General features: G+C 63.4%; 50 protein-coding genes and 1 riboswitch (2 of these 51 cut by a window edge). Of the genes, 27 read left to right on the forward strand and 23 right to left on the reverse strand.

Translation table 11 applies throughout. The features are described 5' to 3' along the window. On the reverse strand, positions 1-796 hold the 5' portion of the coding sequence (locus F759_RS37195) for a DUF445 domain-containing protein (RefSeq protein ID WP_051377065.1). The gene continues 509 nt to the left of window position 1, outside the view; only the first 796 of its 1,305 coding nucleotides appear in the window; it begins with the start codon at positions 794-796; the stop codon falls past the left edge of the window. A gap of 418 nt (positions 797-1,214) precedes the next feature. Between F759_RS37195 and F759_RS0102935 the strand changes: the two genes are divergently transcribed. Together F759_RS0102935 and F759_RS0102940 are read left to right on the forward strand one after the other, a co-directional pair. Continuing rightward, positions 1,215-2,357 carry a metallophosphoesterase family protein gene (locus tag F759_RS0102935; RefSeq protein ID WP_027798524.1) on the forward strand — a complete coding sequence of 381 codons (1,143 nt, stop codon included), beginning with the start codon at positions 1,215-1,217 and terminating at the stop codon, positions 2,355-2,357. Further along, positions 2,354-4,978, forward strand: coding sequence for an AAA family ATPase (locus F759_RS0102940; protein ID WP_027798525.1), 2,625 nt, complete (start codon positions 2,354-2,356; stop codon positions 4,976-4,978). The genes F759_RS0102935 and F759_RS0102940 overlap by 4 nt, the downstream gene beginning before the upstream one ends. 14 nt (positions 4,979-4,992) lie before the next feature. Here F759_RS0102940 and cobJ read toward each other — a convergent pair whose 3' ends face one another. Genes cobJ through cobG form a run of 4 tightly spaced genes read right to left on the reverse strand, consistent with a single transcriptional unit; the run spans position 4,993 to position 9,714 of the window. Then, positions 4,993-6,747: a precorrin-3B C(17)-methyltransferase gene (cobJ, locus tag F759_RS0102945; protein WP_027798526.1), complete on the reverse strand. Its 1,755-nt coding sequence runs from the start codon at positions 6,745-6,747 to the stop codon at positions 4,993-4,995. Next, positions 6,744-7,484, reverse strand: a complete 741-nt coding sequence (locus F759_RS0102950) for a precorrin-2 C(20)-methyltransferase (RefSeq protein ID WP_027798527.1) — start codon at positions 7,482-7,484, stop codon at positions 6,744-6,746. Before F759_RS0102950 ends, cobJ begins: the two co-directional genes overlap by 4 nt. Beyond that, positions 7,484-8,110 (reverse strand): precorrin-8X methylmutase, encoded by a 627-nt coding sequence (locus F759_RS0102955; protein WP_027798528.1) that lies wholly within the window; start codon positions 8,108-8,110, stop codon positions 7,484-7,486. Before F759_RS0102955 ends, F759_RS0102950 begins: the two co-directional genes overlap by 1 nt. A gap of 5 nt (positions 8,111-8,115) precedes the next feature. Continuing rightward, on the reverse strand, positions 8,116-9,714 hold the full coding sequence (gene cobG / locus F759_RS0102960; RefSeq protein WP_084534185.1) for a precorrin-3B synthase: 1,599 nt from the start codon (positions 9,712-9,714) through the stop codon (positions 8,116-8,118). 37 nt (positions 9,715-9,751) lie between these two features. After that, a riboswitch (cobalamin riboswitch) is annotated at positions 9,752-9,938 on the reverse strand. Between the two features lie 83 nt (positions 9,939-10,021). Here cobG and F759_RS37200 point away from each other — a divergent pair. From F759_RS37200 to cobM, 4 genes are read left to right on the forward strand one after another with little or no spacing between them, the layout of a single operon-like run. Continuing rightward, on the forward strand, positions 10,022-11,272 hold the full coding sequence (locus F759_RS37200; RefSeq protein ID WP_036023384.1) for a bifunctional cobalt-precorrin-7 (C(5))-methyltransferase/cobalt-precorrin-6B (C(15))-methyltransferase: 1,251 nt from the start codon (positions 10,022-10,024) through the stop codon (positions 11,270-11,272). Positions 11,273-11,276: 4 nt separating this feature from the next. Then, positions 11,277-12,365 (forward strand): cobalt-precorrin-5B (C(1))-methyltransferase, encoded by a 1,089-nt coding sequence (locus tag F759_RS0102970; RefSeq protein WP_027798530.1) that lies wholly within the window; start codon positions 11,277-11,279, stop codon positions 12,363-12,365. Beyond that, positions 12,362-13,084 (forward strand): cobalt-precorrin-6A reductase, encoded by a 723-nt coding sequence (locus F759_RS0102975; protein WP_027798531.1) that lies wholly within the window; start codon positions 12,362-12,364, stop codon positions 13,082-13,084. Before F759_RS0102970 ends, F759_RS0102975 begins: the two co-directional genes overlap by 4 nt. Positions 13,085-13,112: 28 nt before the next feature. Further along, positions 13,113-13,838 carry a precorrin-4 C(11)-methyltransferase gene (cobM, locus tag F759_RS0102980; RefSeq protein WP_027798532.1) on the forward strand — a complete coding sequence of 242 codons (726 nt, stop codon included), beginning with the start codon at positions 13,113-13,115 and terminating at the stop codon, positions 13,836-13,838. A 106-nt stretch (positions 13,839-13,944) separates the two neighbouring features. Here the strand turns inward: cobM and F759_RS0102985 are convergent, their stop codons facing one another. Next, positions 13,945-15,438: an MDR family MFS transporter gene (locus tag F759_RS0102985; RefSeq protein ID WP_027798533.1), complete on the reverse strand. Its 1,494-nt coding sequence runs from the start codon at positions 15,436-15,438 to the stop codon at positions 13,945-13,947. A gap of 213 nt (positions 15,439-15,651) precedes the next feature. On the opposite strand from F759_RS0102985, the gene F759_RS0102990 reads away from it, so the two are divergent. Both F759_RS0102990 and F759_RS0103000 read left to right on the forward strand, forming a co-directional pair. After that, complete coding sequence (locus F759_RS0102990; protein ID WP_006047020.1) at positions 15,652-15,924, forward strand: DUF1488 family protein; 273 nt, start codon at positions 15,652-15,654, stop codon at positions 15,922-15,924. Positions 15,925-16,321: 397 nt separating this feature from the next. Continuing rightward, positions 16,322-16,957: a carbonic anhydrase gene (locus tag F759_RS0103000; protein ID WP_027798534.1), complete on the forward strand. Its 636-nt coding sequence runs from the start codon at positions 16,322-16,324 to the stop codon at positions 16,955-16,957. 40 nt (positions 16,958-16,997) lie between these two features. Here the strand turns inward: F759_RS0103000 and F759_RS0103005 are convergent, their stop codons facing one another. Both F759_RS0103005 and treA read right to left on the reverse strand, forming a co-directional pair. Then, positions 16,998-17,588 carry an alpha-ketoglutarate-dependent dioxygenase AlkB gene (locus F759_RS0103005; protein WP_027798535.1) on the reverse strand — a complete coding sequence of 197 codons (591 nt, stop codon included), beginning with the start codon at positions 17,586-17,588 and terminating at the stop codon, positions 16,998-17,000. A gap of 144 nt (positions 17,589-17,732) precedes the next feature. Beyond that, a complete protein-coding gene (treA, locus tag F759_RS0103010; protein ID WP_027798536.1) occupies positions 17,733-19,418 on the reverse strand; it encodes an alpha,alpha-trehalase TreA in 1,686 nt (561 codons plus the stop codon). 666 nt (positions 19,419-20,084) lie between these two features. On the opposite strand from treA, the gene F759_RS0103015 reads away from it, so the two are divergent. Beyond that, positions 20,085-21,230 (forward strand): porin, encoded by a 1,146-nt coding sequence (locus F759_RS0103015; RefSeq protein ID WP_027798537.1) that lies wholly within the window; start codon positions 20,085-20,087, stop codon positions 21,228-21,230. A 95-nt stretch (positions 21,231-21,325) separates the two neighbouring features. On the opposite strand, the gene F759_RS0103020 is transcribed toward F759_RS0103015, so the two are convergent. Together F759_RS0103020 and F759_RS0103025 are read right to left on the reverse strand one after the other, a co-directional pair. Beyond that, positions 21,326-22,066 (reverse strand): LrgB family protein, encoded by a 741-nt coding sequence (locus F759_RS0103020; protein WP_027798538.1) that lies wholly within the window; start codon positions 22,064-22,066, stop codon positions 21,326-21,328. After that, positions 22,063-22,446, reverse strand: a complete 384-nt coding sequence (locus F759_RS0103025) for a CidA/LrgA family protein (RefSeq protein ID WP_027798539.1) — start codon at positions 22,444-22,446, stop codon at positions 22,063-22,065. Before F759_RS0103025 ends, F759_RS0103020 begins: the two co-directional genes overlap by 4 nt. 134 nt (positions 22,447-22,580) lie before the next feature. On the opposite strand from F759_RS0103025, the gene F759_RS0103030 reads away from it, so the two are divergent. Beyond that, complete coding sequence (locus F759_RS0103030; protein ID WP_027798540.1) at positions 22,581-23,735, forward strand: epoxide hydrolase family protein; 1,155 nt, start codon at positions 22,581-22,583, stop codon at positions 23,733-23,735. Positions 23,736-23,816: 81 nt separating this feature from the next. Here F759_RS0103030 and F759_RS0103035 read toward each other — a convergent pair whose 3' ends face one another. Continuing rightward, a complete protein-coding gene (locus F759_RS0103035) occupies positions 23,817-24,590 on the reverse strand; it encodes a YkgJ family cysteine cluster protein (protein WP_027798541.1) in 774 nt (257 codons plus the stop codon). 4 nt (positions 24,591-24,594) lie between these two features. On the opposite strand from F759_RS0103035, the gene F759_RS0103040 reads away from it, so the two are divergent. From F759_RS0103040 to F759_RS0103070, 6 genes are all read left to right on the forward strand, one after another. Beyond that, positions 24,595-25,053, forward strand: a complete 459-nt coding sequence (locus tag F759_RS0103040; RefSeq protein ID WP_244438778.1) for an ArsR/SmtB family transcription factor — start codon at positions 24,595-24,597, stop codon at positions 25,051-25,053. 3 nt (positions 25,054-25,056) lie between these two features. Further along, positions 25,057-25,503, forward strand: a complete 447-nt coding sequence (locus F759_RS0103045) for an SRPBCC family protein (RefSeq protein WP_051377086.1) — start codon at positions 25,057-25,059, stop codon at positions 25,501-25,503. 64 nt (positions 25,504-25,567) lie between these two features. After that, on the forward strand, positions 25,568-26,200 hold the full coding sequence (locus F759_RS0103050) for a glutathione S-transferase family protein (protein WP_027798544.1): 633 nt from the start codon (positions 25,568-25,570) through the stop codon (positions 26,198-26,200). 647 nt (positions 26,201-26,847) lie between these two features. Further along, entirely contained in the window at positions 26,848-29,016 is a 2,169-nt protein-coding gene (locus F759_RS0103055) for a M1 family metallopeptidase (RefSeq protein ID WP_027798545.1), read from the forward strand. A 695-nt stretch (positions 29,017-29,711) separates the two neighbouring features. Beyond that, positions 29,712-30,539: a hypothetical protein gene (locus F759_RS0103065; protein WP_027798547.1), complete on the forward strand. Its 828-nt coding sequence runs from the start codon at positions 29,712-29,714 to the stop codon at positions 30,537-30,539. Next, positions 30,499-31,644, forward strand: a complete 1,146-nt coding sequence (locus F759_RS0103070) for a GGDEF domain-containing protein (RefSeq protein WP_027798548.1) — start codon at positions 30,499-30,501, stop codon at positions 31,642-31,644. Before F759_RS0103065 ends, F759_RS0103070 begins: the two co-directional genes overlap by 41 nt. 90 nt (positions 31,645-31,734) lie before the next feature. Here the strand turns inward: F759_RS0103070 and glgA are convergent, their stop codons facing one another. The 3 genes from glgA to F759_RS0103085 all read right to left on the reverse strand — a co-directional run bounded on the left by glgA (position 31,735) and on the right by F759_RS0103085 (position 35,293). After that, positions 31,735-33,336, reverse strand: a complete 1,602-nt coding sequence (gene glgA / locus F759_RS0103075) for a glycogen synthase GlgA (protein WP_027798549.1) — start codon at positions 33,334-33,336, stop codon at positions 31,735-31,737. Positions 33,337-33,608: 272 nt separating this feature from the next. Next, the gene (locus F759_RS0103080; RefSeq protein ID WP_027798550.1) at positions 33,609-35,081 is read right to left on the reverse strand and encodes a sodium:solute symporter family protein; all 1,473 of its coding nucleotides are present in this window, start codon (positions 35,079-35,081) and stop codon (positions 33,609-33,611) included. Next, positions 35,078-35,293 (reverse strand): DUF3311 domain-containing protein, encoded by a 216-nt coding sequence (locus tag F759_RS0103085; RefSeq protein ID WP_027798551.1) that lies wholly within the window; start codon positions 35,291-35,293, stop codon positions 35,078-35,080. The genes F759_RS0103080 and F759_RS0103085 overlap by 4 nt, the downstream gene beginning before the upstream one ends. Before the next feature lie 370 nt (positions 35,294-35,663). Here F759_RS0103085 and F759_RS0103090 point away from each other — a divergent pair, with 370 nt between their 5' ends. Then, complete coding sequence (locus F759_RS0103090; protein WP_027798552.1) at positions 35,664-36,344, forward strand: MarC family protein; 681 nt, start codon at positions 35,664-35,666, stop codon at positions 36,342-36,344. Positions 36,345-36,392: 48 nt separating this feature from the next. Here the strand turns inward: F759_RS0103090 and F759_RS0103095 are convergent, their stop codons facing one another. Both F759_RS0103095 and F759_RS0103100 read right to left on the reverse strand, forming a co-directional pair. Then, positions 36,393-38,141, reverse strand: coding sequence for a cobaltochelatase CobT-related protein (locus F759_RS0103095; RefSeq protein ID WP_027798553.1), 1,749 nt, complete (start codon positions 38,139-38,141; stop codon positions 36,393-36,395). Positions 38,142-38,149: 8 nt separating this feature from the next. Next, positions 38,150-39,376 (reverse strand): AAA family ATPase, encoded by a 1,227-nt coding sequence (locus F759_RS0103100; protein ID WP_027798554.1) that lies wholly within the window; start codon positions 39,374-39,376, stop codon positions 38,150-38,152. Between the two features lie 366 nt (positions 39,377-39,742). Between F759_RS0103100 and F759_RS0103105 the strand changes: the two genes are divergently transcribed. The 4 genes from F759_RS0103105 to F759_RS0103125 all read left to right on the forward strand — a co-directional run bounded on the left by F759_RS0103105 (position 39,743) and on the right by F759_RS0103125 (position 44,638). After that, the gene (locus F759_RS0103105; protein WP_036023391.1) at positions 39,743-40,849 is read left to right on the forward strand and encodes a porin; all 1,107 of its coding nucleotides are present in this window, start codon (positions 39,743-39,745) and stop codon (positions 40,847-40,849) included. Positions 40,850-41,243: 394 nt separating this feature from the next. Continuing rightward, a complete protein-coding gene (locus F759_RS0103115; RefSeq protein WP_063829641.1) occupies positions 41,244-41,693 on the forward strand; it encodes a sugar dehydrogenase complex small subunit in 450 nt (149 codons plus the stop codon). A 3-nt stretch (positions 41,694-41,696) separates the two neighbouring features. Then, on the forward strand, positions 41,697-43,319 hold the full coding sequence (locus tag F759_RS0103120; RefSeq protein WP_027798558.1) for a GMC family oxidoreductase: 1,623 nt from the start codon (positions 41,697-41,699) through the stop codon (positions 43,317-43,319). 2 nt (positions 43,320-43,321) lie between these two features. Next, positions 43,322-44,638 carry a c-type cytochrome gene (locus F759_RS0103125; RefSeq protein WP_084534186.1) on the forward strand — a complete coding sequence of 439 codons (1,317 nt, stop codon included), beginning with the start codon at positions 43,322-43,324 and terminating at the stop codon, positions 44,636-44,638. A gap of 22 nt (positions 44,639-44,660) precedes the next feature. On the opposite strand, the gene F759_RS0103130 is transcribed toward F759_RS0103125, so the two are convergent. Beyond that, a complete protein-coding gene (locus F759_RS0103130; RefSeq protein ID WP_027798560.1) occupies positions 44,661-44,870 on the reverse strand; it encodes a hypothetical protein in 210 nt (69 codons plus the stop codon). Between the two features lie 198 nt (positions 44,871-45,068). On the opposite strand from F759_RS0103130, the gene F759_RS0103135 reads away from it, so the two are divergent. Next, positions 45,069-45,314 (forward strand): DUF6723 family protein, encoded by a 246-nt coding sequence (locus tag F759_RS0103135; protein ID WP_027798561.1) that lies wholly within the window; start codon positions 45,069-45,071, stop codon positions 45,312-45,314. Between the two features lie 20 nt (positions 45,315-45,334). Here F759_RS0103135 and F759_RS0103140 read toward each other — a convergent pair whose 3' ends face one another. Then, complete coding sequence (locus F759_RS0103140) at positions 45,335-45,571, reverse strand: hypothetical protein (RefSeq protein WP_027798562.1); 237 nt, start codon at positions 45,569-45,571, stop codon at positions 45,335-45,337. 214 nt (positions 45,572-45,785) lie between these two features. On the opposite strand from F759_RS0103140, the gene F759_RS0103145 reads away from it, so the two are divergent. The 4 genes from F759_RS0103145 to tkt all read left to right on the forward strand — a co-directional run bounded on the left by F759_RS0103145 (position 45,786) and on the right by tkt (position 49,353). After that, positions 45,786-46,046, forward strand: coding sequence for a hypothetical protein (locus F759_RS0103145; protein ID WP_027798563.1), 261 nt, complete (start codon positions 45,786-45,788; stop codon positions 46,044-46,046). A 30-nt stretch (positions 46,047-46,076) separates the two neighbouring features. Further along, entirely contained in the window at positions 46,077-46,247 is a 171-nt protein-coding gene (locus F759_RS43185) for a hypothetical protein (RefSeq protein WP_167333999.1), read from the forward strand. Between the two features lie 197 nt (positions 46,248-46,444). After that, positions 46,445-46,990 (forward strand): cupin domain-containing protein, encoded by a 546-nt coding sequence (locus F759_RS0103155; protein ID WP_027798564.1) that lies wholly within the window; start codon positions 46,445-46,447, stop codon positions 46,988-46,990. Positions 46,991-47,268: 278 nt separating this feature from the next. Continuing rightward, positions 47,269-49,353: a transketolase gene (gene tkt, locus F759_RS0103160; RefSeq protein WP_027798565.1), complete on the forward strand. Its 2,085-nt coding sequence runs from the start codon at positions 47,269-47,271 to the stop codon at positions 49,351-49,353. Positions 49,354-49,504: 151 nt separating this feature from the next. Here the strand turns inward: tkt and F759_RS0103165 are convergent, their stop codons facing one another. The 5 genes from F759_RS0103165 to F759_RS0103185 all read right to left on the reverse strand — a co-directional run bounded on the left by F759_RS0103165 (position 49,505) and on the right by F759_RS0103185 (position 56,072). Next, positions 49,505-50,590, reverse strand: coding sequence for a hypothetical protein (locus F759_RS0103165; protein ID WP_027798566.1), 1,086 nt, complete (start codon positions 50,588-50,590; stop codon positions 49,505-49,507). Between the two features lie 248 nt (positions 50,591-50,838). Beyond that, complete coding sequence (gene zapE, locus F759_RS0103170) at positions 50,839-51,915, reverse strand: cell division protein ZapE (RefSeq protein ID WP_027798567.1); 1,077 nt, start codon at positions 51,913-51,915, stop codon at positions 50,839-50,841. 8 nt (positions 51,916-51,923) lie between these two features. Continuing rightward, complete coding sequence (locus F759_RS0103175) at positions 51,924-54,257, reverse strand: PAS domain S-box protein (RefSeq protein WP_027798568.1); 2,334 nt, start codon at positions 54,255-54,257, stop codon at positions 51,924-51,926. Positions 54,258-54,261: 4 nt separating this feature from the next. Next, entirely contained in the window at positions 54,262-55,065 is an 804-nt protein-coding gene (locus F759_RS0103180; protein ID WP_027798569.1) for an alpha/beta fold hydrolase, read from the reverse strand. A gap of 104 nt (positions 55,066-55,169) precedes the next feature. Continuing rightward, positions 55,170-56,072 (reverse strand): YihY/virulence factor BrkB family protein, encoded by a 903-nt coding sequence (locus tag F759_RS0103185; RefSeq protein ID WP_027798570.1) that lies wholly within the window; start codon positions 56,070-56,072, stop codon positions 55,170-55,172. A 162-nt stretch (positions 56,073-56,234) separates the two neighbouring features. On the opposite strand from F759_RS0103185, the gene F759_RS0103190 reads away from it, so the two are divergent. Beyond that, on the forward strand, positions 56,235-57,081 hold the 5' portion of the coding sequence (locus F759_RS0103190; protein ID WP_036023394.1) for a ligase-associated DNA damage response exonuclease. It continues 314 nt past the right edge of the window; 847 of the gene's 1,161 nt are visible here — the first part of the coding sequence; its start codon is at positions 56,235-56,237; its stop codon lies beyond the right edge, outside the window.

Consider the following 57,081-nt stretch of genomic DNA (forward strand, 5'->3'; position numbering starts at 1 on the left):
GCGCGGCGTCGTCGAACTTCTGGCGCAGCCGGTGCGTCGGGTTCTCGCTGATCTGTTCGAGCATCCGGTTCACCGCGTTCGCGATGGTCTCAGCGCCTTTTTCGCCGAGCCACGCGGACGGCAGGATCTTCTCCATCTTCGGATACTCGCTCTTCACCCAATCGACGATACGTTCCGCGATAAACTCGCGCGCCTGCGGTTCGCGCAGCAGCGCGACGACCTGTTCGATGCCGGCGTCGAGCAGTTCCTGGTGGCGGCCGTCTCTGGTGAGCGTGTCGAGAATCGAGCCCATCGACTGCGAGAGGTCGACCTTCGCCAGCACGTCGCGCAACGCATCCTTGATGAACACCTGGATGCGCATGTCGTCGGTCAGATCGAGAATGCCGCTCGTCAGTCTGACCACGTAATCGCCGAGGCGCGCGGTGTTGGCGGGCTCGGTCAGCCAGCGCGTAATGCTCTGTGCCGGATCGTGCTTCTTGATCAGGCCGACGAGCGAGGGCACATCGAGAAACTTGTCCTGCACGAACACGGCCAGGTTGTCGGCAATCTTGTGCTTGTTGCGCGGAATGATCGCCGTGTGCGCCGATACCAGCGGAATCGGCACGCGCCTGAACAGCGCGGCGACCGCGAACCAGTCCGCGAGCGCGCCGACCATTGCGGCTTCGGCCACCGCCTTGATACCGTCGATCCAGAAGCCGCGCGGCATCAACGCCGTGGCGACGAAAACGCCGGCCGCAGCCGCGAGCAGCAGCAACGGCGTACGTTTGGCCTTCTTCAGTTCGAGTGCTTTGTTCATCGGCGAGCGAGCCAAGGTCCGGAAACGCGAGTTTAGCGCCGTGTGCCGCGCAGTGGGCGAGGCATGTCGCGAGTTGCCGGATGCGCTAGCCGTGTCGCGTGTGCCGGCCGTGCAGGATGGTGGCGACCGTGTCGCTGCTGCCGAATGGTCTTCATCGCGGGCGTGGTGCCGAATCGTGCGGGCCGCGCGACTGCTGCTTGGTGCCCATTGCGGGTGTCGTACCGGATCGTGCCGGCCGTGCCACCGCTGCCGAATGTTGCCGAATGCTGCCAGCCCGGCGAGTGGTGCCGATTGTGCCAGGCCGGTCGCATTAGGCTCTCTTTGCCGCGCCGGCGCGGTAACATCCACGGTTGAACCGCAACGGCCGCATGAGCAGCGTGCGCCGCGCGGCAATGCAATCGAATGCAATGGAGGCACAGTGATCAGGTTTCTGCACACCGCGGACTGGCAGATCGGCACGCAATTCGGCCAGTTCGAGCCGGACGAGGCAGCGCATCTCGCGCAGGCGCGCTTCGACACCGTGCGCCGCATCGCCGGGGAAGCCGCCGCGCGCAAGGTCGACGCGGTGCTGGTGGCCGGCGACGTGTTCGACTTGCAGACGGTATCCGATACGGTGATCCGCCGCCTGTTTGCCGCACTGCAAGCCTTTACGGGCCCGTGGATCATGCTGCCGGGCAATCACGACGCGGCGCTCGTCGAAAGCGTGTGGACCCGCGCACAGCGCCTGAACTGCGTGCCGCCGAACGTGCGCGTGGTGCTCGCACCTGGCGTCGTGTTGCTCGACGCATGCCGTTGCGCGGTGCTGTGCGCGCCGCTCACACAGCGCATTACCTACGACGACACCACCGCCTTCTTCGACACCGTCGAGACGCCGCCGGGCTATCACCGCATCGGGCTTGCGCATGGCAGCGTGAGCGGCATCCTGCAGGAAGGCATCGACTCGTCGAACCCGATTTCGCCGGCGCGCGCTGCGAACGCGCGTCTCGACTATCTGGCACTCGGCGACTGGCACGGTCACTTTCGCGTCGACGACCGCACGTGGTATGCCGGCACGCACGAGCAGGACCGTTTTCGCGCGAACGATCCCGGCTTCATGCTCGACGTCACGCTGAGCGAGCCGGGCGCACAGCCGGTTGTGCAGGCGGTGAAGGCCGGCCAATATCAATGGCATCGCTGGGACGAAACGATTTCCGTGCCGACCGATGTCGACTCGCTGAAGACGCGCCTCGCCACGTTAGGCAGCAGCGATGTGCTGCGCGTCTCGGTGAGCGGCACGGCGGCGCTGGCGGACGCCGAAGCGCTTCATGTCGCCGTCGAGGAAACCCGCGCGCGGGTGCGTGCATTGCGCGTCGATCTGAGCGGCCTGCAAGTGCTGCCGACCGCCGAGGATCTCGCCGAACTCGGCGCCCAGAGCGGCTATCTGGCGAAAGTCGTCGCGCGTTTGCGCGGCATGCAGGAGGACCCGCAGTCCGACCCGCAACAGGTCGAGCGTGCCGCAGAGGCGTTATTGCTGCTGGCGCGCTTTCAACGTGAATTGCCGCGTGAGGCGAGGTCCGCATGAAGCTTCAAAGTATCGCGATACAGGAATTCAAACAGTTCACGGGGCGGCTTTTTATCGACGACCTGCAGCCCGGTCTCAATCTCTTCGTGGGACCGAACGAGGCCGGCAAGAGCACGATTGCCGAGGCCGTGCGCGCGGTGTTCCTCGAACGCTACAAGGCCTCGCATCTGAAGGACCTGCTGCCTTGGGGCAAGGCGAGCGGGCAGCCGTCGGTGGAAGTGAGCTTCGATCTCGACGGCGTCGCGTGCCGCCTGTCGAAGCAGTTCGTCACGCGTCAGCGCTGCGAGTTGAAGATCGGCCAAACTGTATTCGGCGAAGACGAAGCGGAAGACAAGCTCGCAGCATTGCTCGGCTTTTCACGCGCCGCGCGCGGGCCGTTGAAGGCGGAAAACGCGGGCGTTCCCGGTTTGCTGTGGGTACAGCAGGGCGGCACGCAAGACATGCGCGACTCGACCGGCCACGCGGCGCAGTATCTGCGCGATGCGTTGTCGCAACTGTCGGGCAGCCGCGAATCGGCGGGAGAGGATGCGTTGATCGCCGCCGTGCAGCGCGAGCTTCGGCAACTGCTGACCGCGCGCACGCAGAAATCCACGGGGCCGCTCGCGCAAGCCGAAGCCGCACTCGCCGCATTGATCGCGGAGCGCGATGATCTACACCGGCAACGCGAACAGTTCGATGAAAACATTGCGCGACTTGCCGCGCAGCAGCAGGCGTTCGAAGAAACGGAACGCAAGCGGCCGTGGGAGCTTCACGAGCAAAAGGCCGTGCTGGCACAACAGCGCGCCGATGCGGCTGTGGAACTGGAACGCAGCGTTCAGGGGCTCGCGCAGGCGTTGAAAGTTGGCGAGGCCGAGTTGGCGCTGCCGTTGCAGCACGAACAGGCCGCGGTGGAACTCGAAACGGCGGTTGCGCGCGAGCGTCAGCAACTCGACACGGCACGCGCGAACGTGGCGGCGGTCGAGGCCGAACATGCGCAAGCGGCAAGCCGCGTCGCGCAACTGGAACAGGCTTTCACCGATGCGAACCGCGCGCTGGAACTCGCGAATGCAGCGGTGAGCGCAGGGGATTTGCGCCACCAGATCGGCCTTTATCGCGCGGAACTGGAACGGCTCGAAGCGGCGATTGCCGCCGCGAGCGAAGCCAACGACGCGCTCGTAGAAGCCGCGCGCGCCGCAGCCGCCGTCGAAATCGACGACGCGAAGCTCAAGCGCCTGGCTTCGTTCGATGCGTCGTTGACCGTGCTGCGCGCACGCACCGAAGCGGCGATGACGCGCATCGAATACCGGCTGAACGGCACGATTACGGTGGGCGATGCGCCGATCAGCGGCGCGGGCGTATTGCGTCTGGACGAAGAAAAGCGCATCGGCCTTGGCGAGCTTGGCGAATTGCGCGTGATCCCGGGCGTGTCGGATCTGCCCGCGCGATTGTCCGAACTCGCCGCGCTCGAAGCGCAGCATGCGCAACTGTTGCAAGCGCTCGGCGTGGCTTCGCTCGCTGAAGCCGAAGCGAGGCATGAACAGTGGAAGGCGCTCGTTGCGCAACAGAAGAGTTATGCGAAGGTGCTCGAAGCGTACGCGCCGCAGGGCATCGACGCGCTGCGTGCCGCGCTGGCTTCCGCTGCCGCGCGCTTGCAGGCCGCCAACGAGCGCTTGACGAGTTTGCCCGACGTTTCGGCCGCGCTGCCGCTCGACGAAGCGCGGCGCAGCGCCGAGGTCACGCGCGCGGCGCTGGAGAGCGCCCGCACGATGCTGAACGAGGCAGCCGAGAAGCGTTCCACTGGCATTGCGACGGCCGAATCGCTCGCGCTTCAATTGCAGCGCAAGGAAGCGCAATTGAGCGACGCAGCGTTCTGCCGCAATCGCGCGCAGTGGCAGGCGAAGATCGTCGAACAGCGCGTCCAGGTCGAGGCGCTGACGAAGCAGCGCGAAGCACGCGAGCGCGAACTTCAGGCCGTGCGTCTGGACGACCCGGCGGCCGAGGCGAAGCGCTACCGCGCGTCGGCGGAACTCGTGCGTCAGGAGCAGCATGAGCGGCAGGTGCGCATCGCGCATCTGCGCAGTCAGTTGGAGACAGTCGGCGCATCGGGGCTGGGCGAGCGTCTTGCAGCGCTCGACGCGAAAGTGGAGCAGGCCACGCGGCGCAAGGACGAACTGAGCTTGCGCGCCGGCGCGTTGAGCCTGCTCGACGAAGTGCTCGTCGCCGAACGCGATGCGGCGGTCGCGCAATTGCGCGCGCCGTTGACCGAACGGCTTGGCCATTATCTGAAGCGGATCTTTCCGCAGTCGACCATCGCGCTCGGCGACGATCTGAGTCCCGCGACGCTCGATCGCTACGGCCGCGCCGATACGCTCGACGCGTTGAGCTTCGGCACGCGCGAACAGCTGGGCATTCTGACGCGGCTCGCGTATGCGGATCTGCTGAAGGCGTCAGGCCGGCCCACGTTGCTCATGCTCGACGATGCAGCCGTGCATACCGACGCCGCACGGCGGGACGCAATCAAGCGGGCGCTGATCGATGCGGCCACGCGGCACCAGATTCTGGTCTTCACCTGTCATCCGGAACTGTGGGACGACCTGGGCGTGAGGCAGCGCGCCATCGACGATATGAAGGCCGCGGCTTGATCGTCGGTTGACGCTTACTCGTACCAGCGCGGCGTGTAGACCCACTGCGCGCCCTTTGTAAAGCGGCGCGTGGTCGACGAGCCCACGATCACCATCGTGCGCATATCGACATCCGCGGAATGCAGTTCGCCAAGCGTTATCGTGCGCAGCGTTGCGCCCGGTCTGCCGATGTCGCGGCCGAGCACGACCTGCGTGTGCACGGCGCGATATTCACGCACGATGTCGAGCGCCTTGTCGAGTTGCCACGGACGCGCGCGCGAAATCGGGTTGTAGAACGCCATGACGAGGTCGGCTTGCGCGGCATGCCGCAAGCGTTTTTCGATGATGCCCCAAGGCTTCAGATTGTCCGACAGCGACAGCATGCAGAAGTCGTGGCCGAGCGGCGCGCCGGCTTGCGCGGCGGTGGCCATCGCCGCCGATACGCCCGGCACGATGCTGAGTTCGACAGCGGCCCACGCGCTGTTCTCCGAGGCGTCGAGCGCTTCGAGCACGGCCGCGGCCATCGCGAATACGCCGGGATCGCCGGACGATACCATCACGACCGAACGTCCCGCGCTCGCGAGTTCGAACGCGTGGCGCGCGCGCTGCATTTCCTCGCGGTTGTCGGTGCCGTGCACGCGCTGGCCGGCGCGCAATGGGCCGGCCATCTTCACGTACGTTTGGTAGCCGAGGATGTCCGTGGCTTCGTCGAGCGCGGTGCGCGCCGCGGGCACCATCAGCCCGGCGCTGCCGGGGCCGAGGCCGATCACAGTCAGCCGGCCGCGCGCGCGGCCTATCGTGTTGGGATCGATTGCCAGGGGCGATAGGGCGAGCGCGATGCCTTGGCCACGATCGTCGTACAGCGTTTTGTAGGGAATGCGCAGCGCGGCGTGTAGAAGGCTGGCCGCTGAGTTGCCGTTTCCTGCATCGGGTTCGATTAAACGCAGCGGCACATTTAACTCCGCTGCGGCTTCGGCGAGCGCCGGGTCCGTCATGTGTTCCGGCGATGCAAGCAACGCCGCAAGAGAAAGAGGGGCGAGGCCGTGGGCGTCGAGTGAAGCGCGCACGCGAGCCGCGATTCGAGCGGCGGCGGTTTTGGCTTGGCTCGATGTTTCTCGTAGCCCGCCAAGCGCACGTGAGCCCACGGCCTCTAACATCACCGCGGCCACAACACTGCGCGGATGAATCACAAGCTCATCCTCGCGTCCATCCCAAGCGCGCGGCGTGACGCGAATCGCAAGCCGCGCCGACGACGAGCGCGGCAGTTGTGCGTCGTCGAGCCACGGCGCGTCACCTTCTACGCGCGTGCTTTCGCCGGCGAGCAAGTCCGACACGAAACGCTTGCCGTGCCCGATATCGGCGAGCACGTAGCCATCTGGCGGATTGAGCACACAGGTGCCGAACCGCAACTCGCCACTCGTAGTGATCGCGGGCGATACACACAGCGCGGCTGCAATCTCGCGCGCCATCACGTTGACGCCGGCAAGTCCGCCGAGCAACGGCACGACCGCGCTGCCGTCTTCGGCGACGGCGAGCAGCGGCGGCTCCGCACGCTTGTTCGACAGCAGCGGCGCGACGCAGCGAATCACGATGCCGGCCGCGCACAACGCGACAATCGGCGTGCCGCGCGCATACAGATCGCGCAGATGCGCGCTGAGTTCGCCATACGCGACATCGGCATCGACACGGCCTTGCAACGCATGCACCTGCGAATCCGCATACAGCGTCTGAATGCGCCGCGCGGTATCCAACGCGCCCGCGCCGAGAATGACGATGGCGGGCGGCATCATCCTTGCCATTTTTCCCCCGGCACGACGAGCAGCGAAAAATACGGCGACGCCATCGGATCCACTTCGGCGAGCGGCACGATGCGCTGATTGCCCATCGTCGCGCGCTCGACGTACAGCGCGCGATGCGCGAGGCCGAGCTCGCCGAGCACGCGCCGCACCTTGTCGAAGTTGCGGCCGAGTTTCATCACGACGGCGGCGTCGGCATCCGCGAGACGGCGGCGCAGTTCGTCTTCCGGCAGCACGCCCGAGAGCACCGACAGGCTCTGGTTGCGATACACGAGCGGTGCACCGAGCACAGCCGCGCCGCCGAGCATCGAGCAGACGCCGGGCACCGCTTCGCTCTCGTAGCGCGCCGCAAGCCGGTCGTGCAGGTACATATACGAGCCATAGAAAAACGGATCGCCCTCGCAGATCACGGCGACGTCGCGCCCCGCATCGAGATGCGCGCCGACTATTGCCGCCGCGGTGTCGTAGAAGTCGGCGATGATTGCTTCATATGAAAGCGGCGGCTCCAGCGCTTCGGTCGTGACCGGATACACGAGCGGCAGGTGCTGCTGCGCGTCGTGCAAATGCGCCTCGACGATGCTGAACGCGTTGCCTTTCTTGCCCTTCGCAACGAAGTAGGCGACCACGGGCGCGGCCTTCAACAGACGCAGTGCCTTTAGCGTGATGAGTTCCGGGTCGCCGGGACCGACGCCGAGTCCATACAGACGCCCTGCACATGGTTGCGCTGTCATTATTCGATCTCCGTTGCCAGCGCATTGACGGCGGCGGCGGCCATCGCGCTACCGCCGCGCCGGCCATGCACGACGACATGCGGCACGCCGCGGCTGTCCTGTGCGAGCATCGCTTTCGATTCGGCCGCGCCGACAAAGCCGACCGGAAAGCCGAGAATCAGCGCGGGCTTCGGCGCGCCGGCATCGAGCATATCGAGCAGATGAAACAGGGCAGTCGGCGCGTTGCCGATCACAACGACGCTGCCCGCCAGATGCGGACGCCACAACTCGAGCGCGGCGGCCGAGCGCGTATTGCCGAGTTCGCGAGCGAGCGCGGGCACGTCCGCATGCGCGAGCGTGCAGATCACGTCGTTGTTAGCGGGCAGCCGCGCGCGCGTGATGCCTTGCGCGACCATGCCGGCATCGCAGAGAATCGGCGCGCCTTGTGCGAGCGCCGCGCGACCTGCTGTGCCGGCGTTCGCGGAGAACGCGAGATCGTCGATCACATCGACCATTCCGCATGCGTGGATCACACGCACTGCGAGCTTTTCGAGGTCGGACGGAATGCGCGAGAGGTCGGCCTCGGCGCGGATCGTCGCGAACGATTGCCGATAGATCTGCTGACCGTCGCGAATGTAATCAAGCATGGGTGTCACTCATTGGTGTCGGTCCGGGCGAGGCGCGCGAGTGTATCGGCGGCCTGTTCGATCGTCAGTCGGTGCGCGACGCATTGACCGAAACCAGGCGGTTCGTCGCGCCGATAAAGGTCGTAGATGCCGGGCGCCGCCGCGAGCAGCGTGAACGGTGCGCAATGCGCGGCGGCGCATGAGCGCATGCAACCGCTCAAATGTACGTCGACGTCGGCGGGCAGGCGCTTCGCCAGATTTAGTGCATCGGCCTTGGTGTCCGCGAGACTCTTTGCGCAGCCACTCGAACCGGCGCAGGCGATCAACCGCGTTATTGCGTCAGCGGGATCGCAAGCGAAGCCCAGCGTATTTAGCACGGCAAGCACCGCGGGCACTGCGGGCGTTCGGATATCGGGTAGCAGCACGCTTTGCCACGGCGTCATGCACAGTGTGCCGTTGCTGTGTCGTTGCGCGAGCGCAGCGAGCTCGTGAAGCGTGGCTGCGTCGATGCGGCCAAGCGGCGGCTGGCCGCCGACATGCCACGTATCCGCCACGCTTTGCGCATGTGCGCCGAGGCGCAGCGAGGCGTCGGCGGGCGTGTTGCGACGCCAGTCGGCAGGCGTTGTGTCGCGCGTCAACGGAAAATCCACGTACGTTTGTGCGTGCTGCAATAGCGCGTCCGCCGAATGCGTGGCGAGTAGATGACGCATACGCGTGGCATCGGCGGCGGCGAGATCGAGGAACGTATGCAGTAGCGCGCGCATAAGCGCCGGGACTTGCGAGGGCAGTACCGAGGCCAACGCGCCTGACGCATCCGTATGCGGTTTCTCGGACGCCCGCGCCGCGTTGCCTGACGATGACGATGGCGAGTCTGCGTCGATGCATGTGCGCAAGCTTTCACTCGCGCCGGGGCAGCCTGCAAGACCCAACACAAAGCGCACCTCACCGGCAGCATCTTGCGTTGCCGCGAGCCATACGTCATGCGGATGGTCCACTCTCGCGAGCCGCTCGCCGCCGTCGAGCAACAACGCGAATTTCGGCGACAGTGCCGTGAAACGCGCTTCGCTTTGCAGCAGCGTCAGAAGCGCCGCGCACAGCGGCTTCGTGTCGAACAGTGCCGACGGGTCGCGCCCGGCAGTCGGGCTGGTCATGATGTTGCGCACGTCGTCAGCAGCGGATGCTTTCAACGCGTACGCGTTGTGATCGCGGTCGCGATTGTCCCCGGCAGAATCGGTCGGCGCTGCACCGGCAATTGCCGCAGCACCGATTGCAGCGCTCGGTCCGAGCCCCGCATCGATCAGCGCGGCGATAAGCGCAGCTTCGTGTCCGGCGCGAACGCCGCGCACCTGCAGATTCGCGCGATTCGTCAGCTCGATTACGCCCGTCGCATGCCGCGCGCTCGCGTTTGCGATCGCCTCGGCCTGAGCCGCGCTCAACTCGCCGCCCGGCAGTTTGATCCGGCAGAGGCCGCCGTCACGCGCGGTGACGATCCGCAGCAGCCCGGGACATGCCGAGGGCCGCGGCGCAGATGCCGCGTCAGGCGAGACAGTGGAGGGCGAAGCTGGATTCAAGACGGACACCGGGTTAGCGTCGCGCGACGGCCCGAGCAAGCGATCAAGCGGCATTGCTGCGGCATCGGTACACCCCGCCCGATGTTGGCTGGCACGAACAGTCTCGCCGGCAGGTCTCCTGGCTCACAGGTCATCGTCCGCTGCGGCCTTCCCGGTCGAACCAGTGGCACGAAGCGCAGGCGGACTCGCTGCATACAGTTGCGGGGGCAGCCCAGCGGCAATGTTTCCGCTGTGTTCCCTGTTAGGCCCCGAAGGGCACCGGCGGCTGTATTATGCCTTTTTTCGGATAGCACAACGGGGCTGGACGCTTTGACCGGCGTGGCACAGCGCATTGTTTGAGATACAAAATGAGGAAGGGTGCATGTCGGCGTGGCTGACGGTGGTGGGCATAGGCGATGACGGCTTCACCGGCTTGGGACGGCCCGCGCGGCGTGCGTTGCTCGAAGCGTCGGTGATTTACGGCGGCGAACGTCATCTGTCGATGTTGCCCGCGCGGCTCGCCGCGCGTCGTGCCGCGTGGCCGCGTCCGTTCGATCTCGCGCCGCTTCTGGCCGAGCGCGGCGGTTCGGTGTGCGTGCTCGCGAGCGGCGATCCGATGCTGTTCGGCGTCGGCTCGACACTCGCGCGCCAGTTGCCGGCCGACGAACTGCGCGTGTTGCCCGCGCCGTCGTCGCTATCGCTCGCGGCCGCGCGGCTTGGCTGGCCGTTGCAGGATGTGGCCACCGTGTCGCTGGTTGGGCGGCCGCTGCCTACGCTGAACGCTTATCTGCACGACGGCGCACGCGTGTTCGTACTGAGCGCGGACGCACGCACGCCCGCGGCGCTTGCCGATCTGCTGAACGCGCGCGGTTTCGGCGCCACGCGCATGATCGTGCTCGAACATCTTGGCGGCGATGCGGAGCGGCGCATCGACGGCCGCGCGGATCAATGGTCCGCGGGCGATGGGGCCGCGCTAAACCTGGTCGCGCTCGAATGCCGCGCCACCGACGGCGCGCCGCGTCTGCCGCTCACCTGCGGCTTGCCCGACGACGCATTTCGCCACGACGGCCAGCTCACCAAACGCGACGTGCGAGCGATCACCCTCGCGCGACTCGCGCCGACGCCCGGCGAATTGCTGTGGGACGTGGGCGCGGGCAGTGGCTCGATCGGCATCGAATGGATGCGCGCGCATCCGACTTGCCGCGCAATTGCGATCGAAGGGCACGCGGAGCGTCAGCGCTTCATCGAGCACAATCGCGATGCGTTGGGCGTGCCGGGCCTTCAGCTCGTCGCGGGACGCGCGCCGCAAGCGCTCGAAGGGCTGGCCGCGCCGCACGCGGTGTTTATCGGCGGCGGCGTGACGGTGCCAGGCGTGCTCGAAGCGTGCTGGGCGAATCTGCGCGACGGCGGCCGGCTGATCGCGAACGCGGTCACGTTGCAAGGCGAGGCCGCGCTCGCCGCATGGCGCGACAAACATGGCGGCACGCTCACACGGATCGCGCTTGCGGACGCTCAACCGCTCGGCGGTTTCGATACATGGCGTCAGGCGCTGCCCATTACGCTGCTCGATGCGGTGAAGCGTTCCGCCGGCAATGGCGTTGCAGGTCAACCCGACGCTCGATCATCCGTATAACGTCATGCGCGACGAAACGCCCGAACAACCCGCGCCGCTGCGCAGCGGCTACACGACCGGCAGTTGCGCGACCGCGACGTCGCTGGCGGCGGCGCGTCTGCTGCTCGCGGGTATCGTCAGCGAGGTGGCCGAGATCGTGTTGCCGAAAGGCCAGCATGTGCCGATGCCGCTCGTGTTCTGCCGTCTGACCGATGACGGCGCCGAAGCCGGCACGATCAAGGATGCCGGCGACGATCCCGACGTCACGCACGGCGCCGTTGTGTTCGCACGCGTGCGATTGCTTACGCAAGCGGGCGTTGTGTTCCGCGCGGGACCGGGCGTAGGTACAGTGACGCGCGCGGGCCTGACGCTCGCGGTGGGCGAGCCGGCGATCAACCCGGTGCCGCGCAAAATGATGACGGAGCATCTCGCCGAACTGGCGGCCGAGCATGCCTATGACGGCGGCTTCGAAGTGACGGTCGGCGTCGAAGATGGCGAAGCGCTTGCGCTCAAGACGATGAACCCGCGGCTCGGGATTGTCGGCGGCCTGTCGATACTCGGCACGACCGGGATCGTGCGGCCGTTTTCGTGCTCGGCGTATATCGCGTCGATTCATCAGGGCATCGACGTCGCGCGCGCAAACGGCTACATGCATCTCGCCGCGTGCACAGGCAACGCGAGCGAAGACGCGATGCGCTCGCACTATGGCTTGCCCGACATCGCGCTGATCGAAATGGGCGACTTCGTCGGCGCGGTGCTCAAGCATGTGAAGCGCGCGCCGGTCGAACGCCTGAGCATTTGCGGCGGCTTCGGCAAGCTGAGCAAACTCGCGGCGGGCCACCTCGATCTGCATAGCCGAAATTCGAGCATCGATCTGGAACGGCTCGCCGAATGGGCCGCGGAACAGGGCGGCAACGACGCGTTGCAAGCGGCGATTCGCGCGGCCAATACGAGCCAGCAAGCGGTCGCGTTGGCGCATGCGCAGCACGTGCCGCTCGGCGACATCGTCTGTGCTCACGCGCTCGCTGTGGCCCGCGAAATCGTGCCGCCGCAAGTCGGCGTCGAGATGTTCGCGATCGACCGCCAGGGCACGCTGATCGGAGTGGCGCGATGACGCGAGTCCTGCTGCTCGGCGGCACCGGCGACGCGTTGCGGATCGCACGGCAGCTTGCATCCGGCGACGTGTACAGTCTCGCGGGACTCGGCAAGGTGCCCGACGATTTGCCGTGCACCGTGCGCGTCGGCGGCTTTGGCGGCAGCGAAGGCATGGCGCGCTACATCGCAGACGAAGGGATCGGCCTCGTCATTGATGCGACGCATCCATACGCGGCGCAGATCAGCGCGAACGCGGTTGAGGCGGCTCGTTGCGCGTGCGTGCCGTGCTGGGCGCTGCGCCGGCCGGCGTGGCAGCCGCAAGCCGGCGACGACTGGCGCATGGTTGGGGACTGGGATGAGCTGACAATGGCGCTTGCGCCATTCAGGCGGCCGCTCTTCACGCTCGGACGCGAACCGCTCGCACATCTCGACGAGATTCCCGCGCATCAATTCTGGTTCGTGCGCTGTCTCGACTCGCACGAGGACACTGAACGTTCGCGCATACTCGTGGCGCGCGGACCGTTCATGCTGGAAGGCGAACGTGCGCTGTTCGCGCTGCAAGGCTTCGACGTCGTAGTCAGCAAAAATAGCGGCGGCAGCGCGACTGAAGCTAAGCTCGAAGTCGCACGCGAGCGCCGCTTGCCTGTCGTGATGCTGCGTCGGCCTTCATTGCCCGCAGCGGATCGTGAATTCGAAAGCGTAGCGGAATTGCTAGAAACGCTGCATCTGTCACATTGAGTCGCCCGCTTGAATCATGGAGTGTTGAATGACGGTGTTTTTTATCGGCGCCGGTCCCGGCGATCCGGAACTGATCACGGTGAAGGGACAGCGTCTCATGCGCAGTTGTCCCGTGATTCTGTATGCGGGTTCTTTGGTACCGGCTGCTGTGCTTGACGGGCATTCGGCGGTCCAGGTGGTCAACACGGCCGAACTCGACCTCGAGCAGATCGTGGCATTACTGAAAAGCGCACACGATAAAGGTCAGGACGTGGCGCGCGTGCACTCGGGCGACCCGTCGCTGTACGGCGCAATCGGCGAGCAGATTCGCAGGTTGCGCGAGCTTGCGATTCCGTACGAGATCGTGCCGGGGGTGACTGCAACGGCTGCCTGCGCGGCGGCACTTGGCTGCGAACTCACCTTGCCCGGCATTTCGCAGACGTTGATTCTCACGCGCTACGCGACCAGGACGACGATGCCCGAAGGCGAACAGCTTGCCGATCTCGCGCGACATCGCGCGACGATGGCGATTCATCTCGGCGTGCGCCACCTCGCGCGCATCATCGAAGAACTGAGGCCGCATTACGGCAGCGCGTGTCCGATCGCGGTGATCTATCGCGCGAGTTGGCCCGATGAGGAAAAGATCACCGGCACGCTCGACGATATTCTCGGCAAGGTGCAGTCGACGCAGATCGAGCGCACTGCGTTGATTCTGGTCGGTCAGGTGCTCGCTGCCGAGGGCTTCGCGAATTCGACGCTGTACGCAAAGGGCTGATCCGTCAGACGGTGTGTTCCTCGCACTCGCGCGCGTCGCCCGTTCCGTAGACGGCGCATGCGCGCTTATGCAACGGCAAACCGCCGAGGCCGCTACTGGCAGCGGCTTAATCCTCCAGCGGCGCGAGCGCTTCCAGCGGCATCTTTTTGTCCGCGCCGATGTTGATCGCCGGCACGAGAGTCAGCAGCAACACCACGAAGATCGCAATCGCGAAGATGGACAAGAACGTGAGGTGCAGCGATTGATGCAGCACCATGCGGATCGCTTCGCCACTGCCCGCGCTCGCCGCCTGATTTTGCAGCAGGCTTTTCAGTTGATCGGACGTGACGACAGCCGCGCCTTGCGAATGGCTCAGCCCGAAGTTGAGCACCGCGCCGAACAGCGTGGCGCCCAGCGTGCTGCCCAGGTTGCGCGAGAACAGGTTCGACGCCGTGGCACTGCCGCGTTCGTCCATCTTCACGATTTCCTGGATCAGGATGAGACAGCTGACGCTCGAGGTGCCCATGCCGAAGCCCATGATGAGCGAACCGAATCCGGCTACGAGCGGCGAGCCGCCAGGCGCGAGAAACAGCAGCAGCACCGCGCCGAGCGGAACGAACGTGCTGCCGCAGATCAGCATGCGCCGCAAGCCGATGCGATGAAATGCCTTGGCTGCGAGCGTCGCGCCGGCCGGCCAGCCGACCATCATCATGGTGAGCGCGAGGCCCGCTATCACCGGCGAGCGATTGAGCACGCCTTGCACGTACATCGGCAGGAAGGTGGTCGAGCCCATCAGGATCATGCCGGATAGCAAGGTCGCGCCGTTGCACGCGGCAATCGGGCGGCGGCTCCACAGTGCGAACGAGATCATCGGTTCTTTCGCGCGGCGTTCCTGAAGCACGAACAGCAGCAGGCACACGACGAATGCGCCGCCGGCCATCGATGCGTGCGCGAGGTCGTTGTCGCCGGCGCAGGTCAGCGCGGTCATCAGCGCGGCTATCGCCGCCATGAAGAGCGCCGCGCCCGCGAAGTCGATGGAAGGGCGCGCGTGCCGCTCCGATTCGCGCAGAAACGCAATGAACCCTGCTGCGGATGCGAGGCCGATCGGCACGTTCATCCAGAAGATCCACGCCCACGACAAGTTGTGGATGATGAAGCCGCCGACCATCGGTCCCACGACCGCTGAAATCGCCCAGACGCTCGCAAGATAACCTTGCACCTTGCCGCGTTCGCGCGCAGGGTAGAGGTCCGCGACGATGGTCAGCGTGACCGGCTGGATCGCGCCCGCGCCGATGCCTTGAATCAGGCGGAAGGCGATCATGGCCGGCATCGACCATGCGAAGCCGGCGAGCACGGAGCCAATCAGGAAGATGGCGATGCCCGCCAGCATGACCGGCTTGCGGCCGTAGAGGTCGGCCAGTTTGCCGAATACGACGGTCATTGCCGTTTGAGTGAGCAGGAACGACGAAAAGACCCAGCTATACAGATGAAGATCGCCGAGCTGCGCGACGATCTGCGGCATGGCGGTCGAAACGATGGTCGCCTCGATGGCCACCATCGCCATAGAAGCCATCACGGCGGCAATGACTAAAGGACGCGACGATTGCGGATTGCGGGACATGGGACGAAGTTGGTATCAGAATAGTGGGTGCGCCCGGCTGCGTGGCGCGCGAACTGCACGCCGCAACGCATGAGCACGGCCGTTCGGGAGCGGCCGACCCCCGAGTATGCACCTTGCACCCAATCTCCGCACGCGAGCGGCGCCGTTGGCGCAGTCCACGGTTTGGCACAGCGCTTGCGACTTACGAGGTTCTTCGACACATGGAGGGTCATTATGAGGATCGAATTCACCGGACGCCGTGAAGTGGTGGCAGCGGCACGCGTCGCCTTCGAAGCCAATGTCGATGGAAAAGACGTCTGGTGCAGCGTATCGCTCGACGCGCTAAACGACCATTTCGGCAACGGCGGGCCGTCGGCTCACGATCTCGTGGGTACCTTCGAGGCCAATCGAGCGCAAATTGAAAACGCCACCAAGCGGGTGCTCGAAAAGAATGGCGGGCAGTCGGTGGAACTCGAGACGCGCGACTTCGACAAGACGGGCCCGTAGCAATTGCTGTTGCAATTGCCGTCGACGGGTTAAGGATGCGCGGGGCTCGACGGTCATTCTCGCCGATCGGTCTTCCATGGCTCGGCGGCGCTTAGGCCGCGAGCCGTTGCTGGCCTCGTTGCCGGTCCGTTGTCGGTTTGTAAGCAGCAATGCGGTGCCAGTGCGGCTCGAATGCCTGCGCGAATGCCAAGTAATTTGCCATGCAGCTACCGCGCGATGGCAGCGCAATTGCAGCGCGATGGCTTCGGCTGGTTCACCGCTGCGCGGTCGATTGCGCAGCCGCAATACACATCGCATTGCCGCGCCTGCCGAAGCGACCGCAACGCGGTATAGTTCGCGCGAACTGCGGGCCGCGATACAGCGCGCGCCGCGCCTCTTCGATCATCTGGAGAACATCGTGCAGGAAATCATCGAGGGCTTGATCCGCTTTCAACGCGACGTGTTTCCGCAGCAAAGCGCTTTGTTCAAGCGCCTGTCGGCCGCGCAAAGTCCGAGCACGCTTTTCGTGACCTGTTCGGACAGCCGCGTGGTTCCCGAGTTGCTGACGCAGGCGGAGCCCGGCGCGCTCTTCGTGATTCGCAACGCCGGCAATATCGTGCCGTCTTACGGTCCGGAGCCTGGCGGCGTATCGGCGACAGTCGAGTACGCGGTCGCGGTGCTCGGCGTGCGCGACATCGTGATATGCGGCCATTCGAATTGCGGCGCGATGACCGCAATCACGAGCAATACGAATCTCGAACGTTTGCCCGCGGTGGCCGGCTGGCTGCGTCACGCCGATGCGGCGAAGGCCATCAACGCATCGCGCACCTATCAGTCGGCCGCGGAGCGTCTGGATGCGCTCGTCAAGGACAACGTGGTCGCGCAACTGGCGAACATCCGCACGCATCCGTCGGTAGCTGTCGGGCTCGCGAACAAAACGTTGCAATTGCACGGCTGGATCTTCCAGATCGAAAGCGGCGTGATGCTCGCACTCGATGGCCGCACCGGTAAATTCGTGCCGCTGCTCGAGAACCCGGAAGTTTACGCCGTGTGATCGCGCTGCCGCTGCCGCTGCCGTTGCTCGCTCGACGCGGCTAGCTCTGCGGGCCGTCGTAGCAGCGAAAGGCCAGGCTGATGCGCGGCCCGACGCGCTGATTGAGCTTCGGAATGCCGTGTTCATGCGTGAACTGCGACGCGTAGCTCATCACGAGACAACTGCCTGGTTCTAGCTCGACATGCACCGGCCGGCCAGAGCCTTTTTTCGGGCGGATCGTCATACGGCGGCTCGCGCCGAGCGACACAATGGCAATCGGCTCGCCGCGCACGAGATTCGCGGTTTTGTCGCTGTGCGGCGCGACGCTGTCGTGCTGGTCGCGATACAGGTTGAGCCCTACGCGGTTGAACGGCGCGCCCACCAGCGAGCGCACCATGTCGAACGCTTCGCCGAGCGGCGCGGGCAAGTCCGCGGATTCGCGCAGGAACGTGGCGATCAGGCGAGGCACGGCCACCTCGCGCTCATACATCATGCGCTGATGGCTGCTCCAGCCGATGTTATGCAGAGCCTCGCCGAACCACTGTTGGGCGAGGGCAAGCGGGATCGACTCGGGCAGGTAACGCATTCCGCCTTCGTTGTCGTCGAACAGGGCGACGGGCTCTGGGGCAAACAAAGCTTGCTGGGACGTCATGATTCAATGCCGGGCGCGAGTGGCCCGGCCAGGAAATGACTGGTTCATGCAAGGTATTGTACTGTGTTTTTATACAGTGTTCTCGCCTGTGAGCCGTGCCTGGTCTCCTCGTCCGCTTGGGCTTTCTCTCGTGTCGTGGCGCCGCTATTCGCCTGGGCTGTACAGATCGAGCAGTTTGAGCGTCACACCGTTGGTCCAGCCGAAGCCATCCTGGAGCGGATATTCACCCCCGCCGCCGCCGCCCGTGCCTGCTCCCTCCACCACGTATTTCTCGACCAGCTTCTTATCCGACGCATAGACGCCCTTTACGTCGGTGAGAAAGCGCGTGCCGATCTGTTGCGCGAGCGCGTCATGACCATAGCGCTTCAAGCCCTGAATCGCGACCCAGTGCAGCGGCGCCCAGCCGTTGGGCGCGTCCCACTGTTGCGTGGTGTTGTAGGTCGTCGTGACGAGGCCGCCCGGTTGCAGCAACGTCGACTGCACCTGCTGCGCGGTCTTTTTTGCACGCTCCGGCCACGCCGCGCCGACGAACAGCGGAAACACCATTGCGGCAGTCTTGTTATCGCGCGGTTTGCCGAGTTGCCAGTCGTAGTCGCCGTAGTAACCGTTGGGATTCCACAGATAGCGGTTGATGGCGAGCGCGCGCTTCGCGGCGCGTCCCGCGAATTCGCCCACGCACCGGAAATCGCGCGTTTCGCCGCAGCCTTTCGCGATGCTGATTTCGAGGTGGAACATCAGGCTGTTCAGATCGACAGGGATGATCGACGTGGTGCGCACCGTCGCGAGCGTCATGTTGTCGCCGAACCAGCGCGAACTGAAATCCCAGCCGCTTTCCGCGGTGGCCCGCAGTTCGCGGTACACATCGTTCGGGCTTCGTCCGGTGGCCTTTTGCGCGGTCTGTATGTCCTCCAGATACGATTCGTCGCGAGGCGTGTCCAGTTCGTCCCAATAGCGATTCAGCACGGCGCGGTCGGGCATCACGACCACATTGCGCGTCGCCGAACCGGCTCGCGTGGAGCTTTCACCCTGCATCCAGTAGCCGTATTCCTTGCGCAATGCGGGCAAGTACTTCTGATAGACGCCGTGGCCTTCCACCTTGGCCGCGAGTTCCACCATATGCGAGAAGAACGGCGGCTGTGAACGGTCGAGGTAGTAAGTGCGATTGCCGTTTGGAATATGGCCGAACGTGTCGATCATGTACGCGAAGTTGTCGAGCATGTTGTCGACGAGGTCCTCACGGCCCGCCTCCTGCAAGCCCAGCATCGTGAAGTAGGTGTCCCAATAGTAGCCTTCGCGAAAGCGCCCGCCGGGCACCACATAGGGTTTCGGCAACGGGATCAGCGAACTGTTCGGCGGCGCGCTCGTGGTCGTCCGGGTGAGGGCGGGCCATAACCAGTTGATGTGCTCACGCAGCGTCTGATTGGCTGGCGGCGTAATGACCGGCTCGCTCGGCGGCGTGAAGTACTGGTTGACGAAGCTCGCCAGCGAAAAACCGGGGTTGTTTTTCTGCTGCTGGTAAAGCTGCACGATGACGGCAGGGTCGGCCTTCGGCGTTGCATCGACGAAAGTCTTCTGGTCCGGATAGATCTGCGCCGTTTGCACCGCGACGAAGAGCTCGCCATACAGGATATCGGGCGCGGGCGGCAAGCTGCCGCCGACCTGAGTGTCGGCGTGACAAACCGATGTGAGGCCAATGAGGAACGCGAAACCCGAAACGGCGACCGCGCGATGCAGATACTTCAACGGCGCGGGGGGAAGGCAGGGCTGCGATAAGACGCCGGGCGCATTGCCGGCACAGCGGATGCTACGCGCTTGCGATGACACAATCATGTCTCCTCCTGAGGAATGGACAACAGGATTGGTCTGCCTCTCACACCCTCTCTTCTGGTGACCTGCGCTGGGGCGTGGCTAGCATGGCACAAAACCGGACGCGCTTCAAACTATGCGCGGTGAATGGATGTGGCGCATTGCCGACGCGGTCTCCCGGGCCATCGTTGCGCGTCGATTAACTTCGGATGACGAAGTAATTGCGGATATGGTCGAGTGGCGCGCTGTTATCGCGGGTTCGTCGGCAAGGGTCTTCGGGAATTAATTTTCCGGTTTCTTAAGCAAGGAAAAATGTATTTGCGGTCCACGCAATAATCGTCACGTCGATTTCCATATCTTAATTTAAGTTAACAATAATATCATTGCGAAATAAGATGGAATAATAAACAACCTTGTTTACGTTGTTGCGGAATCTTCGGTATACCATTCTCAATTCGCCTGCGATTCCGAGCGCGTTTTAAATCAGGCACTTGGGGCGCACGTGCAAAAGATGTACGCCCCATTTCATTTACACGTCAAGCAATGAGATAAACGGGAAACAAACAGAAAGTTAAAAAGCAATGGCGTCGTTAAAACGCAACGCCGTAATGCACTGAAAAATCGTTTCGAGGTTTATGCGTTATTCTCCGCCGCTCGATAGCAACCGCTATTGGAATCTGGAGATATTCAATGAACAAATTCGTATTGTCGGGCCTCTCGCTCGCTCTTGCCGGCGCTGCCGGCGCCGCTCATGCACAAAGCTCCGTGACGCTGTACGGCCTGATCGATACAGGCTTGACCTACACCAGCAATTCGGGCGGCAGCAGCAACTTCCAGCAGGCGAGCGGCATACTGAACGGCAATCGATGGGGCCTGCGCGGTTCGGAAGATCTCGGCAATGGCCTGAAAGCAATTTTCGTCCTCGAAAACGGCTTTAATCTGTCGACCGGCAAGCTCGGTCAGAACAGCCGCGAGTTCGGCCGTCAGGCGTTCGTCGGCCTGTCGAGCAACCAGTTCGGCACAGTCACGCTGGGCCGCCAGTACGACAGCGTGGTCGATTACCTCGCGCCGCTCGCGCTGAACGGCACGCAGTATGGCGGGACGCTCGCTTCGCACCCTTACGACAACGACAACCTGAACAACTCGGTGCGCATCAACAACGCCGTGAAATTCCAGAGCATCGATTACGCCGGCTTCAAGTTCGGCGCGTTGTACGGTTTCTCGAACGCAGCGGGCAGCTTCGCCGATAGCCGCGCATACAGCGTCGGCGCATCGTATGTATTCGGCGGCCTGAAGGTCGCGGCGGGTTATCTGCAACTGAACGGCGGCGGCTCGTCGACCAACACGAGCGGCGCGGTCGCGACTGGCGACTCCACCTTCACGGCGGCGCGTCAACGCACCTACGGCGCGGGTCTGAGCTATGCATTCGGCCCGGCGAACGTCGGCCTCGTCGTGACGCAAACGCAATTGAACGGTGCGAGCGCGATCAGCTCGTCGGCATCGGGCACGAGCAGCGGGCTGGCGCTGACCGGCGGCAGCGCACGCTTCACCAACTACGAAGTGAACGGCCGTTACGCGTTGACGCCGGCGGTGTCGGTGTCGGGCGCATACACGTTTACCGACGCGCGTCTGGACGGCGTCAGCCCGAAGTACCATCAGCTCACGCTGCAAACGGACTACGCGTTGTCCAAGCGTACCGACGTCTATGCTGAAGCGGCCTACCAGCATGTCGGCAGCACGGGCAACTCGGGCATTACCGCCGACATCGTCGGCGTCAGCGCTTCGTCCACCAGCTCGCAAGTGGTCGGCACGGTCGGCATCCGCCATCGCTTCTGAGCACGCGCGGTGAGTGCCGCGCTAGCGGCCTATTGCAGAAAGGCCCGCGTTTTGCGGGCCTTTTTTGCGTCGTCGAGCAAATCAGCGGCTTGCGCTCAGGTGCCGAGCCAGCGCGCAACGAACGGCATCAGCACCGGAACCACGAACGCGGTGAACACGCCGTTGAGCCCCATGCCTAGCCCCGCGAACGCGCCCATTTGCTCACTGACCTGAAAGGCCCGCGCCGTGCCGATGCCGTGCGACGCGATGCCGAGTGCGAAACCGCGCACTTCCGGCTCGGCGATTTTCAGCACGTTCAGAATGGCGCGCGCGAAGACTGCACCGAATACACCCGTCGAGATGACGAGTACCGCTGTCAACGACGGGATGCCGCCGATCGCGGAAGCGACGGCCATTGCGATCGGCGTCGTCGCGGACTTCGGTGCGAGCGACGCGAGCGTCTGATGCGATGCGCCGAAGAGCGCAGCCACGCCGATCGCGGAGACGATCGCCGTCAACGAACCCGCGACCAGTCCGCCGACAAGCGGCAACGCAAAACGGCGCAGCTTCGGCCATTGTCGATAGAGCGGTAACGCGAGCGCGACCGTTGCCGGGCCGAGCAGGAAGTGCACGAACTGTGCACCCTCGAAATAGGTGGCATACGGGGTGCCGGTCACTTCGAGCAGCGCGACGAGCAACGCGACCGCGATCAACACCGGATTAGCGAGCGGATTGAAGCGCGCTTTTGCATATAACGCCTGGGCGATCAGGTACGCGATCAGCGTGATGGTGAGGCCCAGCAGAGGGCTTGCTGCAAGATAGACCCAGATCGCGCCGAGCTTCGGTAAGGCAGTCATTGTGCGGCCTCCTTGTCGGCGCGATTGTGCAACTCCCGGCGCTGCTGTCGGCGCATCAACGCGCGCGTGACGAGCGCGGCCACCGCAATTGCCAGTGTCGTGCTGACGGCAATCGACACGATCAATGCAATCGCGTCGCCGCGAATGCGGCTTGCCGACACCATGATGCCGACACCCGCGGGCACGAACAGCAGCGACAGATGGCGCAGCAATTCGAGGGCCGTGGGTTCGATTGCATCGGCTGTTTGCGGGCGCATCATGACAAAGCCGAACAGCAACAGCATGCCGATTACCGGGCCCGGCACCGGCAAATGGAACACATAAGACACGCCTTCTCCGAGGCATTGAAAAGTCAGCAGGGCAGCCAGCGCTGCAAGCATGTCGATCTCCAGCAGGAAACGGAAATGCGGCCATTGTGTACCATGCGTATAGTTTCGTGGTTCATGCGAGGGGATTGCCGCGAGCTTTGCGGTCACGCAGTTCTTTATCGATGACTTAGTACTGGACGACTCACATGCAAATAGAGCCGTTTCATATCGCTGTGCCCGACGAGGACATCGACGATCTTCGCCGGCGCATTCGCGCGACGCGTTGGGCGCCCGCCACGCCGTCGTCCGCGTGGCAGCAGGGTATCGATTTCAAATGGCTGCGTGAGCTTGCCGACTATTGGGCTGGCCAGTTCGACTGGCGCGCGTCGGAACAGCGCCTAAACCGCCAGCCGCAATTCATGGCCGACGTGCACGGACGGCGCGTGCATTTCGTGCATCGGCGCGGCGCGGGACCGGCGCCTTATCCGCTCGTCGTCACACATGGCTGGCCGGGTTCGTTCGTCGAGTTCGAGGCGCTGCTCGAGCGGCTGTGCGAGCCGGCTGCGTTCGGTGGCGATCCCGCCGATTCGTTCGATGTGGTCGTGCCTTCGCTGCCCGGCTTCGCGTTTTCGCAGGCGCCCGCGCAATCCGGCACGTCCGCGTTCCAGGTCGCGGATCTATGGGCGTCGTTGATGTGCGGCTTGGGTTATCAGCGCTTCGGTGCGCAAGGGGGCGACCTCGGCGCCGGTGTGTCGATCGCGCTTGCGGCGCGGCATCCGCAACCGGTCGACGGTATTCACCTGAACTTCCTGCCTGGGTCTTACGAACCCGCAGTCGGAGCGGCGCAACAAGCGTTGACGTCGGAGGAAGAGAACTTCTTGCGCGAGAAAAACGAGTGGGCCGCGCGCGAAGGTGGCTACGCGCACATGCACACGACGAAGCCGTTGACGCTCGCCGCTTCGCTGAACGATTCGCCGGTGGGGCTCGCTGCGTGGATCGCCGAAAAATTCCGCGCATGGAGCGATTGCGAAGGCGACGTCGAGCGGGTGTTTTCGAAAGACGAGTTGCTAACCAATATCTCGCTCTACTGGTACACGCAAAGCATTGGCCCGGCGATGCAGATGTATTGGGAGAACCGTCTACAGCCGATACGTTTTGCCGATGGCCAACGCGTCGCGCCGCCCGTCGGCTTCGCCCGGTTTCCAAAAGAGATCAATCATCCGCCGCGCAGTTGGCTCGAACGAACCTTTAACGTCGTGCAGTGGACGCAGATGCCGAGCGGTGGACACTTCGCGGCAATGGAGAAGCCGGATCTGCTGGCTGCCGAGATCCGCAGCTTTTTCAGACCGCTACGGGGCTAGCGCGTTGAACGATGTGCGAAGAGCCGCGTGCGGTTGTCCGGCGGACCCTTCCAGTATCCGAAGCGTAGGCCGGATGCAGCGTTACACGGGCGACGCTTCGTAAAAGCCGTGATAGCGCAAGCCGCGTGCGCTTGCGGATTCATCGAAACCCGCTGCGGCGCCTACCGACAGCAGCGCCTCCGTGGTTACGCCGCGGTTGGATACAAAGGTCCACTGTGCCGGCGCGTGCGGCACATCAGGCATCGCACGAATTCGCGCGAGCGCGGCGAGTAGATCGCTGCTTTGCGGCGCGTGAATGACGAAGCCCTCGTTTGCGAGCGCGGCATGAGTGATCGCCAATTCCTGACATAAGCGCATACGCAGCGGCGCCTCCAGTTCGGTCGTGCGACGCGATAGTTCGATCAACTCTCGTGTCATGTCGTCGACGAGTACACCGTGCCGTTGCAATGGCTTTCGTTGCCAGGCGACCGAAGGGCACGCTTTGCTGGCAGGCTCGAGCGAAACGAAAGGGTTGATCTCCGCAGGATAGATGCGGCACACGAGCGGCCGCTTTTCATAGATGCCGCATAGCATGTCGGCGCGAAGATTGGGACACGCACCGGCGAACGCGGCCGCGAAAATAATCGACACACGCACGGGCAGCGATCCGCTCATCGCGGGTGTGGAGCGCGCTTTCCTGTAGTCCGCTTGTGCGTTTGGCGGTTCTGGATCGGCGGGCCACGGAATCGCCTCGCAGATCAATTCCATCTGTCCGCCTCGCGCGAGCCAGTCGCTCGCTTCGGCCAATGTCAGCGGCAAGCGCAAATCGTGGCAGCACTTGCCGCACGCGGTGCATTCGAAGTCGATATCGTCCACCCGGATGTCCTCTTTTAAGTTCGACGTCCGGCTTGGTCGCGCGAACGGCGAACTTCTGACAGCGAGCCCAGGAAAAAAGAGCGGCACAAAAATGCTTGACACCGCTCGTCGATTCTCTATAGTTCACCACATGGTGAAGTGTCCTGTCAGTCAACTCGATCGTACGTTTTCCGCGTTGGTGGACCCGACCCGGCGAGCCATCCTTGCTCGTCTTGAACGGGAGCCCGGCCTGTCCGTCACGGAAATCGCACGCCCGTTGCCCCTCAAGCTGCCCGCCGTCATGAAGCACCTCGATGTGCTGAGCGACGCCGGCCTGATAACGCGCGCCAAGCATGGCCGAACGGTGTCGGTCGAATTGGTTGCCGGCCCGATGGAAGAGGCGATGGCATGGCTCAAACGCTATGAGCGCTTCTGGTCCGCGAGCCTCGACCGGCTTGCCGATTTTGTCGAAGGAGAAGAGTGAATGATGCAGAAGCCCAGTTTGACCATCGTGCGCCGCCTGAAGGCGCCGCCGCAGAAAGTCTATGCGGCGTGGACGAGACCGGAGTTGATGGCGCGCTGGTGGGGGCCGGACGCTGGGCCCGTGTTGAGCGCCGAAGCCGACCCGCGAGTTGGGGGGCGCTTTCGCGTGGTGTTCCAGACGCTCGACGGTGAAACGCACGACTGCCGCGGCGAATATCAGGAAGTCGAGATGGACCGCAAGCTGGTCTTCACGTGGGAGTGGGTGACGCTGCCCGAGCGCCGTTCGCTCGTCACCATCACGTTTCGTCCGACCGACGAAGGCACCGAGATGAACTTCACGCATTCGCAGTTCTTCGACGAAGCCGCGCGCGACGGTCACGATGCCGGGTGGAAGGGCGCGTTCGAGAAGCTGGACGCACTGATTGCCGAACTGGGCAACACGGAGGTCTGACGAGGCAGCATTGAGTGAAGTGAACCCGAAGTGAACCTGAGGTGAACCAGCACGGAGACGTCATATGAAGCTTTACTATGCGGAATCGCTAGCGCCGCGCAAGGCATGCGCAGTGGCTAAATATTTAGGCATACCAATTGAATACGTTTATGTCGACCTCGGCAAAGGTGAGCACACCACGCCGGCTTTTCTCGCGCTCAACCCGAACGGCAAGGTGCCGTGCCTCGTCGATGGGCAAAGAAGCATCTGGGAAGCCGACGCGATAATTTGCCATCTCGCGCAACGCGCGGAATCGCCGCTGTGGCCGAGAGGCGCCGAGCAGCAGACGGACGTGTTGCGCTGGTTGAGCTGGAATAGCCAGCACTTCTACCGCCACGGCGGGTTGCTTTACTTCGAACATCTGATTAAACCGGCCATTGGTCTCGGCGCGCCCGACAGTGCGAAGGTCGCTGAAGCACAAGGCTGGTTTGGCAAACATGCGGGTGTGCTGGACCGGCATCTCGCGGGCCGCAAGTGGCTGCTTGGCGATCAGATGAGCGTTGCGGACTTTTCGGTTGCCGTCACGCTGCCGTACGCGGCAAGCGCAAACATGCCGCTAGACGAGTTTCCCGAGGTGACGCGCTGGCATGATCAGTTGAGCGAGCTTTCGGCGTGGCGTGATCCGTTTCCGTCCAGGCAGACGCAGGCTGCTGCCTGAAAACGTTCATATGCTGCGCGATCGTTGCAATGACGACGACGCGCGGCGCAATCTCCGCTTTCGGCGTCAGCCTCCAGCGCGCCCATTTACACGACGGCCGTTGCAGAAAGTGCCGCCGCGGCATTGAATAGCCAGTACGAGAATCCATTCCCGATTCTGGCAGGCCGCCTCGGTTTTCCCCATAGCACATTCCTCAATCGAAAAATAAAAAGTTTTCCGTAGTCGTGCGCGGGAAAGCCGGTATTTAGAGTATTAACTCGGCCGGATTACTAAAGACATTCGCGTTGCATACATCGCACGTCGATTCAGGAAAGATTGTGAAAGGAAGTTGACACGATAACGTTTGCCAAACTAGGCTACGCACTGTCGTCGAAACTGATTCCGCTATCGCACTGCCCGCAAAGCCAGGCGGGCTGCGCTCTGCGCGGCAATCACAGGATGTCATTAATCATTTTCTGAAAGCTTTGTAATAAACAAGACGTTGTATCTAAAAATCAGCCCATTAGTGCTGAGGATGTAACACGTCCATATTCTCGCTAGCAATTCGGTGCTGGTGCGGGAGACCTTTGTCGCTGAAAAAGAGAAACACGGCTGAAATGAACTCAACGCACTTTCTTTAATACCGATATTGTCAGTCGAGGATTAAAATGCGTATAAATTTCCGATTGCAGATGCAGTGCCTGGCGTTAGCCGGAATAATGGTAATGGCAGGGTGCGGTGGAGGAGACGGCTCGGCTTCGTTGACGAGCAAGTCCGCACAAGGGCCGGCGAGCGCGTCCGACGTCGCGTTGGTGCCGCCTGCGAGTGCTGTGCTCGCGAACACATCGATCGACAAGACCGTGCAGCCCGTCGAGTTGCCGAATACGGTCATGCCGGTCAACTACAAGCTGTGGTTCAGGCCGAATCCGGCGCTGTCGTCGTTCGACGGCCGCGCGGACGTGCAGATCAAGGTGCTGAAGGCGGTCAACGCGATCACGATTGCCGGGCATCGCATCAAATTCACCAACGGCACGATCACGCTTCAGCCGGGCAACATCGCGCTGATCGCCACGCCGCAAGACGACGGCGACTTCTACCAGCTTCGGCCGGTAAGCGGTCAGATCGCCGCCGGCAACTACTCGCTGCACATGGAGTGGAGCGGCATCATCAACTTCAAGAGCTATGACGATCCGGTCGCGAAGACGGGCGGCAGTTGCGGCGACGATCACTATCCCGGGTGCTCGGCCGCGGAAGGTGTCTTCCGCGTCGATCTGAAGGCGACCGACGGCACCACGAGCGGCGCGATTCTCACGCAAGGCGAGTCGAACCTTGCTCGGCAATGGTTCCCCGGCTGGGACGAACCGGCGTTCCGGCCCACCTATGAGGTGAGCGCGGAGGTGCCGCAGAACTGGAACGTCGTATCGAATGCGGCGGAAAAACCCGCCGTGAATGTGGATAGCGGCTACAAGCTGGTGTCGTTCGAAAAGACGCCGCCGATGCCTTCGTACCTGCTCTTCTTCGGCGGCGGTCAGTTCGATATTCTCGAAGACGACTTCACGAGTCCGCTGCCTGACGGCAAGGGCCTGCACCTGCGTATTTTCACGCCGCCGGGCATGCGTGACTGGGCGAAGCCGGCGATGCAGCAGACCAAGCAGGCACTCGATTACTACTATCGCTATACCGGCATCCCGCTGCCGCTCACCAAGTTCGACACGGTCGCGGCGAACGACGCGTTCAAGGAAGAGAAGGACCTGAACTTCGGCGGCATGGAGAACTGGGGCGCCATTCTCGAGTTCGCCGACGACATTCTGCCCGCGCCGGGCACGACCATGTCCGACTACGGCGTGACCGTGCTCACCCACGAAGCGGCGCACCAATGGTTCGGCGATCTCGTCACGCTCGACTGGTGGGACGACGTGTGGCTGAACGAATCGTTTGCCACGTTCTTCGAGAACAAGACCAAGGTGCGTTTCTTCCCGGATCGCTTTAGCTGGGTCGATGACGTGAAGAACAAGTATGCGGTGATCAACGCCGATCTGAAGTCGACCTCGTTCCCGGTGCAGCCGAACTTCAACGGCTGGGCGTCCAACGACTTCGTGCTGAGCGCCAGCGCGTTCACGTACGACAAGGGCGGCCACGTGCTGAAGATGCTGGAGAACTATCTCGGCGAAGAAACGATGCGCCGCGGTCTGCAACAGTATCTCGCCGACTATTCGCTTGGCAACGTGACGCCGAAGCGTCTATGGGACGAACTGGCGAAGGCGAGCGGCGAGCCGATGGTCGCGATTGGCGACAGTTTCGTGCGGCAAACCGGCGTGCCGTTGATTTCGCTCGACACCCAATGCGATCTGACGACGAACCAGACCATCGTGACGCTGAAACAGTCGCCGTTCCCGAATCAGAACCAGTATCCGGGCACGCAGTGGACCGTTCCGTTGACGCTCGCTTATGGCGACGGGCTGAGCTCGCGCAAGACGCTTGCGCTGAAGGACCCGCAAACGCAAGTGCGGCTCAACGGCTGCTCGGCGGTGCTCGCGGACCCGACTGGTCTCGATTACTACGTGACCAACTACAGCAACAACGCGTGGAGTCAACTGCTCGCACAGGCCAATGCGCTGAAGGACCCTGTCCTGCTGACGAGCTTGCAGCTCGAAGCGAAACTGCTGGTGGCGCATGGTCTTGCGGACCCGTCGCGTGAAACGAGCATCGGTTCGCTCACTTCCGCTAACGCTGCGGTTGCCCGTCAGTTGATGAAGACACCGGCACCGACCACGCAGTCGCTGCGTCCGGCGATCCGCTATCAAGGCAAGCTGCGGCAAAAAGCGCAAGGGCAGTAACCGGCAGGTAGCATTCAGCCGTCCTGTTTGACGGCATACGGCGGCCCGCATTGTTCACGCGATGCGGGCCGCCGCGCTTTACGCACGATATCGAGCCACGACGCGAAGAATGCGCTTAACTGACACGCACGCGTGGCATGCCTGCCATAGCCCAATTTCGCCGAAACCTCGTCGTCATGCGCCAACCGCGGGCGCGTCATGGCGAACTGGCGCGCGGCCTATTTACGGGGCTTCGTAGAGCGATCTTTCACCGCACTGCGCGCCGAACATGGCGATAAAAATTTCTCCGTTTAGTGGAACGCGCAACGATTTTCGCGTGATTTGCGCCGTCCGTTTGAACCAGGAACGCGCAGGCATTTCATGGCTCGCTCGCTCAGGCGTGAATATTGCGCAGTAGTTGGCCCCTCGTGCCCGTTGCCGGCCGCATCACCACGGCCAGCGGGGCTTTGCGCCGGCGCCTGCCCGAACGCACAGGTTGCCGCATTGTTGCAAATGCATTGGGCGTTGAACGTTTTACCCGTTTTCCCGATCGGAATGCGCGCTGCCGAACAGACGTTTGAAGCAGCGCCTTATCGTGTTGTCGCTACCGGATGAGAGAGTTACATTCTTCCAGCAGCGTTTGCATCGACCGTGCGAAATTTGTGTGACCCAAGCCTGATGGAGCGTCAGACGGAAGAATTGCGGAGCGTATTGCGATGTACAACGATCCCGACTTGCCTCATGTTCGCGGACATGAAGACGATGCAAGCCTCGTCGATGGCGGCGATGTGGAAGCAACAGGCGCGACGCCCCGATTCGGACGTCTCGCGCTGTGCGTGGCGGCGGCGAGTGCGCTCGCGCTCGGCGTGACGGGCACAGTGGCTTACGGCGTCTGGTTCAATAGCGACCAGCAGACGTATGCGGAGGCCATCGCCCGCGCGCGCCAGGCGTTGCGCATGCCCGCGCCGAACAACATGGCGGCTGCGCTGGCGAAATCATCCGCTCCGCCAGACACTCCGCTAGCGACGAGCGCTCAGGCCGCGCCGCCTTCTGCATCCGTGGCGCCAGAGCCGCTCATGACATCCGCGATCGGCGCCCCAGCGCCAAAGCCCGGCATCGTGACAGGTTCGCCCACGGACACGGTTGCGCTGCTCGACCTGCCGGCGCTGCCTGCGCAGTCGTCTATGCCGGCCGTTGTGGAGAGTCGCAAACCGTCGGTGTGGTCCGGCCAGATCAGCCGTCCGCAGGAAGAAGAACTGCTCGCGGACAACGCTGCTGCGGCGCCGTCGAGCGCGGCGCCTGCGGCCGCCGTTTCGCCTCGCTCGATGCAACGCACCACTAGCGCTACCGAACCCGCCGCGCCGCAGCTCGCATCGACTCGTCCCGCGCGAGAAGCAAAATACGCGCAGCAGGAACGGCGCGCTTCGGCGACCAGCGCGAGGCATAAAGGCAATCTGTTTGCGAGAATGGGTTCGTTCTTTCGACGCGTGAGCTATCGACAACATGGCAGCGGAAGTCAGCAAGACATCTACTCGCATCCCTGAAGCGCTCTTCGCGTTGCGCCGCGAATCCTCACGTGCGAACGGATGGCGGCTTACGCCCGGTCCCGCCGCCGTCGCCGTAGCGTCGCTGCTGTGTCTCCTGATCGGCCTGCTGTATCTGGCGTTGCAGATCAGAACGGTGTTCGCGGATCAGGTCAAACAGGAATACGCGGGCCTAGTGCTCGAAGCCGTCGAGCGGGCGGAAACGGCACGCGCGCGTGTCGGCGTATGGGATCAGGTGCCGCGCGCACACGATGCCGCGGCCGACGGCTACCGCCAGGCGCGCGTCGAGCTTACGCGACGCCTCGCGTCGCTCGCTGCGCTCGTGAATGCAAGTCCTGCGGATGCGCCGCGTATGCCGTCGTCGGTGTTATTGCCCGATGCGACGCTCGCCGAAATGGACGCGCTGCTCGGCAACGCGTCGTCCTATTGGCACACACGACGCGATGCCGATAGCGCCGACATGCGCAAACGAATCACGCAGGTCGCGCACATGCTCATTGCGGTGGCGGCGCTGCTTTTCTGCCTGCTGATTACGGCGCTCGGCATGTACGCGAAGCGCAACCGGCAGTTGGCTGGGCAGTCGCACAAATTCGAGCGCGCGGCGCTGCATGATCCGATGACCGGCCTTGCCAACCGGCGCAAACTTTTCGCCGCGCTGGAGGAGGCCGCAACGCAAACACCGGTCGAGGTGCACTCGCACAAGATTGCGGTGCTGTATGTGGACCTCGACGGCTTCAAGCAGGTCAACGATTCGCTCGGTCATCGCGTGGGCGATGAGTTTCTGATCGCGGTGTCGCGGGGCTTTCGCGAATCGGTGCGCAGAGGCGATGTGGTCGCGCGCATCGGCGGCGACGAATTCGCCGTGCTCGTGCGCGAGTTCGCCGCGCAGGACGAGCTGCGCCAGATCGCGCAGCGCCTGATCGCCTGTGTGGTCCGCACCGACGAACAGATGGGCATGGGCATGGTTCGCGCGAGCATCGGCATTGCGAGCTATCCCGATCTCGTCGACGATTATTGCCGTCTCGTCGCCGCCGCCGACGAAGCGATGTATCAGGTCAAGCGAAGCGGCAAAGACGGCTACGCGTTCGCATCGCGCGCGCCTTGAGGCGCGCGCAAACCTTTCGGCACTAGTCCATTGCGCTGTTGCGCTATCGCGTGTTCACGCCATGAGCCATTGAGTACAGGCCGTACGCGATCACGCGCTTCGCACCAGCTCGCCCACGCCTGCATTGAACGCTTCATCGCTGTGGATTCGCCGCGAGTTTGCCGAGCCTGCCGTTCTTGCGCGGCCAGGCGTCTTGCGAACGCGCGTATCGGGCAGTGCGGGACGTGCGTCGACGAGATCCGCATATAGCGCGAGGTAGTTCGACGTCGACGCTTCCCAGCCCGAATCGCGGCTCATCGCGTTGCGCTGCAACGCATGCCACGACGACGGCCGCATGAACGCGGCCAATGCGCGGCCGAGCGCATGCACGACGTCGTGCGGCTCCTCGCCGTCGAACAGGAAGCCAGTCGCGCAGCCTTCGTCCCGCGCATCGTGCGGCGCGTAATCGACGATGGTGTCCGCGAGCCCGCCCACACGCGAGGCCACCGGAATCGTGCCGTAACGCATTGCATAGAGTTGCGTGAGTCCGCACGGCTCGAAGCGGCTGCCGTGCAGCAGAATGTCCGCGCCCGCGTGCAGCATGTGCGCGCGCCGCTCGTCATATCCGATCTGCACGCCCACGCGTGCGGGCCAGGCGGCGGCCAGTTCCTGCATTGCGTGTTCGAGCCCGCGCTCGCCTTGTCCGAGAATCGCGAACTGCAGGCGCGGATGCGTTTCGAGCAAGCGAGGCAAAGCGCGTATCACCACGTCCGCCAGTTTCTGTTCGGTGAGACGGCTGCCTATCGCGACGAGCGGCGCGAACGGGTCGCGCGTCAAGCCGAATGCCTGTTGCAATTCGCGCTTGCATGCCTGCTTGCCGGCGGTATCGTCGACGGAATAGGGGCGGGCGATGTAGTCGTCGGCGGCGGGATTCCACACCGACGTGTCGATTCCATTGACGATGCCGGAGAGCTTCGCCGCCTGGGCTTGCAGCACGCCTTCCATCCCGTGGCCGAAGTGAGGCGTCAGGATTTCGCGTGCATAGCGCTGACTGACGGTCGTAACGCGATCGGCGTGCACGATCCCGGCCTTCATCATCGAGAGCGAACCGTAGAACTCGATGCTGCGCTCGTCGGTCAGCGCGGGCGCGAGCAGCTCGGGCGGCACGCCGATCCAGCCGCCCATCGCGAGCGGATGATTGCCCTGGAACGCGAGGTTGTGAATCGTGTAGACGCTTTTCGCGGCGATGCCCGCAAGCCGCATGTAGAGCGGCGTGAGGCCTGCATGCCAGTCGTGCGCATGCACGACGTGCGGGCGCTTCAGGTTGCGAACGCCGCGCGCCACACGCGTGGCCGCCGCCGCGAGCGATGCGAAACGCGTGAGATTGTCGAGGTAATCACGTCCTTGCGGGTCGCGGTATAAGCCTTCGCGGGCGAACAGGTGATCCATCTGGAGCAGCAGTACCGTCACGCCGCTATCGGGCATGCGTGCTCGCAGCAAGCGGGCGTCGCCGCCGGGCAGGCCGGTCATGCGCGCAACGGGAGCGACGTCGAGCGCGCGTTCGAGCGCGGCCGGATAGGCGGGCATCAGGATTGAGACGTCTGCGCCCGCATCGCGCAAGGCGGCGGCATAGGCGCTGACCATGTCGCCAAGTCCGCCCGATTTGGCAAGCGGAAGGGCTTCGGAAGCGACAAGTAGAACGTTAAGCGGCAAGGTGGCCCCCAGAGGACGCGTTTTTTGCACTTGTGCAGTGCGGCGGATTCGCAGGGCCATGTAGCAGCAAGCGGTGTGCCCAATACGTCTATTGCGGCTTAGCGCCTACGCGACGCCGTGCTGCAATGCGTGCCGATTATCTATAGGTTCGGATCGGCTCGCCGCTTGCAGCGTTTTTTCATCCCGATGTACTTTTGACTTCCCTGCTTTGCGGGCTCAAACAAAAAAGCCGTCGCACGAGGCGACGGCTTCCTGTGCGACGCGCACCCGAATCAATGCGCCGATGCGTGCGTCTGCTCGACGCGACTGCTCTGCGTCATCGCACTGACAATGACGAAGACGATCACGTTGACCGCCAGCGCGACGAAGCCAATGTTCACATCCTTCAGCGCGTCGGGCAGGAACGGCATCAATTGCCCGATCGTCAGATGCATTGTCGTGGTGATCGTCACGACCGCCACACCCGCGACAATGCCGCAGAATGCGCCCTGCCTGGTCGCGCGGTTGCGCGGGAACAGGCTGCAGATAACGGCGGGAAAAAGCTGCGTCACGAAGCTGTAGCCCATCAGCAGCAACGCGACGATGGTTTCGCCGCCGTGCAGCGTGAAGGCCACCGCCACGAGCGCCACGACCGGCACGAGGAACCGCGCGAGATTGGCGACCGTGGCGTCCGACGCATTGCGGTTCACCATGCCGCGATAGACGTCGTTGGCGAGCAGCGTCGAAGCCGAGGTGAGGATCATCGAACCCGGCACGAGCGCCGTCAAAATGCCGGCCGCGCCAATCACGCCGACGAACCACGGGTCGAAGGTCTGCAACGACAGGCGGAACAGCGACAGGTCGATGTCGCCGCCCTTCAGTCCCGGAACCTTCAGCGTCGCGGCAAAGCCCACGAAGAACACGAACAGCAGGATCAACTGGTAGAGCGGCAGCACCATCGCGTTGCGGCGGAAAATGCGCTCGTCCTTCGCGGTGAAGATCGAGCCGAAGGTATGCGGCCACATGAAGAAGCCGAGCGCCGTCAACAGCACGGTGGACTGGAACCACGTGACGCTCGAGCCCTTGGCCGGGAAGGTCAGAAAACCGGGGCGGGCAGCGTCGATTGCATGGAACATTTCGCCGAGGCCGCCGTAATAGTGCAGCGGCAAATAAATGCCGAGGAACAGCACGATTGCCAGAATCAGCAGATCCTTTACGACCGAATTCCACGCAGAGCCGCGCACGCCCGAAACGATCACATACACGGTGACCACGGCGGCGCCGATCCAGATCGCAGCCGTCGATGAAATCGCGCCATACGAGGCGGTTGCGACGATGATGCCCAGGCCCTTCAATTGCAGCACCAGATACGGGATCAGCGCGGCGACGCCCACTAGCGCGACGAGCGTGCCGAGCGCGGGGCTATCGTATTTGCGTGTAAAGAAGTGCGGCTGCGAAACCAGACGCTGCTGTTTTGCGTAGCGCCAGATCGGCGGCAGCATCCAGTACGACAGAATGTACGCGAGCGTCCCATACGCGAGAATGTAATAGACGGGCGCGCCCTTGCCATACGCAAAACCGCTGCCGCCGAGGAACGTGAAGGTCGTATAGATTTCGCCGGCCATCAGCAGGAACACGAAGGCGGTGCCGAAGCTGCGGCCGCCCACTGTCCACTGTTCGAGGCTCATGTCGTGGCCATGCCTTGCGCGCACACCGAGAAAGAGCGCAAACAGCGTAATGGCTGCAATGATGACGAGTGCGCTCATGGTCGGACCTCCTCGCTGTCGGCGGCGATATGCCGGTTCGACGGGTCCAGACGATAGATTATCGCCATGATGATCGAGCTCAACACCACCCACGCGACGATCCAGCCCAGCACGAACGGCATGCCGAGCACAAGCGGTTCGACACGGTTCACAAACGGGATACCGAGCAGAATGCCGATGAACGGCAGCGCGGCGAGTACACGAAGCAACATGGGGTAACTCCTCGAACTGTGGGTACGTCTTGTTGAAAGTGCGGCTTCGCTGGCGACTGTATGCCTGATGGTTCGGTTCCGTAAAGCAGGTCAAAAAAATGTAGGCTTTATGAAAGTTGCGGGCGCATCGATTTCGTGCCTGGAACGTCAACTCTTGTTGCGTTGCAACGCGCGATGCTCGCCTCCCGGTCCCTCGTTGCATGCGGGACATTTACGCCTTTGTACCGGCTTTATATCGCGTCGCGATATGATTCCTGCCACGCAACGCGCAGAGTCTGGAGCTTCGGCGCTTCCAGTTCAACAATACCGCGCGGCGCACCCAGCGTGCAGCAGTTGGAGTGCCTGGGCCGCCGCTCGACACGGATCGCATATGGTCGAAAGTCTGATCTCGGACATTCTGTTTGGCTTCACAGGGCTGATCAGCATCATCAACCCGATTGGCATTGCTTTTGTCTTTCTTGACCGGACTGCTTCGCTGACCACCGAGGAACGCACGGCGCTTGCGAGAAAAATCGCGATCAACGTCGTGTGCGTGCTGCTGGTGGCGTTTTTCATCGGCACGCCGATTCTGCATTTCTTTGGCATTTCGATGCAGGCGCTGCGCATCGGCGGCGGTCTTGCGGTCGCGGTGGGCGGCTGGCAGATGTTGAACGCGCCCGACACGCAGCCCACCGAACAGCCGACCGTAAAGCGCGTGGACGCGGAAAACGCGAAGGCGAGGGCGTTCTTCCCGCTGACGATTCCGCTGACCACCGGGCCGGGTTCGATCGCCACGGCCGTCGCGCTGACCGCGAATCGCACGCACAAGCTGTCGGAGTTCGTGCTGTCGAGCATCGCATCGGTCGTGATCTCGCTCGCGGTCGCGCTCACCGTGTACGTGATCTACAGCCGAGCGGTCATTTTCGCGAGGTATCTCGGCGTGGAAGGCACCAAGGTGGCGATGCGCGTTTCTTCGTTCCTGTTGTTGTGCATCGGCGTGCAGATCATGCTGACCGGCTTTTCCGAATTCCTCATTCCCATCGCGACGATGCAGCCGGCGGTGAACCGGTAAGCGATGCCGGGCTTAACGCAGAATTCAACGCTGGATTCAACACCGGATTCAACGCACTAGCAGCATCGAACTCAACACTGAAAACACGGTGGACGGCAACTCCGCAAGGCGGCTCACCACCACATTGTGCGGATAAAAATCCTCGACGGCATCGGTCAGCACGCCGACGCCGACCAGTTCGATGCCGCGCTTGCCGATTGCCGCGACGCGCTCGCGCAAGTCGCTGCGCAATACCTGCGGATCGCCGTCGCCGGTCGACGGATAGCCGTCCGAGAACACCATCAGGATGCGCCGCTCGGCCGGATGATCGGCGAGCCGTGCGGCCGCCCACGCGAGCGCTTCGCCGTCCGGGTTTTCGTGACCGCAGTCGAGCGCGGCAATGCCGCTCATATCGGCCGCGCCGAAGCGTTTGTAGACCTTCAGATCGAGCCGCTCGACGAAGCGGTTATAGCGCCGCAAGTCGGCACCGGCCGCGCGCTGCCGCTCGTAAAGCAGCTTCATCGGCGCGGATTCGAGCGAGCAGTAGCCGAGCACTTCGCAATCGAACGATAACTGCGTGAGCGCATCGCATAACGCGCTCGCGCACAGCCGCGCGAGTTCGATCTTGCGGCCCGCCATCGACCCGCTGCGGTCGATCAGCAACGTCACCGCAACATTGCGGCCCTTCGACGGGCGCTGGGTGCGAAACGGCGTGCGGTAGCCTGGCGAAGTCGCGAGCCGCGCCAGCGCCGTGCGGTCGATCTCGCCGCGCTCCTGTTCGCGACGCCAGCGAACGCGCTCGTCGGCGCTCAGCGCGCGTTCCAGCTTCTCCTTCAGCGGTGCGGTGTTCGCACGCGCCTCTGCCCGCAATACGCGCCACGCAGCGCTGTCGCCCTGGCCGGTCAGATCGGCGATTTCGTCGAATTCGGTGGCGAGCGGGATCGACAATTGCGGCCGCGCGAGGGCGCCTGGCGTGCCTCTAGTGTCGTGTGAATCAATGGACGGCTGTCGCGCGTCGGCGAGCGTCTGACCCATGCCAACGGCGTTGTCGGCCAGCGAGCCGCCGCTGTGCTCCGAGGGCGGTGAGGCTGCGTTGTCCTGATTGGGCAGCATCGGCTCGTCGTCAAAAGCTGCGGACGATGCCGCCGCTGTCTCCGTTTCGATATCTTCGACGGGCCCGGCCGTGAAGGCCATACTATTGACCTCGCCCGCCGACAATGCCCGCACGCGCTTCAGCAGCGCTTCTGCCGCCGCGATGCTCTGCGCGGTCGAGCTGCTCGCGCGGGCTTGCACGAGAATATCCTGCGCCGCATGCAACGCTGCGAGCAGCGAGTGGCTTGCCTCGGCGACGCTCGGCTTTTCGTCCCACAGCACGCGCTCGACAAGCCACACCAGCCGGTCGCGCCAATGTAGTTTCGGCCAACGTTGCCGTGCGCGCGCGGCCGCATGCTCGCGCAATGTGCCGATGAACCAGCGCGCGCCCGGATACTCATCGAGCAGTTGGCCGCACACGCGGCGGTCCTCGATCACCTGAGCGAGACTGGCCGCGATACCCGAGGGCAACGCGTCGAGCTGCGCGAGCGACGCGTGCTTCGCGCGGGCGACCAGCAAATCGAGGTAACCGATCAGCACATCGCGGTCGATCCCTTCGTCCAATCCGTAGTCCGGTATCACGATGCGGCCTGGCTCGACGCGCGGACCATCCGGGCTGAACACCACGGCCACGCCGTACTGTCCCGTCAGCACCCGCGCGATCTTGCCAAGCGTCGATTCGAACCCGAAGCCATGCGCGTGGTGTCTGCCGTGACATGCGTTCATGGTGCGCGTCAGCCCGCCGGCGCAATGTGATGGCGAATGATGCCGCGAATCAGCGCGGCGTCTTCCGGACTGAGCTTCGCGTAGATCGCCGGGCCGGCGGCGCGCTCGGGGTCGCCGGTGCGCAGCATCAGCTCGGCCCAGTCGAGCAGACGCCGGGTCGAGAACGCGCTCGACAGATCCTCGCGTGCGAAAGCCGCGCGGCAGTCGGCAGCAATCGCGGCGAGCGTTGTGGCCAGCGAGCGCGTCATATGCGGCGACAGGGTCCGCATCAGCACGTCGGTTTCTTCAGCGGGCGACAGATAGTCCAGCAGATACACGCGCCAGCGATCGAGAAACGCCTCGTTCATCAGATTCGCGCCCTGATACAGATGGCGGAACTGACTCATTGCGCCCACGGCGTTGGCGGTCGCGAAGAGCCGGAACGACGGATGCGGCGCCACGATCTCATTGCCTTTCTCCTTCAGCACGAGGCGGCCGTGCGGTTCGAGCACCGCGGTTAGCGCGGCGAGAATCGACGGTTCGGCAAAGTCTATTTCGTCGACGATCAGCCAGAGACCTTCGCGCATTGCGGTGGGCAGCACGCCGTCGACCCATAGCGTTTCGCCGCCCTTGACCGTCCAGAATCCGACGAAATCGCCGACAGTGGTCTGGCCGTTCATGTTGGAACGCAACACACCGTGATGCGAGCGCGCGGCGACCTGCTCGATCAGGCTCGTCTTGCCCGCGCCCGTGTGACCGATCAGCATCACGCGCCGGTTTTCCACGATATCTTCGACAATGTCGTTAAACCGCGCCGAAAACAGATAGGCGGGGTTGATGCGCGGCACGAGCGGATTGTCGACACCGCAAGGCACGTCGACATGGCCGATGCGTATGGTCGTTTCGTGCTCTTGCGTGTGCCCATGTCTGGCCGCGAGAGCTTGCGCCGCTGCGCGCTGCAACTCGGGCATGAAGGCGGTGCGCGCCGATGCATGCGGCTCGAAAACCAAGGCATCGGCCGATTGCATGACGAAACCTTCGCGGCGCCATTTCTTGAGCTTCGCGCGCAGGTTTTCCGCATCGACCACGAGATCCATGTCGACCGCGCCGCTGCCATCGCCTTCATCGACTCCATGTTCGAGCCGGTAGGTTTCCGGCCGGTCGGCCACGCTCACGCGCCACCATTGCGCGCCGCTTTCCGTCTCGCGTCGATAAAGGCCAAGGTATTCGTCTTCGATCAGATCGGGCGCATTCATGAGAATCCGGCACAAAAGTGGCACGTCAGGGACGCCGGCAGAAGATCCGGTTTGGCTCCTGCCGATTGAGCGGCTATGTTAACTTGGGCGGCTTTCGATTCCCTCGCCCCGCCCCAAGACGCGAAGACGCGAAGTGCAGTGCATGCGTCGCAAAAGTCTATTGCGTAAAACGGGTAGTTAGTGAAGCGCGCATCGCCTATAGTTCGGCGGCAATGCGTGTAGTTTTACAACATCGCGCGCTGCCATCCATCTTGCAGCACTGACGTCAATATCCGCATTACTTCGAGCCGTCCCGCAGTTCGCGTGGCTTTATGCACTGCCCATGCTTTGCCTCATACCGCTTCATAAAAAACTCACGGCAAGACAATGAGACTACACACAAAACTGGTGGCCGCTCTCGCGGTGGCAAGTCCGCTCGCATATGGTCAAACGAGCGTGACGCTATACGGCCGTCTGGATGCCGGCGTCGAATATCTGAATCACATCAACGACGGCACCGGCGGAAGTTCGAGCCGCTGGCGCGCCGAGGGCGGCGACTGGGGCACCAGCATGCTGGGTCTCAAGGGCAATGAAGAACTGGGCGGCGGACTCAAGGCGATCTTCAACCTGGAGACCGGCCTGCAGGTGATGGACGGCACCACGAGTGGCGGACGGCTCTGGTCGCGGCGCGCGTTCGTCGGACTCAGCAGCCAGCAATGGGGCACGCTGCAAGCGGGCCGTAATCTGTTTATCGACAGCGACGGCGTGTGGGAATTCGATCCGTTCGTGCAGCAGGCGTTTTCGTCGGCGTCGCTCGTGCGGGGACGCAACTGGCAGCAGACCAGCAATAACGTCGAATATCACAGCCCGGTGTTCTGGGGTTTCGACGTGCAGGCGCAGTACGCATTCGGCAATCAGCCCGGCGCATTCAACAGCGGCGCGAGCGGCGAGTTCGGCCGTTCGGACGGCATCATGCTGACCTATCATTCGCAACTCTTCGACGTACGCGGCATCTACGATGAACTGCGCGACAGCAATGGCCGGTTCTCGAATATCTTCCAGAGTTCGCGCGAGTACTTCGTCGGCGCGAACGTGCATTTCGATGCAGTGAAGATTCAGGGCGCCTATACGCATTACTCGGCCCCGGACTCGCCGGCGGGCGTTGCCGATACCGCCGATCATTACTGGCTCGGCGCGACGTACAACTTCCAGCCGCGCTGGGCCGTGACTGGGGGCGGCTACTACGTGAAGGTCGGCGACGGCAGTGGTGACGCCGCGCACGATCCATCCGGTCACGCCATGATGTATGTGCTCGGCACCACTTACAACCTCTCGAAGCGCACGTTCCTCTACGGCACAGTAGGTTACGTGCGCAACAGCAGCAACGCGAACTTCTCGCTCGAAGCGTCGCCGCGCGATTCGACCAGCAACACGAGTCCGCTCGTCGGCGAATCGCAGACCGGCGCTTATGTCGGCATGCTGCATCAGTTCTGACGCGCTGCCGGATTGTGATGCGGCGGCATCGATAGCACATTGAGCGGCGTGAACGTCGCAACGGGCATCGATGTTTGCGCGCGTTTCATGCGGACCTGAGCGGTGTCGACGCCGCGGTTGCCGTGGCAATTGCTGTTGCGATTGCGATTGCGGTTGAAGTTCCCGTTGCCATCGCTGTTACCGTCATCGCATCCTCGTATCACGCATTGCCGAACAGTCGCTTAAGCGTGCCCCTGAGCAGCTCCGACATTGCCTTTTCCTTAACCGCCTCACCATACGCCGCAAATCGGTATCACCGCATCAACAAGTTTTGAACAACGCCTCACAAGGGATAAGAACATTGACTCCACAAGACTCTCACGGCGACCGCGCCGCGAGCGGTGAGCCGTCGACCATGACACGCCGCCGCTGGCTTCAGGGCGCGCTCGCATTGACCGCTGCGAGCCTCACCGGCTCGCTCACGCTCAAGGCGCTGGCCGACGACTCATCCGCTGCTCCCATCGGCACCTTCATGACGTTGTCGCAATCGCTGACCGACAAGTCCGCGCTCGATCGCGACGTCGGTACACGGCTCTTCGCTGCATTGCAGAAGTCCACGCCCGGGCTCTCGCAGCAATTGCCGAAACTCGCGGGCGCGCTTGCCGCCGGTTCCGCCGATGCCGCTCAACAAGCGCTTGCGTTGAAGATCATGGAAGCCTGGTATCTCGGCACCGTCGATAACGCCGTCATTACTTACGAGCAGGCGCTCATGTTCGGCGTCGTGTCCGACACGCTGATCATTCGCTCGTACTGTCCGAACAAGCCCGGCTTCTGGGCCGCAAAACCCGTCGAGAGGCAAGCTTAAGCAATGGCCGATAAACAACCAGGTACTCAGCAAGCCGATATCGTCGTGGTCGGGTCGGGCGTCGCCGGGGCGATCGTCGCTCATCAAATGGCGCAGGCGGGCAAGTCCGTGATCCTGCTCGAAGCCGGGCCGCGCATGCCGCGCTGGGAGATCGTCGAGCGCTTTCGCAACCAGGCGGACAAGATGGATTTCATGGCGCCGTATCCGCCGAGCAAGTGGGCGCCGCACCCTGAATACAACCCGCCCAACAACTATCTGATTCTCAAGGGCGAGCACAAATTCAACTCGCAGTACATTCGCGCGGTCGGCGGCACGACGTGGCACTGGGCCGCCTCCGCATGGCGCTTCATGCCGAACGACTTCCGGATGAAGACCGTCTACGGCGTGGGCCGCGACTGGCCGATGGAATACGAGGAACTGGAGCCGTACTACCAGCGCGCCGAAGAAGAACTCGGCGTGTGGGGCCCGGCCGATGAAGAACTCGGCTCGCCGCGAAGCCAGCCTTATCCGATGGCGCCGCTGCCTGTGTCGTACAACGAGCAGACCATCAAGACCAAACTCAACGCGTTCGATTCGCGCTATCACGTCGTGACCGAACCGGTTGCACGCAATAGCCGTCCGTACGATGGCCGCCCGACCTGTTGCGGCAATAACAACTGCATGCCGATCTGTCCGATTGGCGCAATGTACAACGGCATCGTGCATGTGGAGAAGGCTGAGCAGGCCGGCGCGAAGCTGATCGACAACGCGGTGGTCTACAAGCTGGAAGTCGGCGCCGACAAGCGCATCACGGCCGCGTTGTACAAGGACGCCGAGGGCAGCGAGCATCGTGTGGAAGGCAAATATTTCGTGCTCGCGGCGAACGGCATCGAGACGCCGAAGATCATGCTGATGTCGACGAGCCACGACTTCCCGAACGGTGTCGGCAACAGCTCCGACATGGTGGGCCGCAACCTGATGGATCATCCGGGCACAGGCGTCACGTTTTACGCGGACGAAAAACTGTGGCCCGGCCGCGGCCCGCAGGAAATGACTTCGCTGATCGGCTTTCGCGACGGCGCCTTCCGTGCAACCGAGGCCGCGAAAAAAATCCATCTGTCGAACCTGTCGCGCATCGACCAGGAAACGCAGAAGATTTTCGGGCAAGGCAAGCTGATCAAGCCCGCCGAACTCGACGCGCAAATTCGCGATCGCTCGGCACGCTTCGTCGAGTTCGACTGCTTCCACGAAATTCTGCCGCAGCCGGAAAACCGCATCGTGCCGAGCCGCACCGAGACGGACGCGATCGGCATTGCGCGGCCCGAGATCACGTATCGCATCGACGATTACGTGAAGCGCGGCGCCGCCCACACGCGCGAGGTGTATGCAAACGCGGCCAGGGTGCTGGGCGGCACCGACATCGAGTATCAGGACGATTTCGCGCCGAACAACCACATTACGGGTGCGACGATCATGGGCAGCGATCCGCGCGATTCGGTGGTCGACAAGCATTGCCGCACGTTCGACCACCCGAATCTGTTCATTTCGAGCAGCGCGACGATGCCGACTGTCGGCACTGTCAACGTGACGCTGACCATTGCCGCGCTGGCACTGCGCATGGCCGACCAGTTGAAGAAGGAAGCGTGAACGTGTTGAAGAAGACTTTTTTCTGGCTGCTGGCCGGCGCATTTGCGTGCCCCTCGACGCTGCCCGTTTCCGCATTCGCGCAGGACATGAAAGCGGTGGATGGCAACGACGCTGCGTTGATCAAACGCGGCGAGTATCTCGCGACCGCCGGCGATTGCATGGCTTGTCACAGCACGGCGAAGGGCAAGCCGTTCGCGGGCGGCCTGCCGCTGAAGGTGCCGATGCTAGGCACGATCTACTCCAGCAACATCACGCCTGACCCGCAAACGGGCATCGGCACCTGGTCGCTGGACGACTTCGACCGTGCGTTGCGCAAGGGTGTTTCGAAGGACGGCCACAACCTGTATCCGGCGATGCCGTATGTGTCCTACGCCAAAATCAACGACGGCGATGTGAAAGCGCTCTACGCGTACTTCCGCTACGGCGTCGCGCCCGTGCAGCAGGCTACGCGCGCCAGCGACATTCCGTGGCCGCTGAACATGCGCTGGCCATTGACCGTATGGAACTGGATGTTCCTGAAAAGCGGCCCGTATCTGCCGAAGCCGCAGCAAAGCGCCGACTGGAATCGCGGCGCGTATCTCGTGCAAGGGCTCGCTCATTGCAGCACGTGTCACACACCGCGCGGCTTCGCGATGCAGGAAAAGGCGCTCGATGAGACCGGCAGTGGCTTCCTTGGCGGCTCAGAGCTCGCCGGTTGGGACGGCTACAACATCACGTCGTCGCCAGATAGCGGCATTGGCGGATGGAGCCATGCGCAACTCGTGCAATATCTGCAGACGGGCAGCGTTCCTGGACTCGCGCAGGCAGCGGGGCCGATGGCCGAGGCGGTCGAGCACAGCTTCTCGAAGATGACCGACGCCGACATCGGCGCGATAGCGACGTATGTGCGCACAGTGCCGCCAGTGAGCGACGGCGGCCGCCAGGGCGCTTCGCAGTCGCGCAGCGCGTGGGGCAAACCGTCGACGGACGTCGCGCGCCTGCGTGGCGTCGCGCTAAACGACGGCTCGCTCGATCCCGCACGGCTCTATCTGGGCAATTGCGCGACGTGTCATCAGGCGAACGGCAAGGGTACGCCGGACGGCTACTATCCGCCGCTCATGCATAACTCGACGGTGGGCGCCTCCAATCCCGGCAATCTCATGCAAGTCATCCTGCACGGCGTGCAACGCAAGACGGCCGGTAACGACGTCGGCATGCCCGCCTTCGCCACCGAGTTGAACGACGCGCAGATTGCCGCGCTGACGAACTACGTGACGACGCAGTTTGGCAACCCCGCAGCCAGGCACGTGAGCGAGAAGGACGTCGCCGGACTGCGCTGAGCGCGAATCGATTGCCGGGCCGTCACGCGAGCCGCCCCGCACGCATCGGCGGCGGCTTCGCGGGCGGGTCACCTTCCGGCGCGCCCGGCGGCGGCACGCCCGGATCGTCGTCGGGCGTCGGGGGCGGATCGGGATCGATATTCGGCGGCGGCGGCGCCTCCGGATCGATCTCGGGCGGCGTCGGCGTGTGCATAGCAAACGTCGCTAAGCCATGCGAGTTTGAACGGGCCATCTCTACCTCCGATATCTCTGTCGTCATGCATGCAATGCGCATGCCCTTCTGTGCCCGAATCGCCTTTTGTGTAGCGCCTTTCGCTCGCGTTTCGCGTGGAACGGCCATTGCTCTGTTCCGTCACGCGCAATGCGTATGGCATTGCGCCCGCAAGCGTGGGGTGTTCGTCGAACACCGAAAGGGACAAGGAATACACAAATGGCGCGACACAAGGCCGACGTTGCCGACGGCGAGTTCGAGATTTTCGCTAGCTATCACGGAACAGGCGACGGCCGTTACGTAGGTGGACTGAAGGTCGTTCGCAAAGCCGACAGGAGGATTCTTTTTCCGTTCGACGGTGCGCCCGAGATCGGGCCTTACGAGACCGCCGACGAGGCGCGCCGCGCCGCCATCGAGTATGGCAAGCAGATCGTCGCGGCCGACCGCGCGTCGCCGGAGAAGTGATGGCGACGCGCTTGCGCCCGTCAAGGCATTCCGCCGAGCGACGGCGAGATGGTGCTGCCGCGATTCGGGTCGTCGGGATGTTCGTCGGGTACCGTGGGCCGCGCCGACAGCGGCGGATGTCTGCGATAACAGGCATCGATCGAATCGTTCACTACGCATTGCGCGAACGCGTCGGCGTCGCTTTTTTGCGCGAACGTATAGAGCGTTCGTTCGACCTGCACCTCCGTGTCGGATACGCGAATTGTCGTCACTGTCATGAAGTGCTCCTTTTTACAAAGATCAATCCGAAGCTTCAGCTTGGGGCGCCGCAACGCACGTGCCCACTGCACTCGCATTGGCAGTTGCAGCATGCGTGAGCCGAAGGCCGGGCCCGACTGTACGGGGGCCGATCCGGGTGTCGATGTTCGTTGCCGCAGTTGGGGTCCGTATGTTGCTGGAACGAAGACGTAGCCGATAAAAGGAGAGAGCAATATGCAGCCCGACACACCCAGCGAGAATTCCGGTGCTCCTGAAGTTTCGCCGGAAGTGAAAGAGCGCAACAAGCCGAGCGGCACGCATTACGTGGAGCCGAGCCCGCTCGGCATCGAGCCGGTCATGCAAACCGGCGTCGATGAACAAACCAATCCGCGGCGCTCGAACGATCATCCCGAGCAGACCGCCGAGGTGCCGCTCGGCACCGGCACGCACGGCGAGCCTGCGGGCGGCGGCGGGCGCGCGTCGCACAAGAATTGATGCCGACGTCAACACCGAACGGAGAGACACATGCAACAGGACAACGAGCCGCAGAACCCCGGCGATGAAGCGCCGCCCGACGCACCCGGAGTTGGTGAAGACACTTGCCCGGCTTGCAAGGGCACTGGCAAGGTAGAAGGAGCGCAGTGCACCGTGTGTGGCGGAACAGGCAAAGTGCTGCAAGGCATCGGCGGCGGTTAAGCCGTTCGCACGAGCGGCGTTGCGCGTCCAACGCGTGTCAGGACGCGCCTCGCCCCGAGGTCAGATCGCGTTCGTCCACGGCTGGCCGCCCGCAGAATTAACTACACCGAGGCCGGGCGCGCTTTATGCGGCGATGCAAAAATCGCCCGTTGCGGCATGCGTACGCGGCACGGGCATCGCTACGCACAGGAGCCAACATGCAGGAACATTCGAAGCACGCATTCGATGCAGCGCAGACCGAGTACGAAGCTTTCATGCTCGAACCGCACGACTGGGTACCGAACAACCGCAAGCTGCCCGTCGTGATTTACCGGCACGCGGTGGACCCCGCCATCGGCGATCTCGCCAACGCGTTCGAACTACTGTTCGCGCGCAACGAATGGCCGCCGCAGTGGCGCGACGGCATCTTTGACTACCACCATTTTCACTCGACCGCGCACGAAGTGCTCGGCGTCACCGAGGGTTCCGCGGATGTGATCGTCGGCGGTCCGGGCGGAAAGGTTGTCAGCGTGTCGGCCGGCGACGTGTTGCTGCTGCCCGCCGGTACCGGCCATTGCCTGCAATCGTTCGAGGGCCGGTTCCGCGTGGTAGCCGGCTATCCGGCCGGGCAGCAGTGGGACATCCGCCGCGAAGCACTGACCCCGCAGGAGCTTGCCGCAATGCACGCGCTGCCGTTCCCGCCGATGGATCCGGTCGACGGCAAGCATGGCCCGCTTTGCGAGCATTGGTTGAACGCAGCTTAGTGCCTGCGGCAAGCCAGTTTTACCCGCGGCGCACGCCCCCATGCTGTTCACAACGCGTGGTTCACCGCGCCGCTTCGCAAGTCCGCTGAAAGACAGCCCGCATCAGCACAACGCATGAGAATTACGATGTCACGCCGCGTGCAGATTTGCGCGCATCGGCGCATCATCCATCAGGCTTGCTGAGCTCTTCATGCGTTGTTTCCCTGAACACCGTTTGCCGGCCAGGTCGCGGCAGCGCGCGCCGGCAATGTTCCCAACGGCCGAACAAGGAGTGTCCCATGCAAAACGATCCCGCCCTCGATCAGCTGTGTATCAATACGATCCGCACGCTCTCGATGGACGCTGTGCAAAAGGCCAATTCAGGCCACCCCGGCACGCCGATGGCGCTCGCGCCGGTCGCCTACCATCTGTGGCAGAACCATTTGCGCTATGACCCGGACGAGCCGTTGTGGCCGAATCGCGACCGCTTCGTGCTGTCGGTCGGGCATGCGTCGATGCTGCTGTATTCGCTGCTGCATCTCGCGAATGTGAAGGCCGTCGACGAAGCGGGCAAGCCGACGGGCAAGCCCGCCGTTTCTCTGGATGACATCGAGCGTTTCCGCCAGATCGACAGCAAGACGCCGGGACACCCCGAATACCGGATGACGACGGGTGTCGAAACCACGACAGGTCCGCTCGGTCAGGGCCTGGGCAATAGCGTCGGCATGGCGATGGCGGCGCGCTGGTACGAGAACCGCTTCAACAAGCCGGACACGCCGCTTTTCGATTACCGCGTCTACGCGCTGTGCGGCGACGGCGACATGATGGAAGGTATCTCGCATGAAGCCGCGTCGCTCGCGGGTCATCTGAAACTGTCGAATCTGATCTGGATCTACGACAGCAACCGCGTGACGATCGAAGGCCACACGGATCTTGCCTATAGCGATGACGTGGAAAGCCGCTTTCGCGGTTACAACTGGCACACGCTGCATGTGAACGATGCGAACGACGCGGCGGCGCTGGAAGCTGCGTTCGTCGAAGCAAAAAGCATTACCGACAGGCCGACGCTGATCGTAGTCAACAGCATCATCGGCTGGGGCGCGCCGAACAAGCAGGACACGGCCGCCGCGCACGGCGAAGCACTCGGCGTCGAGGAAGTCGCGCTCACGAAGAAGTTCTACGGCTGGCCCGAAGACAAATTTTTCTACGTGCCCGACGGCGTGCACCAGCGTTTCGCCGAAGGCATCGGTGCGCGCGGCAAGGCGGCGCGCGAGCAATGGCAGGCGAAATACGACGCCTACAGCAAGCAATATCCGGAGCTGTCGCGCGAATTCGCGCTGATCAACGCGCATGAGTTGCCCGTCGGCTGGGACAACGACATTCCTACGTTCGACGCGGACCCCAAAGGCATGGCGTCGCGCGAGTCGTCGGGCAAGGTGCTCAACGCGATTGCCGCACGCGTTCCGTGGATGATCGGCGGAGCGGCCGACCTCGCGCCATCCACGAAAACGAATCTCAAATTCGAGGGCGCGGGCAGTTTCGAGCATGACAACTACGGCGGCCGCAATCTGCACTTCGGCATTCGCGAGCATGGGATGGGCGCGGTGGTCAACGGGCTCGCGCTGTCGAACCTGCGGCCGTTCGGCTCCACATTTCTGATTTTCAGCGACTACATGAAGCCGCCGATCCGCCTGTCGGCGATCATGGAAGTCGAGTCGATTTATGTGTTCACACACGACTCGATCGGCGTCGGCGAAGATGGTCCGACGCATCAGCCAATCGAGCAGCTTGCGTCGCTGCGCGGCGTGCCGGGCCTGACCGTGCTGCGTCCGGGCGACGCGAACGAAGTGGCCGAAGCGTGGCGCGTCGCGCTCACGCAGAAGCGGCGTCCTGCGTGCATCGTCGTGTCGCGGCAGCCGCTGCCCACGTTGGACCGCAGCCGCTATGCATCGGCCGAGGGCGCGAGAAAGGGCGCCTATGTGCTCGCCGATGCGCCCGACGGACAGAAGCCAGAAGTGATTCTGCTTGCCACAGGCAGCGAACTGTCGATCTGCGTCGACGTTTACGAGAAGCTCAAGAGCGAAGGCATCGCGGCGCGCGTGGTGTCGATGCCGTCATGGGATCTCTTCGAGCGGCAGGACGAAGCGTATCAGGACGCCGTGCTGCCGCCCGACATCGACGCGCGTGTAGCCGTCGAGCAGGCCGCCTCGCTAGGCTGGGACCGCTACGTCGGCCGGCTCGGCGCGCAAGTGGTGATGCACACGTTCGGCGCGTCGGCGCCGCTTTCCGATCTGAAGAAGAAATTCGGCTTCACGCCCGAGCATGTGTACGAAGCGGCGAAGCAGCAGATTGCGCGGGTGCAGACTAAGCGCAGCCAGGAGTAGCGCGCAAGCAGTAACGCCGGGCAGTAGCGCGCAAGAAGTAGCGCGCAGCAGTAACGAAGAGGCCGGCGGTGTAAAAACCGCCGGCTCTTTTTCGAGCCCTCGCGCTGACCTGGCAAAAAGCGCGATGCCGTTCGGTCCGGCTCCGTGAGGTTTAGTTCGCCGGAATCGTCACAACGGGCGCCTTGCTGCTGGTGTCGGCCTCGGCGAGCGCCATCAGATTTTGCACGACCGTGAATGCGTATTTCGAGTCGAAGTCGTTGCGATCGACCCAGTATGACGACGCTCCATACGGGATCGTCACGTATGCATTGTCCGGCGCGGTCTTGCCCGAGTGAATGATGATCGTCGGTCTCGTCTCTCCGCCGATCAGGCCCACGGTCGGCTTCGTCGATCCGTCGTCGATGCGTTCGACGGGCACCTGCACCTGTGCACCGAGATCGGTCAGGATGCCGAGCACCGAGCGCGTCACCATTGGAATCTTGTCCGCTTTCTGCCACGCGGACGAAGGCCCATAGACGATCTCGTAGCTTCGCGTTTTCGACGAAAGATGCAACAGCTTGCGCACGCGAGCCAGGTCGGCGGCCGTTTGCGGCGACTCGCCGCTGGTGGTCGCGCCCATCACGAGGAACGCGCTCATCTGCTCATTTTTGTCGCCGACCTTGCGCGACTCGACGTTCAACTCGCCCGCGAGTTGCAGGCGTCGCAGCGCACGCAGCAACTCGAAGAAGCCCGGCGCGCCCGCGCTGTTCTCGCCGCCGAGCGCGTTGCCGTTCTGCAAGCCGCCGACCGATTGCGCGGTGATGCGCAATAGCAGGTCGATAGGAATGCCGCCTTCGGCCAGCGGCAACACAAGTGCCGGCGCGAGCGGCCGGATGTAAGCGGAGGCGAATGCTTCGCCGGTCGTGGGCGTGAACGTGAAGGTGGGATGATTCGAATAGGACACGCTGCCGGTGGCGAGCGCATAGTTCGGCTGGCTGCCGGAGCCGGCGTTCGCCGTTGCGCCGCCGCTGGCATCGAACGTATAGGCGGCGATGATGCTGCTGACAGTCAAAAACGCGGGCGCGTCGCCGTAACGCAAGCCGACGACGGCTGCCAGAATCTCGCGTTTCTTGGCGTCGCCGAGTGCGCGCGCATAGTCGACCTGGTCGGCTTTCAGGCGCGTAGGTCCGATATGCACGCAGGCGGAGGAAAAGCATGCCGCGCATAGCGCGGCCGCGACCGAAGCGGTTCTGATCATCTCGGCAAGGGCGGAAGGACTTATCCGCTGAAGAATGAGTGCGCAACGGCGGTAGCAGGGCGCATTCCCGCACGCATGCCGGGCTTGCCCGATGTCAGGCGAGAGCCGCGAATCACAGCGTTACTTGCTTCATTTGCTTTAATAGCGTGCAGCGGATGCTGTGCGAACGTCGCCGCGCGACTCATGCGAATCGGCACGGCGTTTGCAAGATTTGCAGCCGCGCGTGGCGCACCTGCAAACGCGGTGAGCTAGCGCTCAGATGGACCTGGCGCAAACGCGTCCGGCGCCTCGTCGAGCGCGCTGCGATAGGCGCGCGATTGCATTTCCGCGAGCCGGCTCAGCGTTCTCGACAGATCGTGCGCGCCTTCGAGACCGCACAACGCGGCATGAATGGGCTTGTCGGATGCCATGAAGAGCGCGCGCTTGCGGTCGTAAAGAATGTCGACGAGCCACACGAGCCGCTGCAACGTATGCGCGTTCGTGAGCCACTCGGTATGGATGTTATCGACAATGAGTCCGTGCCATCGCTCGGCGAGATCCAGATAGTCGAGGTGAGAACGGCTTGCTACGCACAGCGTTTCGAAGTCGGCCCACAGCAGAGCCGCGCCCACCGCGCGCGCGGCAAGCGGGCGGCCCGCGGCGCTGATCTTCGTCGATTCGAGCGCGCCGCTGCTTTCATAGCGCAGGAAGATTTCGCGCAGCGCGTGGCCAGCCGCTGCATCGAGCGGGGCGAACGAACGCGGCGTCTCATGCTGCTCGCCGCCGAAACGATAGTCGCGCGCGCCATCGAAATGAATCACGCGAAAGTACCGCTTGATCTGCTCGATAGTCGGCGCGAAACGCTCGTGGAACTCGGGGTCGGACAAGAGACCGTCGGGCGCGTAATTCGACGTCAGCATGATGCGCGTGCGGAGATTGATCGCCGTGTCGAGAAAGCGGGCCATCAGAAATGCGTCCGCTATATCGTGCACGTGGAATTCGTCGAAACAGAGCAACTGGATGCCGTCGAGCCATTGGTTCGACACCGAGCCGAGGCGGTCGTCGCCACGCGGTTCGTTTACGAGGCGCCGGTTCATCTCACGCAGAAACTCGTGAAAGTGCAGACGCCGCTTGCGGCAATTCGCGAGTTCGAATGCGGTATCGACCACGAGACTCTTGCCGCGTCCGGGCAGTCCGTGGCAGTACACGCCCTGATATCGCGATTCAACACGGTTTGCCGATGAATCGGGCAACGCGCAGAGCGCCGCAATTGCTTCGCGCTGCCTGGCATCGGGCACGATGCCGCGCGCGGCAAGGCGGCTAGTGATGCCAGTTTCGTCAAACATGCGCGCGCTCATTCGATCCGCTGCCCGCTCAGCACACGTTGCAGGTCATTAGGGGCCACCGGCTTGGTGAAGTGATGATCGAAGCCGGCCTCGACGGCGGTCTGCTTGTCCTGCTGTTGGCCCCAGCCGGTTACCGCGATGAGGCGAATGCCGGCGTCCGGATAGTCGCTGCGGACGCGGCGCGCGACTTCGTAGCCATTGAGGAACGGCAGGCCGATGTCGAGAATCACCGCCTGCGGTGCGAATTGGGCGATGAGTTCGAGCCCAGCGATGCCGTCGCTCGCCGTGCGCACCTGGTGGCCTTCCAGTTCGAGCACCATCGCGAGGCTGTCGGCGGCGTCCGCATTATCGTCGACGATGACGATCCGCAGGCCGGCGGCCGGCGGCTTTTCGGGCTCCGTTGCATCGGCGGGCGCGTCTGCGGAACTGGACAACGGCAGGCGGATTACGAATTCGCTGCCCTCGCCAGGGCCGCCGCTGAATGCCGCCACGGTGCCGCCGTGCAATTCCGCGAGGCCGCGCACAAGCGCAAGCCCGATGCCGAGTCCGCCTTGAGAGCGATCGAGCGCGGGCGCGAGTTGCGAGAACATTTCGAAAACGCTGGTCAGGTGTTCGCGAGGAATGCCGATGCCGGAATCTCGCACCACGATCACGGCTTCGTTGCCTTCGCGTTGTGCGGTGAGCGAGATGTTGCCGCCTGGCGGCGTGTATTTGGCCGCGTTATTCAGCAGGTTGAGGATCATTTGCGAAAGACGCGTCGGGTCTGCGTCGAGAAAAAGCGGCTCGCTGGGCAACGTCACGCTCAGATGATGCTCGGATGCCTGCACGGTCTCACGCGCGGATTCGATCGCGGATTGCATCGCGCGTGCAAGTTCCAGGCGCTGCTTGCGCAATTCGAGCTTGCCCTGCGTGATGCGCGAGACTTCGAGCAGATCGTCGACGAGATGTGTCATGTGCTGCAATTGGCGAGAGAACACGTCGCGCGACCAGTCCAATTGCGGGTCGCTGAATTCTTTTGCGCGCAGGATTTCGAGGACGTTACGCATCGGCGCAAGCGGATTGCGCAGTTCATGCGCGAGCGTTGCGAGAAATTCATCCTTGCGTCGATCGGCCTTCGAGAGTTCCAGATTCAGCCGCGTGAGTTGCTGCTCGGCGTGCCGTCGCTCGGTAATGTCACGATTGATGCTCACCGCGCCGTAAATGTCGCCGCGCGCGTTGGCGAGCGGTTTGACGACGGTTTCGCAAACCCCGCGCGAACCGTCGCGCCGCACGAACGGCAACTCGCCGCGCCACGTGCCGTATGCGCCGAGGCCCGCGAACACTTCGCGGCGAACACGCAGCGCGTCTTCAGGCGGATGAAAGATCGAAACCGGCTTGCCGAGAATTTCGCGCATCCGGTAACCGAGCATGCGTTCGCCGCCCGCGTTGAAGTCGGTGATATTGCCGCGTAAATCGGTGATAACGATGGCATCGCTCAGGTGCTCGAAAATCGCGGCCTGGCGCAGCAGCACGGTCTGCGCCTCCTTACGCTCGGTGATGTCGATGCCGAGGCCGTAGATCATCAACGGCTCGCCCTGTTCGTCGTAGGTCGCGCGGCCGCGGCCTTCCATCCAGCACCAGTCGCCGCTTGCATGCAGAAAGCGGAATTCGGCGACGTAGTCGTCGTGGCTTAGCACCGCGTGATCGACGGCCTCGTTGAGCGCAAGCAGATCGCCCGGATGGATCAGTTCGAAAAAGCCGCGCGACGTATTCGCGAAGCGTCCTTCGGCGTAACCCGCGAGTGCTTCAAGTTCGCGGCTCCACCAGAAGCTGCCGGTCTTCGGCTCGTGCGACCATGCACCCATGCGCGCGCCGCGCATGGCGAGGCTCAGCACGTCGCGGCTTTCCTGCAATTCCCTTTGCGCCCGCTGATGCGCCGCCACCGACGCCTCAGCATTGCGCCTCGCGAGCAATAACTCCTGTTCGTACTTATGACGATCGGCGACGATCAGCACCGCCACTTCGAAGTAGGTGCGCTCGCCGTGCGCGCGGCGCACCGCATTGAGCAACGCCGGCACCGTACGGCCGTCGCGGTGCAGCATGTTCAGCTTGACCTCGGCCACCGAGCCCTGAATCTGCAGCAGCGGCGCGCAATGCGTCTGATAAAACACCTTGCCGCCGGCAGTGAGCATGTCCTGAAGGCTCATCCCGCTCATGAGGTCGGCGGCGCTATGGCCGAGCCATTCGCAGAACGTCGCGTTGGCGCGCACGATGCGGCCGTCGGTATCCGTAACGACGAGACCGCAGGCGGCGTGCTCGAACAGCGCATCGGCTAAAGGCAATGAGCGGTCGGTGCTTTGCATTGCGTTAAGAGCCCGTCGTCCGCAGGAAAGCGCCGATAGCCTCCGCGGTCGCGCGAGGCGCGCTCAGGTGCGGACAGTGACCATTGTTCTCGATGATGCGCAGCGTGCTGCCGGGCATCACGCGATGCATGTACTCGCCCACCGCGCGCGGCGCGATGAGGTCTTCGCTTGCTTGCAGAATGAGCGTCGGTATGGGGTTCGAAGGCAGCAGGCCGCGATGATCGGAGAGAAACGTGACGCGTGCGAACTGTGCGGCGATCTGCGGATCGGTCTGGCAAAAACTATTGGTCAATTCAACGCCGAGCTCCGGCTGATCGGGTGCGCCCATGATGGCGGGGGCCATCGCGCTCGACCAGCCGAGATAATTGCTCTCCAGTGTGGTGAGCAGGTCGTCGATATCTTCGCGCGTGAAGCCGCCGCGGTAGTCGCCGTCGTTCACATAGCAGGGCGACGGACCCACCATCGCCTGAGCGCAGAAGAGCTGCGGTACCTGCACGGCGGCGAGCAGGCCGATCATCGCGCTTACCGAATGGCCGACAAACACGACCGGCTCGTCGGCCACTTCGCGGACGAGTTCGATCAGATCGCGCGCATAGCCGTGCAGCGAATCGTATTTGTCGGCGTCGTATGCGCAAAGGTCTGACGATCCGCTGCCGACGTGATCGAACAGCACGAGGCGGTAATCGTCATGGAAGAACGGAGCGAGCCGTCGCCACATTGTCTGGTCGCAGCCAAAGCCATGCGCGAGCACCACGGTGCGTGCGCCGCGTCCGGAAATGTTTACGTTGTTGCGCTGGATGATGCTCATTGTCGAGTCCTGGAGCGTGCCGGGATGGAAGCGGCGGATGCGCTCTGTCCGGCACCTGACGGAATGTTACCGCAGTCTCGCAGCCGTGCCGCCGCGCCCGGGACTCAGCCGGTCTTGATCGGCTGCTTCGACGCGCCTTGCGGCTCAATGCCGAAGCGCTCGTACTGGGCAATCACCTGCGCCCCGAACAGCAGCAGCGTGGCGAGCCATTCGAGGCTGAACAGAATGACGATTGCCGTCGTGAGCGAACCGTAGACCACGCTGACCTGCGAGAGCGTCGCGAAGTACCAGACGAGCACATGCCGCGTGATCTCCCACAACACCGCAGCAACGATGCCGCCGAACAGCGCGTGTTTGAGGGATGGCCGTCCGACCGGCATCACCATATAGATCGACGTCAGCACGAAAATCTCGCCGGCAAGCCCCAACAGGTACAGCAGAATGCGCGAAGGGCCTTGCAGCGAAACGTGCAGGCCGAACAGGTCGAGGCCTTCGGCACCCACGGCTTCGAGCCCGCTCGAAACCAGCGTGACGATCAGTGCGCCGACGCCGAGGAACAGGATGTAGCAATAGGGCAGCAACGCCGAAAGTAAAAAATGCCGCCGCCGTATCACCACGCGATGAACGAAGATCAGCGACATCGCGTTTTCCAGTATCGTGAATGCGAGCGAACTGAAGAACAGCATCGTGACGAACAGCACCCAGCCGATCACCGCACGGTGAGCGAGAAAATTGGCGAGCTCCCGCACGAGCGCGCCCGATTGACCGGGCACGAGCCATCGCAGAAGATGCCCCAATGCGGCGAGCAGAACTTGCTGAGGCACGATGCGCGACAGCGCGATGACAATGAGGATCATCAGCGGCACGATGGAAAGCAGCGCGTAGTACGCGACCGCGCCGGCGAGCAGCAAACCCTGGTTGGCCCGGAACGCCTTCAGCGTATCGAGGATGAACCTGCCCGGATGTTTCGCGACATACAGCGTGCGGTGATCGATGATGGAGTGCATGAGGCCTCGCCACGCGCGTTTGCCGGGCCGCCGATGGGCGGCACGTATCGGTGCGCTCGAACGTAGACAAGCAAGAACGCCGCCATCCCTTAGGAAACTGTGCAATCCACACCGCGCACGCGATTGGATGTTCGGGAATAGGCTTTGCTCCACGCTTGCGACATGGGATCCGATCCAACACTCAATAGCGCAGCGCCAAATGCCGGCCCGGGGGACCTCGTCGTCGCGCGTCCCGAGGGTTTGTATTGTCCGCCCGGCAACTTCTATATCGATCCCTGGCAGCCGGTGCAGCGCGCTGTGATCACGCACGCGCATTCCGATCATGCGCGCTTCGGGCATCGGCATTATCTCGCGGCGCAAGCGGGCGCAAACGTACTGCTGTCCCGCCTACCCGACATATCACTGCAAACGCTCGCATACGGTGAACGGCTCGACATCAATGGCGTAACCGTATCGCTGCATCCGGCTGGGCATGTGCTTGGGTCCGCGCAATTGCGCATCGAACACGGTGGCCGCGTGTGGGTGGCATCGGGCGATTACAAACTCGACCCCGATCCCACCTGCGATGCATTCGAGCCCGTGCGCTGCGACACCTTCATCACCGAGTCGACCTTCGGCTTGCCGATCTACCGATGGGATACGCCGCAAACGGTGTTCGACGGCGTCGATTCGTGGTGGCGCCATAACGCTGCCGAAGGACGCGCGTCCGTGTTGTTCTGCTATTCGTTCGGCAAGGCGCAGCGCGTGCTGGCAAGCGTCGACGCGGCCATCGGCCCGATCTTCTGTCATGGCGCGGTCGAACCGCTCAATCGCGCTTATCGCGAGGCCGGCGTGCGTTTGCCGCCGGTGCGGCTCGTCAGCGAAATCGCGCCGAAAGACAAGGCGGCGTTCAGCCAGGCGCTGATCGTCGCACCGCCATCGGCGCAGGGCAGCGCGTGGCTCAAACGTTTCGGCGACTATAGCGACGCGTTCGCGTCGGGCTGGATGCGTTTGCGCGGCGCTCGCCGCA

Origin of the sequence: Paraburkholderia dilworthii (assembly GCF_000472525.1) — a bacterium.
Taxonomy (GTDB): Bacteria; Pseudomonadota; Gammaproteobacteria; order Burkholderiales; family Burkholderiaceae; genus Paraburkholderia; species Paraburkholderia dilworthii.

What these genes read in the sequence shown, in the direction of transcription:
- F759_RS0102940 (WP_027798525.1), top strand. Translation starts at nt 2,354, where the DNA reads ATGAAGCTTCAAAGTATCGCGATACAGGAATTCAAACAGTTCACGGGG.
- cobJ (WP_027798526.1), bottom strand. Translation starts at nt 6,747, where the DNA reads ATGATGCCGCCCGCCATCGTCATTCTCGGCGCGGGCGCGTTGGATACC.
- F759_RS0102950 (WP_027798527.1), bottom strand. Translation starts at nt 7,484, where the DNA reads ATGACAGCGCAACCATGTGCAGGGCGTCTGTATGGACTCGGCGTCGGT.
- F759_RS0102955 (WP_027798528.1), bottom strand. Translation starts at nt 8,110, where the DNA reads ATGCTTGATTACATTCGCGACGGTCAGCAGATCTATCGGCAATCGTTC.
- cobG (WP_084534185.1), bottom strand. Translation starts at nt 9,714, where the DNA reads ATGCCGCTTGATCGCTTGCTCGGGCCGTCGCGCGACGCTAACCCGGTG.
- F759_RS37200 (WP_036023384.1), top strand. Translation starts at nt 10,022, where the DNA reads ATGTCGGCGTGGCTGACGGTGGTGGGCATAGGCGATGACGGCTTCACC.
- F759_RS0102970 (WP_027798530.1), top strand. Translation starts at nt 11,277, where the DNA reads ATGCGCGACGAAACGCCCGAACAACCCGCGCCGCTGCGCAGCGGCTAC.
- F759_RS0102975 (WP_027798531.1), top strand. Translation starts at nt 12,362, where the DNA reads ATGACGCGAGTCCTGCTGCTCGGCGGCACCGGCGACGCGTTGCGGATC.
- cobM (WP_027798532.1), top strand. Translation starts at nt 13,113, where the DNA reads ATGACGGTGTTTTTTATCGGCGCCGGTCCCGGCGATCCGGAACTGATC.
- F759_RS0102985 (WP_027798533.1), bottom strand. Translation starts at nt 15,438, where the DNA reads ATGTCCCGCAATCCGCAATCGTCGCGTCCTTTAGTCATTGCCGCCGTG.
- F759_RS0102990 (WP_006047020.1), top strand. Translation starts at nt 15,652, where the DNA reads ATGAGGATCGAATTCACCGGACGCCGTGAAGTGGTGGCAGCGGCACGC.
- F759_RS0103005 (WP_027798535.1), bottom strand. Translation starts at nt 17,588, where the DNA reads ATGACGTCCCAGCAAGCTTTGTTTGCCCCAGAGCCCGTCGCCCTGTTC.
- treA (WP_027798536.1), bottom strand. Translation starts at nt 19,418, where the DNA reads ATGATTGTGTCATCGCAAGCGCGTAGCATCCGCTGTGCCGGCAATGCG.
- F759_RS0103015 (WP_027798537.1), top strand. Translation starts at nt 20,085, where the DNA reads ATGAACAAATTCGTATTGTCGGGCCTCTCGCTCGCTCTTGCCGGCGCT.
- F759_RS0103020 (WP_027798538.1), bottom strand. Translation starts at nt 22,066, where the DNA reads ATGACTGCCTTACCGAAGCTCGGCGCGATCTGGGTCTATCTTGCAGCA.
- F759_RS0103025 (WP_027798539.1), bottom strand. Translation starts at nt 22,446, where the DNA reads ATGCTTGCAGCGCTGGCTGCCCTGCTGACTTTTCAATGCCTCGGAGAA.
- F759_RS0103030 (WP_027798540.1), top strand. Translation starts at nt 22,581, where the DNA reads ATGCAAATAGAGCCGTTTCATATCGCTGTGCCCGACGAGGACATCGAC.
- F759_RS0103040 (WP_244438778.1), top strand. Translation starts at nt 24,595, where the DNA reads ATGTCCTCTTTTAAGTTCGACGTCCGGCTTGGTCGCGCGAACGGCGAA.
- F759_RS0103045 (WP_051377086.1), top strand. Translation starts at nt 25,057, where the DNA reads ATGCAGAAGCCCAGTTTGACCATCGTGCGCCGCCTGAAGGCGCCGCCG.
- F759_RS0103050 (WP_027798544.1), top strand. Translation starts at nt 25,568, where the DNA reads ATGAAGCTTTACTATGCGGAATCGCTAGCGCCGCGCAAGGCATGCGCA.
- F759_RS0103055 (WP_027798545.1), top strand. Translation starts at nt 26,848, where the DNA reads ATGCGTATAAATTTCCGATTGCAGATGCAGTGCCTGGCGTTAGCCGGA.
- F759_RS0103065 (WP_027798547.1), top strand. Translation starts at nt 29,712, where the DNA reads ATGTACAACGATCCCGACTTGCCTCATGTTCGCGGACATGAAGACGAT.
- F759_RS0103070 (WP_027798548.1), top strand. Translation starts at nt 30,499, where the DNA reads ATGGCAGCGGAAGTCAGCAAGACATCTACTCGCATCCCTGAAGCGCTC.
- F759_RS0103080 (WP_027798550.1), bottom strand. Translation starts at nt 35,081, where the DNA reads ATGAGCGCACTCGTCATCATTGCAGCCATTACGCTGTTTGCGCTCTTT.
- F759_RS0103085 (WP_027798551.1), bottom strand. Translation starts at nt 35,293, where the DNA reads ATGTTGCTTCGTGTACTCGCCGCGCTGCCGTTCATCGGCATTCTGCTC.
- F759_RS0103090 (WP_027798552.1), top strand. Translation starts at nt 35,664, where the DNA reads ATGGTCGAAAGTCTGATCTCGGACATTCTGTTTGGCTTCACAGGGCTG.
- F759_RS0103095 (WP_027798553.1), bottom strand. Translation starts at nt 38,141, where the DNA reads ATGAACGCATGTCACGGCAGACACCACGCGCATGGCTTCGGGTTCGAA.
- F759_RS0103100 (WP_027798554.1), bottom strand. Translation starts at nt 39,376, where the DNA reads ATGAATGCGCCCGATCTGATCGAAGACGAATACCTTGGCCTTTATCGA.
- F759_RS0103105 (WP_036023391.1), top strand. Translation starts at nt 39,743, where the DNA reads ATGAGACTACACACAAAACTGGTGGCCGCTCTCGCGGTGGCAAGTCCG.
- F759_RS0103115 (WP_063829641.1), top strand. Translation starts at nt 41,244, where the DNA reads ATGACACGCCGCCGCTGGCTTCAGGGCGCGCTCGCATTGACCGCTGCG.
- F759_RS0103120 (WP_027798558.1), top strand. Translation starts at nt 41,697, where the DNA reads ATGGCCGATAAACAACCAGGTACTCAGCAAGCCGATATCGTCGTGGTC.
- F759_RS0103130 (WP_027798560.1), bottom strand. Translation starts at nt 44,870, where the DNA reads ATGGCCCGTTCAAACTCGCATGGCTTAGCGACGTTTGCTATGCACACG.
- F759_RS0103135 (WP_027798561.1), top strand. Translation starts at nt 45,069, where the DNA reads ATGGCGCGACACAAGGCCGACGTTGCCGACGGCGAGTTCGAGATTTTC.
- F759_RS0103140 (WP_027798562.1), bottom strand. Translation starts at nt 45,571, where the DNA reads ATGACAGTGACGACAATTCGCGTATCCGACACGGAGGTGCAGGTCGAA.
- F759_RS0103145 (WP_027798563.1), top strand. Translation starts at nt 45,786, where the DNA reads ATGCAGCCCGACACACCCAGCGAGAATTCCGGTGCTCCTGAAGTTTCG.
- F759_RS43185 (WP_167333999.1), top strand. Translation starts at nt 46,077, where the DNA reads ATGCAACAGGACAACGAGCCGCAGAACCCCGGCGATGAAGCGCCGCCC.
- F759_RS0103155 (WP_027798564.1), top strand. Translation starts at nt 46,445, where the DNA reads ATGCAGGAACATTCGAAGCACGCATTCGATGCAGCGCAGACCGAGTAC.
- tkt (WP_027798565.1), top strand. Translation starts at nt 47,269, where the DNA reads ATGCAAAACGATCCCGCCCTCGATCAGCTGTGTATCAATACGATCCGC.
- F759_RS0103165 (WP_027798566.1), bottom strand. Translation starts at nt 50,590, where the DNA reads ATGATCAGAACCGCTTCGGTCGCGGCCGCGCTATGCGCGGCATGCTTT.
- zapE (WP_027798567.1), bottom strand. Translation starts at nt 51,915, where the DNA reads ATGTTTGACGAAACTGGCATCACTAGCCGCCTTGCCGCGCGCGGCATC.
- F759_RS0103175 (WP_027798568.1), bottom strand. Translation starts at nt 54,257, where the DNA reads ATGCAAAGCACCGACCGCTCATTGCCTTTAGCCGATGCGCTGTTCGAG.
- F759_RS0103180 (WP_027798569.1), bottom strand. Translation starts at nt 55,065, where the DNA reads ATGAGCATCATCCAGCGCAACAACGTAAACATTTCCGGACGCGGCGCA.
- F759_RS0103185 (WP_027798570.1), bottom strand. Translation starts at nt 56,072, where the DNA reads ATGCACTCCATCATCGATCACCGCACGCTGTATGTCGCGAAACATCCG.